Origin of the sequence: Rhodanobacter sp. AS-Z3 (assembly GCF_029224025.1) — a bacterium.
Classification (GTDB): Bacteria; Pseudomonadota; Gammaproteobacteria; order Xanthomonadales; family Rhodanobacteraceae; genus Rhodanobacter.
On the sequence record NZ_CP119392.1, the window covers coordinates 2579079 to 2634539 of the forward strand.

General features: G+C 61.2%; 58 protein-coding genes, 1 tRNA gene and 1 other RNA gene (2 of these 60 running past the window's edge). 23 read left to right on the forward strand and 37 right to left on the reverse strand.

Features of this window, described 5'->3' with window-relative positions; genetic code table 11:
* Together PY254_RS11395 and PY254_RS11400 are read left to right on the forward strand one after the other, a co-directional pair.
* Window positions 1-1054, forward strand: the 3' portion of a protein-coding gene (locus PY254_RS11395) for a radical SAM protein (protein ID WP_281012164.1). The gene continues 386 nt to the left of window position 1, outside the view; the window shows 1054 of its 1440 coding nt (coding positions 387-1440); its start codon lies beyond the left edge, outside the window; the stop codon is at window positions 1052-1054.
* Window positions 1047-1382 (forward strand): hypothetical protein, encoded by a 336-nt coding sequence (locus PY254_RS11400; protein ID WP_281012165.1) that lies wholly within the window; start codon window positions 1047-1049, stop codon window positions 1380-1382. The genes PY254_RS11395 and PY254_RS11400 overlap by 8 nt, the downstream gene beginning before the upstream one ends.
* A gap of 14 nt (window positions 1383-1396) precedes the next feature.
* Here PY254_RS11400 and dapB read toward each other — a convergent pair whose 3' ends face one another.
* The 5 genes from dapB to hrcA form a co-directional block, all read right to left on the reverse strand.
* Window positions 1397-2197: a 4-hydroxy-tetrahydrodipicolinate reductase gene (dapB, locus tag PY254_RS11405; RefSeq protein ID WP_281012166.1), complete on the reverse strand. Its 801-nt coding sequence runs from the start codon at window positions 2195-2197 to the stop codon at window positions 1397-1399.
* Window positions 2198-2252: 55 nt separating this feature from the next.
* The gene (gene dnaJ / locus PY254_RS11410) at window positions 2253-3380 is read right to left on the reverse strand and encodes a molecular chaperone DnaJ (protein WP_281012167.1); all 1128 of its coding nucleotides are present in this window, start codon (window positions 3378-3380) and stop codon (window positions 2253-2255) included.
* Window positions 3381-3494: 114 nt separating this feature from the next.
* Window positions 3495-5411, reverse strand: a complete 1917-nt coding sequence (gene dnaK, locus PY254_RS11415) for a molecular chaperone DnaK (RefSeq protein ID WP_281012168.1) — start codon at window positions 5409-5411, stop codon at window positions 3495-3497.
* Window positions 5412-5566: 155 nt separating this feature from the next.
* Window positions 5567-6100 (reverse strand): nucleotide exchange factor GrpE, encoded by a 534-nt coding sequence (gene grpE / locus PY254_RS11420; RefSeq protein WP_281012169.1) that lies wholly within the window; start codon window positions 6098-6100, stop codon window positions 5567-5569.
* 79 nt (window positions 6101-6179) lie between these two features.
* A complete protein-coding gene (hrcA, locus tag PY254_RS11425; protein WP_281012170.1) occupies window positions 6180-7250 on the reverse strand; it encodes a heat-inducible transcriptional repressor HrcA in 1071 nt (356 codons plus the stop codon).
* A gap of 124 nt (window positions 7251-7374) precedes the next feature.
* On the opposite strand from hrcA, the gene recN reads away from it, so the two are divergent.
* A complete protein-coding gene (recN, locus tag PY254_RS11430) occupies window positions 7375-9048 on the forward strand; it encodes a DNA repair protein RecN (RefSeq protein ID WP_281012171.1) in 1674 nt (557 codons plus the stop codon).
* Between the two features lie 26 nt (window positions 9049-9074).
* Here the strand turns inward: recN and PY254_RS11435 are convergent, their stop codons facing one another.
* Window positions 9075-9710: a response regulator transcription factor gene (locus PY254_RS11435; RefSeq protein ID WP_281012172.1), complete on the reverse strand. Its 636-nt coding sequence runs from the start codon at window positions 9708-9710 to the stop codon at window positions 9075-9077.
* Window positions 9711-9815: 105 nt separating this feature from the next.
* Here PY254_RS11435 and PY254_RS11440 point away from each other — a divergent pair, with 105 nt between their 5' ends.
* Window positions 9816-11414 (forward strand): MASE1 domain-containing sensor histidine kinase, encoded by a 1599-nt coding sequence (locus PY254_RS11440; protein WP_281012173.1) that lies wholly within the window; start codon window positions 9816-9818, stop codon window positions 11412-11414.
* Between the two features lie 299 nt (window positions 11415-11713).
* Here the strand turns inward: PY254_RS11440 and fur are convergent, their stop codons facing one another.
* Window positions 11714-12136: a ferric iron uptake transcriptional regulator gene (fur, locus tag PY254_RS11445; protein WP_281012174.1), complete on the reverse strand. Its 423-nt coding sequence runs from the start codon at window positions 12134-12136 to the stop codon at window positions 11714-11716.
* Between the two features lie 75 nt (window positions 12137-12211).
* On the opposite strand from fur, the gene bamE reads away from it, so the two are divergent.
* On the forward strand, window positions 12212-12670 hold the full coding sequence (gene bamE / locus PY254_RS11450; protein ID WP_281012175.1) for an outer membrane protein assembly factor BamE: 459 nt from the start codon (window positions 12212-12214) through the stop codon (window positions 12668-12670).
* A 33-nt stretch (window positions 12671-12703) separates the two neighbouring features.
* Here the strand turns inward: bamE and PY254_RS11455 are convergent, their stop codons facing one another.
* The gene (locus PY254_RS11455; protein WP_281012176.1) at window positions 12704-13012 is read right to left on the reverse strand and encodes an RnfH family protein; all 309 of its coding nucleotides are present in this window, start codon (window positions 13010-13012) and stop codon (window positions 12704-12706) included.
* Window positions 12975-13406, reverse strand: a complete 432-nt coding sequence (locus PY254_RS11460) for a type II toxin-antitoxin system RatA family toxin (RefSeq protein WP_281012177.1) — start codon at window positions 13404-13406, stop codon at window positions 12975-12977. The genes PY254_RS11455 and PY254_RS11460 overlap by 38 nt, the downstream gene beginning before the upstream one ends.
* Before the next feature lie 137 nt (window positions 13407-13543).
* On the opposite strand from PY254_RS11460, the gene smpB reads away from it, so the two are divergent.
* Window positions 13544-14035 carry an SsrA-binding protein SmpB gene (gene smpB / locus PY254_RS11465; RefSeq protein ID WP_281012178.1) on the forward strand — a complete coding sequence of 164 codons (492 nt, stop codon included), beginning with the start codon at window positions 13544-13546 and terminating at the stop codon, window positions 14033-14035.
* A 147-nt stretch (window positions 14036-14182) separates the two neighbouring features.
* Here smpB and PY254_RS11470 read toward each other — a convergent pair whose 3' ends face one another.
* The 9 genes from PY254_RS11470 to PY254_RS11510 all read right to left on the reverse strand — a co-directional run bounded on the left by PY254_RS11470 (window position 14183) and on the right by PY254_RS11510 (window position 20729).
* Window positions 14183-14656 (reverse strand): hypothetical protein, encoded by a 474-nt coding sequence (locus PY254_RS11470; RefSeq protein WP_281012179.1) that lies wholly within the window; start codon window positions 14654-14656, stop codon window positions 14183-14185.
* A complete protein-coding gene (locus tag PY254_RS11475; protein ID WP_345781838.1) occupies window positions 14653-16236 on the reverse strand; it encodes a YfjI family protein in 1584 nt (527 codons plus the stop codon). The genes PY254_RS11470 and PY254_RS11475 overlap by 4 nt, the downstream gene beginning before the upstream one ends.
* The gene (locus PY254_RS11480; RefSeq protein WP_281012180.1) at window positions 16220-17140 is read right to left on the reverse strand and encodes a toprim domain-containing protein; all 921 of its coding nucleotides are present in this window, start codon (window positions 17138-17140) and stop codon (window positions 16220-16222) included. The genes PY254_RS11475 and PY254_RS11480 overlap by 17 nt, the downstream gene beginning before the upstream one ends.
* Complete coding sequence (locus tag PY254_RS11485; RefSeq protein ID WP_281012181.1) at window positions 17137-17529, reverse strand: hypothetical protein; 393 nt, start codon at window positions 17527-17529, stop codon at window positions 17137-17139. The genes PY254_RS11480 and PY254_RS11485 overlap by 4 nt, the downstream gene beginning before the upstream one ends.
* A 194-nt stretch (window positions 17530-17723) precedes the next feature.
* Window positions 17724-17924 carry a hypothetical protein gene (locus tag PY254_RS11490; RefSeq protein WP_281012182.1) on the reverse strand — a complete coding sequence of 67 codons (201 nt, stop codon included), beginning with the start codon at window positions 17922-17924 and terminating at the stop codon, window positions 17724-17726.
* Complete coding sequence (locus PY254_RS11495) at window positions 17924-18079, reverse strand: helix-turn-helix transcriptional regulator (RefSeq protein WP_281012183.1); 156 nt, start codon at window positions 18077-18079, stop codon at window positions 17924-17926. The genes PY254_RS11490 and PY254_RS11495 overlap by 1 nt, the downstream gene beginning before the upstream one ends.
* A 147-nt stretch (window positions 18080-18226) precedes the next feature.
* Entirely contained in the window at window positions 18227-19207 is a 981-nt protein-coding gene (locus tag PY254_RS11500) for an IS5 family transposase (RefSeq protein WP_281012184.1), read from the reverse strand.
* 215 nt (window positions 19208-19422) lie between these two features.
* Entirely contained in the window at window positions 19423-19815 is a 393-nt protein-coding gene (locus tag PY254_RS11505; RefSeq protein ID WP_281012185.1) for a hypothetical protein, read from the reverse strand.
* Window positions 19812-20729: a hypothetical protein gene (locus PY254_RS11510; RefSeq protein WP_281012186.1), complete on the reverse strand. Its 918-nt coding sequence runs from the start codon at window positions 20727-20729 to the stop codon at window positions 19812-19814. The genes PY254_RS11505 and PY254_RS11510 overlap by 4 nt, the downstream gene beginning before the upstream one ends.
* A gap of 525 nt (window positions 20730-21254) precedes the next feature.
* Here PY254_RS11510 and PY254_RS11515 point away from each other — a divergent pair.
* Window positions 21255-21932 (forward strand): DUF2971 domain-containing protein, encoded by a 678-nt coding sequence (locus tag PY254_RS11515; protein ID WP_281012187.1) that lies wholly within the window; start codon window positions 21255-21257, stop codon window positions 21930-21932.
* A 515-nt stretch (window positions 21933-22447) separates the two neighbouring features.
* Here the strand turns inward: PY254_RS11515 and PY254_RS11520 are convergent.
* The 3 genes from PY254_RS11520 to ssrA all read right to left on the reverse strand — a co-directional run bounded on the left by PY254_RS11520 (window position 22448) and on the right by ssrA (window position 24644).
* Window positions 22448-22813, reverse strand: coding sequence for a hypothetical protein (locus PY254_RS11520; RefSeq protein WP_281012188.1), 366 nt, complete (start codon window positions 22811-22813; stop codon window positions 22448-22450).
* Between the two features lie 113 nt (window positions 22814-22926).
* Window positions 22927-24126, reverse strand: coding sequence for a tyrosine-type recombinase/integrase (locus PY254_RS11525; protein WP_281012189.1), 1200 nt, complete (start codon window positions 24124-24126; stop codon window positions 22927-22929).
* A 163-nt stretch (window positions 24127-24289) separates the two neighbouring features.
* Window positions 24290-24644, reverse strand: a transfer-messenger RNA (tmRNA) gene (gene ssrA, locus PY254_RS11530).
* Between the two features lie 200 nt (window positions 24645-24844).
* Between ssrA and PY254_RS11535 the strand changes: the two genes are divergently transcribed.
* On the forward strand, window positions 24845-25168 hold the full coding sequence (locus PY254_RS11535; RefSeq protein ID WP_281012190.1) for a c-type cytochrome: 324 nt from the start codon (window positions 24845-24847) through the stop codon (window positions 25166-25168).
* Between the two features lie 18 nt (window positions 25169-25186).
* The gene (locus PY254_RS11540) at window positions 25187-25540 is read left to right on the forward strand and encodes a c-type cytochrome (protein ID WP_281012191.1); all 354 of its coding nucleotides are present in this window, start codon (window positions 25187-25189) and stop codon (window positions 25538-25540) included.
* Between the two features lie 63 nt (window positions 25541-25603).
* Here the strand turns inward: PY254_RS11540 and PY254_RS11545 are convergent, their stop codons facing one another.
* Window positions 25604-26212 carry an NfuA family Fe-S biogenesis protein gene (locus PY254_RS11545; protein WP_281012192.1) on the reverse strand — a complete coding sequence of 203 codons (609 nt, stop codon included), beginning with the start codon at window positions 26210-26212 and terminating at the stop codon, window positions 25604-25606.
* Window positions 26213-26366: 154 nt separating this feature from the next.
* On the opposite strand from PY254_RS11545, the gene PY254_RS11550 reads away from it, so the two are divergent.
* Window positions 26367-26708 carry a 4a-hydroxytetrahydrobiopterin dehydratase gene (locus PY254_RS11550; protein ID WP_281012193.1) on the forward strand — a complete coding sequence of 114 codons (342 nt, stop codon included), beginning with the start codon at window positions 26367-26369 and terminating at the stop codon, window positions 26706-26708.
* Here PY254_RS11550 and PY254_RS11555 read toward each other — a convergent pair whose 3' ends face one another.
* Window positions 26709-27707 carry an RluA family pseudouridine synthase gene (locus PY254_RS11555; RefSeq protein ID WP_281012194.1) on the reverse strand — a complete coding sequence of 333 codons (999 nt, stop codon included), beginning with the start codon at window positions 27705-27707 and terminating at the stop codon, window positions 26709-26711.
* A gap of 336 nt (window positions 27708-28043) precedes the next feature.
* Between PY254_RS11555 and PY254_RS11560 the strand changes: the two genes are divergently transcribed.
* Complete coding sequence (locus PY254_RS11560) at window positions 28044-31241, forward strand: Rne/Rng family ribonuclease (protein ID WP_281012195.1); 3198 nt, start codon at window positions 28044-28046, stop codon at window positions 31239-31241.
* Window positions 31242-31297: 56 nt separating this feature from the next.
* Here the strand turns inward: PY254_RS11560 and PY254_RS11565 are convergent, their stop codons facing one another.
* The 5 genes from PY254_RS11565 to tpiA form a co-directional block, all read right to left on the reverse strand.
* Window positions 31298-31951: a response regulator gene (locus tag PY254_RS11565; RefSeq protein WP_281012196.1), complete on the reverse strand. Its 654-nt coding sequence runs from the start codon at window positions 31949-31951 to the stop codon at window positions 31298-31300.
* A 139-nt stretch (window positions 31952-32090) separates the two neighbouring features.
* A complete protein-coding gene (locus PY254_RS11570; RefSeq protein WP_281012197.1) occupies window positions 32091-32351 on the reverse strand; it encodes a hypothetical protein in 261 nt (86 codons plus the stop codon).
* 258 nt (window positions 32352-32609) lie between these two features.
* A tRNA-Leu gene (locus PY254_RS11575) sits at window positions 32610-32694 on the reverse strand.
* An 11-nt stretch (window positions 32695-32705) separates the two neighbouring features.
* Entirely contained in the window at window positions 32706-33152 is a 447-nt protein-coding gene (secG, locus tag PY254_RS11580) for a preprotein translocase subunit SecG (RefSeq protein WP_281012198.1), read from the reverse strand.
* 7 nt (window positions 33153-33159) lie between these two features.
* Window positions 33160-33927 carry a triose-phosphate isomerase gene (gene tpiA / locus PY254_RS11585; protein ID WP_281012199.1) on the reverse strand — a complete coding sequence of 256 codons (768 nt, stop codon included), beginning with the start codon at window positions 33925-33927 and terminating at the stop codon, window positions 33160-33162.
* Between the two features lie 125 nt (window positions 33928-34052).
* Between tpiA and PY254_RS11590 the strand changes: the two genes are divergently transcribed.
* Together PY254_RS11590 and PY254_RS11595 are read left to right on the forward strand one after the other, a co-directional pair.
* A complete protein-coding gene (locus PY254_RS11590; RefSeq protein WP_281012200.1) occupies window positions 34053-34862 on the forward strand; it encodes an SDR family NAD(P)-dependent oxidoreductase in 810 nt (269 codons plus the stop codon).
* A gap of 71 nt (window positions 34863-34933) precedes the next feature.
* Complete coding sequence (locus PY254_RS11595; protein ID WP_281012201.1) at window positions 34934-35605, forward strand: DUF6445 family protein; 672 nt, start codon at window positions 34934-34936, stop codon at window positions 35603-35605.
* Between the two features lie 14 nt (window positions 35606-35619).
* Here the strand turns inward: PY254_RS11595 and PY254_RS11600 are convergent, their stop codons facing one another.
* The 4 genes from PY254_RS11600 to orn form a co-directional block, all read right to left on the reverse strand.
* Window positions 35620-36552, reverse strand: a complete 933-nt coding sequence (locus tag PY254_RS11600) for an isopenicillin N synthase family dioxygenase (protein ID WP_281012202.1) — start codon at window positions 36550-36552, stop codon at window positions 35620-35622.
* A gap of 101 nt (window positions 36553-36653) precedes the next feature.
* Window positions 36654-38006 carry a phosphoglucosamine mutase gene (glmM, locus tag PY254_RS11605; RefSeq protein WP_281012203.1) on the reverse strand — a complete coding sequence of 451 codons (1353 nt, stop codon included), beginning with the start codon at window positions 38004-38006 and terminating at the stop codon, window positions 36654-36656.
* A gap of 54 nt (window positions 38007-38060) precedes the next feature.
* Window positions 38061-38975, reverse strand: a complete 915-nt coding sequence (gene folP, locus PY254_RS11610) for a dihydropteroate synthase (RefSeq protein WP_281012204.1) — start codon at window positions 38973-38975, stop codon at window positions 38061-38063.
* A 32-nt stretch (window positions 38976-39007) separates the two neighbouring features.
* Window positions 39008-39574, reverse strand: a complete 567-nt coding sequence (gene orn, locus PY254_RS11615) for an oligoribonuclease (RefSeq protein ID WP_281012205.1) — start codon at window positions 39572-39574, stop codon at window positions 39008-39010.
* 82 nt (window positions 39575-39656) lie between these two features.
* On the opposite strand from orn, the gene sbcB reads away from it, so the two are divergent.
* Together sbcB and PY254_RS11625 are read left to right on the forward strand one after the other, a co-directional pair.
* Window positions 39657-41105: an exodeoxyribonuclease I gene (gene sbcB, locus PY254_RS11620; protein ID WP_281015213.1), complete on the forward strand. Its 1449-nt coding sequence runs from the start codon at window positions 39657-39659 to the stop codon at window positions 41103-41105.
* A 74-nt stretch (window positions 41106-41179) separates the two neighbouring features.
* On the forward strand, window positions 41180-41866 hold the full coding sequence (locus tag PY254_RS11625) for a DUF2461 domain-containing protein (protein WP_281012206.1): 687 nt from the start codon (window positions 41180-41182) through the stop codon (window positions 41864-41866).
* On the opposite strand, the gene PY254_RS11630 is transcribed toward PY254_RS11625, so the two are convergent.
* From PY254_RS11630 to rnk, 4 genes are all read right to left on the reverse strand, one after another.
* Entirely contained in the window at window positions 41863-43170 is a 1308-nt protein-coding gene (locus tag PY254_RS11630) for an MFS transporter (protein WP_281012207.1), read from the reverse strand. The two genes, PY254_RS11625 and PY254_RS11630, sit on opposite strands and share 4 nt — an antisense overlap.
* 195 nt (window positions 43171-43365) lie before the next feature.
* The gene (epmA, locus tag PY254_RS11635) at window positions 43366-44322 is read right to left on the reverse strand and encodes an EF-P lysine aminoacylase EpmA (RefSeq protein ID WP_281012208.1); all 957 of its coding nucleotides are present in this window, start codon (window positions 44320-44322) and stop codon (window positions 43366-43368) included.
* On the reverse strand, window positions 44322-46712 hold the full coding sequence (ligA, locus tag PY254_RS11640; protein ID WP_281012209.1) for an NAD-dependent DNA ligase LigA: 2391 nt from the start codon (window positions 46710-46712) through the stop codon (window positions 44322-44324). The genes epmA and ligA overlap by 1 nt, the downstream gene beginning before the upstream one ends.
* Window positions 46713-46767: 55 nt before the next feature.
* Window positions 46768-47175: a nucleoside diphosphate kinase regulator gene (gene rnk, locus PY254_RS11645; protein WP_281012210.1), complete on the reverse strand. Its 408-nt coding sequence runs from the start codon at window positions 47173-47175 to the stop codon at window positions 46768-46770.
* A gap of 382 nt (window positions 47176-47557) precedes the next feature.
* Between rnk and nhaD the strand changes: the two genes are divergently transcribed.
* The 6 genes from nhaD (at window position 47558) to PY254_RS11675 (ending at window position 54073) form a co-directional block, all read left to right on the forward strand.
* Complete coding sequence (nhaD, locus tag PY254_RS11650; protein WP_281012211.1) at window positions 47558-48949, forward strand: sodium:proton antiporter NhaD; 1392 nt, start codon at window positions 47558-47560, stop codon at window positions 48947-48949.
* 76 nt (window positions 48950-49025) lie between these two features.
* Window positions 49026-50222: a cation:proton antiporter gene (locus PY254_RS11655; RefSeq protein WP_281012212.1), complete on the forward strand. Its 1197-nt coding sequence runs from the start codon at window positions 49026-49028 to the stop codon at window positions 50220-50222.
* Window positions 50223-50306: 84 nt separating this feature from the next.
* Complete coding sequence (locus PY254_RS11660) at window positions 50307-50687, forward strand: response regulator (RefSeq protein WP_281012213.1); 381 nt, start codon at window positions 50307-50309, stop codon at window positions 50685-50687.
* Window positions 50688-50791: 104 nt separating this feature from the next.
* Complete coding sequence (locus PY254_RS11665; protein WP_281012214.1) at window positions 50792-52591, forward strand: DUF885 domain-containing protein; 1800 nt, start codon at window positions 50792-50794, stop codon at window positions 52589-52591.
* Between the two features lie 134 nt (window positions 52592-52725).
* Window positions 52726-52971, forward strand: a complete 246-nt coding sequence (locus PY254_RS11670; protein ID WP_281012215.1) for a hypothetical protein — start codon at window positions 52726-52728, stop codon at window positions 52969-52971.
* A 454-nt stretch (window positions 52972-53425) separates the two neighbouring features.
* Window positions 53426-54073, forward strand: coding sequence for a DUF6988 family protein (locus tag PY254_RS11675; RefSeq protein WP_281012216.1), 648 nt, complete (start codon window positions 53426-53428; stop codon window positions 54071-54073).
* 82 nt (window positions 54074-54155) lie between these two features.
* Here PY254_RS11675 and PY254_RS11680 read toward each other — a convergent pair whose 3' ends face one another.
* Entirely contained in the window at window positions 54156-54467 is a 312-nt protein-coding gene (locus PY254_RS11680; protein ID WP_281012217.1) for a helix-turn-helix domain-containing protein, read from the reverse strand.
* A gap of 189 nt (window positions 54468-54656) precedes the next feature.
* Between PY254_RS11680 and PY254_RS11685 the strand changes: the two genes are divergently transcribed.
* Both PY254_RS11685 and PY254_RS11690 read left to right on the forward strand, forming a co-directional pair.
* Window positions 54657-55403 carry a hypothetical protein gene (locus PY254_RS11685; RefSeq protein WP_281012218.1) on the forward strand — a complete coding sequence of 249 codons (747 nt, stop codon included), beginning with the start codon at window positions 54657-54659 and terminating at the stop codon, window positions 55401-55403.
* A gap of 11 nt (window positions 55404-55414) precedes the next feature.
* Window positions 55415-55461 carry the 5' portion of a hypothetical protein gene (locus PY254_RS11690; RefSeq protein WP_281012219.1) on the forward strand. It continues 598 nt past the right edge of the window, so 47 of the gene's 645 nt are visible here — the first part of the coding sequence; it begins with the start codon at window positions 55415-55417; its stop codon lies beyond the right edge, outside the window.

The window sequence follows — 55461 nt, forward strand, 5'->3', positions numbered from 1 at the left end:
CCTGGCCACGGTTGAACGTATGCTCGATGCCGTGGTGGCGAACGAAGGCGAGCCGGACGTCGTACAGATTTCCGGTGGCGAACCGACCCTGCATCCGGACTTCTTTGCCATTCTCGATGCCGCCAAGGCGCGGCCGATTCGCCATCTGATGGTCAACACCAACGGCTTGCGCATCGCCAAGGAGCCGGAATTCGCCGCACGGCTGGCCGCCTATCAACCCGGCTTCGAGCTTTACCTGCAGTTCGATTCGCTGCGCGATGAGGTACACAAGGATCTGCGCGGCGCCAAGCTGCGCGATATCCGACTGAAAGCGCTGGAACATCTGAACCGGTACGACATCTCCACCACCTTGGTCGTGACGGTGAAGAAAGGCCTCAACGATGGCGAACTGGGCGAGATCATCGACTTCGCGTTGACCCAGCCGTGCGTGCGCGGGGTGACCTTTCAGCCCATCCAGGCCGCTGGCCGTCTGGAAGGCTATGACCCGGAACACAATCGCCTGACCTTGAGCGAAGTGCGTCGGGGCATTCTGGAACAGAGCACGTTGTTCCAGCCGGATGACCTGATTCCGGTACCGTGCAATCCCGACTGCCTGGCCATGGCCTACGCGCTGAAAGTCGGCGACCAGGTAGTGCCGTTGACCCGTTTTGTCTCACCCGAAACGCTGGTCAGCAAAGGCCGCAACACCATCGTGGTAGAACGTGACGAAGAGCTGCGCGCACACGTATTCGAGCTGTTTGCGACCAACCACTCACCCGAGTCACAGGCTTGTTCGCTCGCCGACTTGCTCTGTTGTCTGCCGCAGGTGCAGGCTCCGGCGGATCTTGGCTATCGCAACGTATTCCGCATTCTGATCATGCAGTTCATCGACGCCCACGGCTTTGATCTGCGCGCTGTGAAGAAATCCTGCGTGCATATCGCCCAGCCCGACGGTCGGATCATTCCGTTCGATACCTTCAACCTGTTTTATCGCGACGACAAGGCCGCCACGCTGGCAAAGTTGCGGCGCGAGATCGACCAGACCCGTGCCATCGAGGAGCAATCGCATGAGTGAGATGCGCCTGGAACCACCAACCTCCGCGCCGCCGCCGTTCCCGCCAGACGAACCACGGCCAGGCGGTGGCTCACTGGCTGCTGGCGTCGCTCTGGCATGGGCCGTGATGATCATTGGCGAAATGCTGATCCTATTGACGCACAGCTTCGGCATGATGCTCGGCGGCATGTTGCTGCCGCCGGTAGCGATCGTCGCGTGGGGCCTTGTCCTGCTCAATGGCAGCAAGCCGCGCACGGGCAAGGGCTTGTTGCTCGGCCTGGTATCGATTGTGGCTGTCGTGTTGCTGCTGGTCGCTGCCTGTTTCGGGCTGATCAGCAACTACCACTGAGCACGTCACGTCGGTCAGCGTGGCGCGGCGATAACGTCCTCGAGCTGCCACTGACCGGCTTTCTGGCCGGCAAGCCAGCCAGCCGCCTGTAGCGCTCCGCGGGCAAAGATCGAGCGATCGGTGGCACGGTGAGACAGCTCCAGCCGCTCACCGCTGCCGATCAGCATGGCCGTGTGCTCGCCGACAATGTCGCCGCCGCGCACCACCGCGAAGCCGATGCTTCCATCGGCCCGCTCGCCGGTCTGGCCTTCGCGACTGTAGACCGCGGTTGCTTCCAGCGTCGTCTGGCGCGCATCGGCGGCAGCGCGACCTAGGGCCAACGCGGTACCCGACGGCGCGTCCTGCTTGCGCCCATGGTGCGCTTCGACGATTTCGAGATCCCATGCTGGCAGTGCGGCCGCCGCATCGCGCAATAAACGCGTCAGCAGTGCCACACCCAGGCTGAAATTGGCAGCACGCAGGATCGCCATGTGATGGCCTGCATCGGTCAGACGATCTTCCAGTACCGCATCAACGCCGGTGGTACCGCTGACCAGGGCGACGCGGTGTTGCAGGCAATGATCGAGTGCCGCCGACAACGCCGCTGGACTGCTGAAATCAATCACCACGTCGACCACCGGCGCCGCCGACCAGCTATGTGCATAGCGCAGATTGCTGGCCGTCAGCGGCGCCACCAACTGGCCGTCGTCGGGTGAGTCGGGCGCCACTACCGCATGTGCCAACTCGAAGCGACGATCCTCGCGCAGCAGCTCCAGCAAGGCGCGACCCATGCGGCCAGAAGCACCGTTGATGGCGAGGCGAACGGGATGGGTCATCAGCGGCGCACTCCAGTGACTTGATCAACAGAAGCTGGCCGCAGGCCAGCCGGCTTCATGCGGTAACTTTCGACCAGAACTTCTTCACGCCATCGACCCAGCCATTCGCGCGCGGGGTGTGCTTGCTGGCATCGCTGCCGCCAAAGGTGGCTTCCAGCGACTCCAGCAACTCGCGCTGCTGCTTGGTCAGCCGCACCGGTGTTTCCACCACGACCCGACAGATCAGATCGCCATGACGACTGGCGCGCACCGACTTGACGCCGCGACCGCGCAGGCGGAATTGTGTACCGGTCTGGGTTTCCTGCGGAATGCTGATCGGCACTTCGCCTTCCAGCGTCGGCACCGGCAGTTCGGCACCCAAAGCGGCCTGCGAGAAACGGATTGGCAGTTCGCAATACAGATCATTGCCATCGCGCTGGAAGATCGCGTGTTCGCGCACCTGCACTTCCACGTACAAATCACCGGCCGGCGCGCCAGAAGGCCCGGCCTCGCCCTGCCCGGTCAGGCGGATGCGATCACCGTTGTCGACGCCCTCGGGAATCTGCACCGAAAGCGTGCGGGTTTCCTCGATACGGCCTTCGCCATGGCATTTCTTGCATGGCTTCTCGATCGTCTGGCCGCTGCCGCTGCAATGCGGACAGGCCTGCTGGATCGAGAAGATGCCGTTCTGCATGCGCACCTGACCGTGGCCATGGCAGGTCTTGCACTTGCTGACCTTGCCGTCCTCCGAACCACTGCCGTTGCAGTGGTGGCAGTTGACCTGGGTGGGAATCTCGATCTGTCGGCTGACGCCGAATACGGCTTCTTCCAGATCCAGCTGCATGATGTAGCGAAGGTCGGCGCCACGGCGCGGCCGGCCCCGTCCACCGCCGGCACGGCCAAAAATATCGCCGAAAATATCGCCGAAGATGTCACCGACGTCGCCAAACCCGGCGCCCCCACGACCGCCCATGCCGTGCTCGAACGCGGCATGACCGTGCTGGTCATACATACCTCGTTTCTGCGCGTCGGACAGCACTTCGTAGGCCTCTTTGGCCTCCTTGAACTTGTCCTGCGCTGCGGGATCGTCCGGGCAGCGGTCCGGGTGATATTTCATCGCGAGCCGGCGAAAGGCTTTCTTCAGCTCGGCTTCGTTGGCGCTGCGCTCACAGCCCAACACCTCGTAGTAGTCACGTTTGCTCATTGATACATCCACACTGCCTGTCACGCCCCTGTCCTGCACTCAACAAACAGCCCACGCCGGGAGAATTCCCGACGCGGGCTGGTTCATCGGCGGTGCCGATGACGATGCCGAAGCTTACTTGTCGTCTTTTACTTCGGTAAATTCGGCGTCGACCACGTCGTCCGGCTGGGCCGAGCCGCCCGGTGCAGACTGCGTACCGGTATCAGCCTGGCCACCGCCTTGAGCGGCGGCGTGCAAGGCCTGCGCGACCTGCTCCAGTTTCTCGACTTTGGCTTCGATCGCCGCCTTGTCGTCGCCATCCTTGACCTTCTCCAGGTCAGACAACGCGCCTTCGATGGTGCTGAGCTGATCACTCGGCACCTTGTCGCCGTGATCCTTCATCGCGCTGCGGGTGGCGTGCACCAGCTGGTCGGCCTTGTTGCGCGTGCTGACCAGTTCGTGGAACTTCCGGTCTTCTTCCTTGTTCGCCTCGGCGTCGGCGACCATGCGCTGGATCTCTTCATCGGACAAGCCCGAGCCGGCCTTGATCTCGATTTTCTGTTCCTTGCCGGTTTTCTTGTCCTTGGCCGACACGTGCAGAATACCGTTCGCGTCGATGTCGAAGGTGACCTCGACCTGCGGCATGCCGCGCGGCGCCGGATCGATACCCTGCAGGTCGAACTTGCCCAATGACTTGTTGGCACTGGCCCGCTCGCGCTCACCCTGCAACACATGCACGGTTACCGCGGTCTGGTTGTCGTCAGCCGTCGAGAAAGTCTGCGAGGCCTTGGTCGGCACTGTGGTGTTCTTCTCGATCAGCTTGGTCATCACGCCACCCATCGTCTCGATACCGAGCGACAGCGGAGTGACGTCGAGCAGCAACACGTCCTTGACCGTGCCACCCAGCACGCCGCCCTGGATCGCTGCGCCCACGGCAACCGCTTCGTCCGGGTTGACGTCCTTGCGCGGGTCCTTGCCGAAGAAGTCCTTCACCGCTTCCTGCACCTTCGGCATGCGAGTCTGGCCGCCGACCAGGATCACGTCGTTGATGTCGGACACGCGCAAGCCGGCGTCATTCAACGCGGTGCGGCACGGCTCGATGGTGCGCTTGACCAGGTCTTCGACCAGTGCTTCGAGCTTGGCCCGGGTCAGCTTGATGTTGAGGTGCTTCGGACCAGATGCGTCGGCCGTCACGTACGGCAGGTTCACGTCGGTCTGATGATTGGTAGACAGCTCGATCTTGGCGCGCTCGGCAGCGTCCTTCAGGCGCTGCAACGCGAGCGGGTCCTTGCGCAGGTCGATGCCCTGCTCCTTCTGGAATTCCTCGACCAGATAGTCAATGACGCGCATGTCGAAGTCTTCGCCACCGAGGAAAGTGTCGCCATTGGTGGCCAGCACTTCGAACTGCTTCTCGCCGTCGACTTCGGCGATCTCGATGATCGACACGTCAAACGTACCGCCGCCCAGGTCGTAAACCGCGATCTTGCGATCACCGCCCTTCTTGTCCAGGCCATAGGCCAACGCGGCCGCAGTCGGCTCATTGATGATGCGCTTGACGTCGAGGCCGGCGATCTTGCCGGCATCCTTGGTTGCCTGACGCTGGCTGTCGTTGAAGTAGGCCGGCACGGTGATCACCGCTTCCGTGATCGTCTCGCCCAGATAGTCCTCGGCGGTCTTCTTCATCTTCATCAGCACTTTCGCAGCAATCTCCTGCGGCGCCATCTTTTTGCCGTCGGAGGTCTGCACCCAGGCGTCGCCGTTGTCATGCGCAACAATCGCGAACGGAACAATGTTCAGGTCTTTCTGGACTTCAGCGTCGGTGAACTTGCGGCCAATCAGGCGCTTCACCGCGTAGAAGGTGTTCTTCGGATTGGTCACGCCCTGGCGCTTGGCCGACGCGCCGACCAGCACTTCACCGTCCTTGTTGAAAGCGACAATGGACGGCGTGGTGCGATCGCCTTCCGAGTTCTCGATGACCTTGGCTGACGTGCCGTCCATGACGGACACGCAGGAGTTGGTCGTACCCAGGTCGATGCCGATGATCTTGCCCATGTTCAATCTCTCCAGAAAATTTTTGCGGCCCCCGCGGCCGCGATAGGTTTTCAGATGGGGGTCTGCTCTGGCGATTCAATGCCGGCAAGACCCCGAATGTGTGTTTTTGCGTTCCACTGGCGCGCCATTCAGGCAAGCGCCAGAGTTAATGACGTTCAGTCTTTCGCTACCGAGACCAAGGCGGGACGCAGCAGGCGATCGTTCAATACATAGCCTTTTTGCAGCACGCTGACCACCGTACCGGGCGCCTGACCGGGTGCCTCCACCATGCTCACCGCATGATGCCGTTCCGGGTCCAGCGGCTGACCCAGCGGATCGACCTGGGCCATGCCGTGGTTCTCGCCCACTTTCAGCAAGGCCTTCAACGTCAACCCAAGACCTTCGCGCATCGACGCCACATCGCCACCGGCGGTCGCCAAGCCGCTCTCCAGCCCGTCATAGACCGGCAACAATTCGCCAAGCAGTTTCTCGTTGGCAAACCGGCGCGCCTGCTCCAGATCCCGGTGCAGGCGGCGACGCTGATTGTCCAGCTCGGCGTGTTCGCGCAACACCGTCTCACGCAGTTCGGCGTTACTGGCTTCCAGTTCGGCCACCCGTGCCTGCAAGGCTTCCGGGCTGATGTGCGTCGTGTCGTCGGCCTGGCCGTCGACCGGCATGTCACCCGACGCATACGGATCGTTGTTCTGCATGTTCACTCCAAACGATAGTCGTGGTCGACACGGATGCCGACCGCCCAGATTTTGCGAGAAGTCCCGCCTCCCGCAGCGGTTATAGGGTCGTAGCGGCGCGATTCAAGGCGTCACTGAGCAATCCGGCCGTCGCCTGTACCACCGGGATCACCCGCTCGTAAGCCATGCGCGTCGGGCCAATGACCCCAACGGCGCCCAAAACACGCCCTTGTGCGCCATAGCTGGCAGTCACCACGCTGCAGCCATCCAGCGCGGTAAAGCCGGATTCCTCACCAATGAACAAGCGCATTCCAGGCGCTCGTGCACAGACTTCCATCAGCTGCAGCAACTCGTTCTTTTGCTGGAATGCCTCGAACAAATCGCGCATGCGCTGCATGTCGGCCAGTTCGGCATAACCCATCAGATTGGTCTGGCCACTGACCAGCATGTCCGGTCCGGCGGCGCCATTTGCCGCCGGGGCGAACGAGGCGGTAGCCAGTTCGACCGTGCTGGACAGCAGCTGATTGAGCTCACTGCCTGCCTTGCGTACCTCGGACAGCAAGTGGGCGCGGATATCGTCAACCCGGAAACCGACAAAGTGGCTGTTGAGGTAATTCGCTGCGCGCTCCAGCTCGCTGCCATCCAGCGGCTTGGCCAACTGCACGATGCGGTTCTGCACCTGATTGTCGCTGAACACCAGAATGACCAGCACTCGCGCATCCGGCAACGAGACGAAATCAATATGCCGCAACGGAAAGTCGGCCTGGCGAGGTACCGTCACCACGCCGGCAAAATGGGTCATCGCCGACAGCAGGCTGGACACATTGCCCAGCAGATCACGCGTGGTGCTCGGACCCGTCGGCAGTTCGCGCTGCAGGCGCGCCATTTCCGCCTGCGGCAACGGTTGCAGTTCAATCAGGCTGTCGACAAACAGCCGCAGTCCGCGCGGCGTCGGCACGCGGCCTGCGGAGGTGTGCGGCGAGGCAACCAGCCCGGCCTCTTCCAGGTCAGCCATGATGTTGCGAATGGTCGCCGCACTGACATCCAGGCCGGATGATCGCGACAACGTCCGTGAGCCGACCGGCTCGCCGTCGATCAGGTATTGCGCAATCAGCGTTCGCAACAGGTTGCGTGCGCGTGCGTCGAGGTCATGGCCGTGCCGGTTTGTCATGCTGAGTGTTGCAGTCCGTGAGACTACACAGAAATAAGGTCTGCGCGCGCGCCTTGCAAGTGAAACCTGTCCAGCGACCCGCAGGCTCCCGCTACAATCCCATCACTTCCTGATCAAGCCTGCCATGCTCACTTCGCTCTACGTCCGTCATTTTGCCGTTGTCGAGGCCGCCGAAGTCGCTTTCGGACCCGGATTGACCGTGGTCAGCGGCGAAACCGGCGCCGGCAAATCGCTGTTGGTTGACGCATTGATGCTTTTGGCCGGTGCGCGCGCCGACAGCGGCATGGTGCGCGCTGGCAGCGATCGCGCCGAACTGGCAGCCGAGTTCGATCTGACCGACCTGGCCGAAGCCCGTGCCTGGCTGGCTCGCGAAGAACTGGACGAGGACGGTGGCTGCCAGTTGCGTCGGGTGATCCGAGCCGAGGGTAGCTCCAAGGCCTGGATCAACGGCCGTCCGGCGAACGCCCGCCAGCTCGGCGAACTGGCTTCGCTGCTGGTCGAGATTCATGGCCAGCACGAGCATCAGGCACTGTTGTCCCGGCCGCATCAAATGGCCCTACTCGACGCTTATGCAGGCCACGATGAGCTGCTGGCCGAAGTGCGCGACAGCGCCACGCAATGGCGCGAGTTGGCCGCCCGCATGCGCAAGCTCAGCGGCGGCGACGATCGCGAACAGCGTCTTGACATGTTGCGGCACGAAATCGAGGCCCTGGATAAATGGGCGTTGCCGCCCACCGAGCTTACCGAGCTCGAGGCAAGCCACAAACGTTTGGCCAATGCCGGTCGGCTGGCTGAAGGCAGCGCAGGCGTGGTCGAACTCCTCGATGGGGACAGTGAGTTCGCGTTGCGACGTGCGCTGGCCCGGGCTCAGGTCGAGCTCGGCAAGCTTGCGGTGCTGGACGACAAGCTGGCTCCCTTGCTCGAATTGCTGGACAACGCCGGCATCCAATTGGCCGAGGCCTCCGATGGTCTCGGCCGCTACGCACAGGATGTCGATCTCGACCCGGAACGCTTCAGTGAGGTCGACAATCAGCTGGCCCGTCTGCATGAATTGTCGCGCCGACACCGGCTTCCAGTGGCTGAACTGCACGACAAGCTGGCAACCTTGCGCGCCGAATTTCACGAGCTTGAAGGCGCTGGCGATGCGCTTGAGGCGCTGGCAGCACAAAGCCAGCGCGTGCAGCTTGTACACGCGGATGCCGCTGCCCGGTTGAGCGAGTCACGCGCAGAGGCCGCTGGCCGGCTTGCCCATGAAGTTACCGTGTTGATGGCCGAACTGGGCATGGCTGGTGGCCAGTTGCAGGTAGAACTGGAAGGCGCCGTCAGCAGCGAACCGGACCCGCAAGGTCGCGAGCGTTGCGAACTGCTGGTCAGCGCGAACCCCGGCCAGCCACCGCGTGCACTGCGCAAGGTGGCTTCTGGCGGCGAGTTGGCGCGTATCAGCCTGGCCATCGAAGTCGCTACGCTGGGCAAGGATACCGTCGGCAGCATGATTTTCGACGAAGTCGATACCGGTATCGGTGGCGCCATCGCCGAGGTGGTCGGGCAAAAACTGCGGGCGCTCGGTGCCCAGCGTCAGGTGCTTTGTGTCACCCACTTGCCACAAGTGGCAGCACAAGGACACGCCCATCTCTGTGTCAGCAAGCACAGCGATGACGACAGCACACGTACCCGTATCGACAAACTGGACGCTGCCGGCCGACGTGACGAACTGGCACGCATGCTGGGTGGGCTGGAAATCACCCGTGAAACGCGGGCGCATGCCAAACAGATGCTGGAACGCGCGCAAGCCAGCTGATTGCGCGGTTCCTCGCTATCACAGAGTCAGCCGGTGGTGGGCAACAGTCCGCGTTCGGTAGCCATCCGATAAAGATCAAGCTCCGATCCCGCGCCAAGCTTGCCCATCAGGCTGGCGCGATGGATATAGACCGTTTTCTGGCCGATCCCAAGCTCGGCGGCTACCTGTTTCGGAGTCAGCCCGCCAGCCAGCAGCAGGAATACCTCGCGCTCACGCGAGGTCAGGCGATTGACCGGGTCCAGCGCGGCATTTGGCCGTTCTGCCCGACGCTGACGCAAGTCCGAGCTCAGAAAACATTCGCCCTGCATCACCGCACGCAGGCCGGCTACCAGCTCTTCCGGGGCAACCCCCTTGGTGACGTAGCCGCTGGCGCCTCGCCGAAGGGCTTCGGAAACATACGGCTCGCCATCGTGCATGCTCAACACCACGATACGGGCCTGCGGGTGGACGCTGAGCAGATGCTCGATCAGCGGCAGCCCACTGCCGTCAGGCAGGGACAGGTCAAGTGCAACCAGGTCAGGACGCCAATGGCCGACCGCCTCGACCGCGTCATCCGCACTACGACATTCGGCGACCACTTCGAGATCAGGCTCCATCTCGATCAGCCGCTTGAAGCCTTCGCGAACGATGGCGTGGTCATCAACAAGAACGATGCTGTACATCCGCATACTTTACACAGACAGGCACCCCATCTGTCGATCGTTCGGTAACACGAGCGTGGCCGAGGTCCTGAAGACCGGCGAGCGGCACGCATGTAACATCCCGGCATGCGCCGAAATTCCCTCCGCCTGCCCGACTCCGGCCCGCTGATTGCTGCGGGCTACTTGTTGCTCTGGTTACTCCTGTGGTCGACCGTCCAGCCTTACTGGATGCTGCCGTACGGCTTGCGTTTTGGTGCTTTGCTGCTCACCCCCGTGCGCTACTGGGGCTGGCTGCTGGGCGCCGAGCTGGCAACCAGTACCGGCATGGCGTTCGTTGAAGGCATGCCGAAGGGCTGGCTTGGCTTTGTCATCGACACCCTGCCCAAACCGTTGGTGATGGCCGCAGGGCTCTGGCTGTTGCGACGATTCAACCTGCATGCCAGCTTGCAAAGCCCGCAGGAAGTGACGCGCCTGCTGCTTTCGGTGGTGCTGGTGGTTGCCGCCACCACAGCAGTCGATGCTGCCCTGCTAGCCCTGGTCAGCACGCCGGGATCACCGGAGCTGGTAGTGCGTGTGCTTGGCGAAGAGCTGCTCAGCCAATATCTGGGCATTCTGCTGATTGTGCCGTTGATGATCATGCTGCTGCGCACACGCATCGATCAGCGCGCCTTGGCAAGTCTGATCATGGACGGCCTGCTGGTCATGCTGCCGTCGATGATGATTTTGCTGGTGTTGTCCGAGCAGGCTGCGCCGCAGCCGCAGTTTGCGCGGGTGCTTTCGTTGGCGCCGGTGCTGTTTTTTGCATTCCGCCACGGCTGGCGTGGCGCCAGTCTGGCCATGCTGATCACCAGCCTGGGGATGACCTTGGTGGATCGGCATCTGGGGCATGCGCCGACGGCGGCAGCGGCCTATCTGTTTCTTGCCGTGGCTGGCACTGGTGCGTTGATGCTCGGTTCGGCTACCGATGCCCTGCGCCGCAGCAGCGCCAAGGTGGCCGAGCAAAATGTCTATCTGGGCGCTGTCAATCGACGACTCGACCAACTTGCCCATCAGTTGCGTGATGCCGCCCGTGGCAACCTGCAGGCAGACGAGAACCAGCGTCGCCATCTCGCTGCCGAGCTTCACGATGAGCTGGGCCAGAACATCACGGCCATCCAGACCCACGTGAAGCTCGCTCAGGCACGACTGCACCAGGCTGGCATGGAAGACATCAGCGCCTCGATCAATACCATCCTCGCCCACATGCGTCGTGCCCTGCACCGACTGCTGGATGATTTGCGCCCTGCGGTGCTGGATGAATTCGGTCTGTTGCGCGCGCTCGACGAAGGCCCCATCCGCGATTTGCTGAACGCGGCCGGGATGGCTTATTACACGCAATTGCACGGTGATCCGCGCCTGCTGGACGACGACACGCGCACCGCGATCTATCGGCTGGTACAGGAAAGCGCCACGAATGCGGTCAAGCATGCCAAGGCCAGTGAATTCCGGATCCGCCTGCGCATTGGCGAGCGTCAGGGCACCGCCATAGCCCTGCTGGACCTGCGTGACGATGGCACTGGCCTGCCCAGCCGTTTGCCACGGGGTGGACGTGGACTGCAAGGCATGCGTGACCGGGTTACCTCGCTGGGTGGCCACTTTCGCCTGCGTCCGGCGACGGCGGGCGTGCACCTGCACATTTTGCTGCGCGGCAGCACGACTTTCACCGATGGAAGGCGTTCGACCTAGGAATTTTTCCGATACCGGAAACGTGAAGGTCTCGTTACGATCGGTGCATCGATGTGGGGGAGCCGCCATCGCAAGATGGTGGATCAGGGTTGCCGTGGGGACGGTGGCTCTGAAACAACGGCAGGATGCCGTTTTGCCGCTACCTGGCGGAGTGATGAGGCAAGCGTGATCTATTCGCCTTGCCGATCGCCAGGTAGGGGAGCAGCCGCGGGCGGACAGGAGTCCACCTCGCGGCTTTTTTATGCCTGCAATAACCCCTTTCGCGAAACCGCAATGCCGATCTCGCCAGGCGCGTTGGATCAGCCTTTATGCGGGCGCTGTTTCGGTCTGACGTAAAGCACCAGGTTGTGATCCTCGATCACGTATCCATGCTTGGCCGCAATTTCATGCTGCAAGCGCTCGATTTCCTCGCTGACGAACTCGATGACCTTTCCGCTGTCCACATCAATCATGTGGTCGTGGTGTTTGCCGCGATCGAGTTCGTAGACAGCCTGGCCACCTTCGAAATTATGCTTGACGATGATGCCCGCTGCCTCGAACTGGGTCAGCACGCGATATACCGTGGCCAGGCCGATGTCTTCCTGATGGGCCAGCAGTTTCTTGTAAACATCTTCGGCACTGAGATGCTGCACCCCGTCTTCATCGAAGATTTGCAGGATGCGCATGCGCGGGTGTGTCACTTTGAGGCCAACCCGGCGCAGCTCTCTGGTTTCCTGTTCCATGCCCTACTCCCGCACACGGCGATCTTGAGCCGGTAGTGTATCATCCGACACCTTTACGATCCGGACGCAACAAGCATGCAAAAGCTGATTTCCCTGCTGGTTTTGGCCATGCTGGCGCTTACTGTCGCCGGCTGCCAAATCGTCTACAAACCCGACGTGCAGCAAGGCAACCTGCTGGACAAGAAAACGGTGGATCAGCTCAAGCCCGGCATGACCAAGCATCAGGTGCTGGTATTGATGGGCACGCCCTCCGTCAGCTCGCCGTTCGAGCAGAGTCGTTGGGACTATGTATCGACCTACTCGCGTCGCGGCGGCGCGATGAAAGTGCGTACATTCACCCTGACTTTCAACAACGACACCCTGGTACGTACCGAAGGTGACTTCTTTGCGCAGGATGCCCAGCAACTGGTCAAGGACAGCAAGAAGTACAACGCCGGATACCCCGCCAACGAGACCGAAGGCGACAAGAGCACCTCGCCAAACGACAAGAAGAACGACGGTGGCTTCGGGCAAGGCGGCAACGACGGCCACTGATTGCGCTGATGGTTCAGTGCACCCGCGCCCGGTTCAACGGGCGCGGCGGCGGCGAGCTTCCATGGGGTCAAGCAGCAGGCGTCGATAGATTTCGACGCGATCGCCCTCGCGCAGCAGGTGATCTGCGGTGACCTTGCATGAAAAGATGCCTAGCAGCGCAGGGTCGAACGCGCCGTCCGGGAGGCTATCAAGAATACCTGATGCCTCGATTGCCTGAATCGCCGTGCTGCCTTCAGCAACCTCGACATGCCGACAGATCGCCTGAGAGGCTTCGGCGCAGACGACTTCCACGTGAATCATGCGCTCAGCCATAAACCCGCTCGGCCTCATGGCAGAAGTCATCGACCATGCGTCCGGCCAGGCCCTGGAAGCCCAGTTTCAATGCGCTGCCGCCTAACCGACCGGCGTAATCGAAGTCCAGCGCGAAGGCGATTTTGCATCCCGCCTCACCCAGGGCGATGAAGTCCCAAACGCCCTCAAGCGTGCGGAAAGGGCCATCCACCAGATCCATGCGCAGGCTGCGTGGCGGGTCGATCGTGTTGCGCGTCGTGAAACTTTGCCGAAAACCCGCAAATTTGAGATCCAGCCGCGCAACCAGCACATTCTCTGCACGCTCCAGAACTTCGGCGCCGGCACACCAGGAGAAGCGCTTTGGGTATGCTTCAACCTCATTGACCAGGTTGAACATCTGCGTCGGCGAGTATTTCACCAGCGCACTGCGACGAATTTCGATCACGGCAACCCTCGATGGTCTTTGCGTTCATCCATGAATGCGAGAATCAAGAACAGCCATCCGTGGCTGCACATTTTCAATGCGTCCGTTCCTGAAGGAACTGGGCCGACCAAAGGGCGACGCGCCCGAGTTTAGCGGACATGGCGAAAGCGAAGGACAAGGACAAAAAAAGCGGCGGCACGATCGCGCTGAACAAGCGTGCCCGTTTCGAGTATCACATCGACGAACGCTTCGAAGCCGGCGTCGCCCTGCAGGGCTGGGAACTGAAGGCACTGCGTGCGGGGCGCATCAATTTCGGCGACAGCTATGCGGTCGTGCTGAAGAATGAAGTGTTTCTGGTAGGCACGTCCATCCCGCCGCTCATTAGCGCCTCTACGCATGTCATCGCGGAAGATCGGCGCACCCGCAAGTTGCTCCTGCATCGCAAGGAAATCGATCAACTGGTCGGCGCCGTCGAGCGGAAGGGTCACACCCTGGTGCCGACCGCGATGTATTGGAAAGGCAACAAGGTGAAAGTTGAAATCGGCCTTGCCCGTGGCAAGCAGGAACACGACAAGCGCGACACCGAAAAGCAGCGCGACTGGCAAATCGAAAAGCAGCGCACCATGCGTTCGCACAATCGCGCCGCCTGAGTCGATTGCGACAAGGGCACAAAAGGAAACCCCCGATCGCTCGGGGGTTTTTTATTGGGGGGTGGCGTCTATTGAACTGTCGCCGGGAAGCCTTGCAATGCAAAGGTTTTTAGAACTTTACTAAATCGCCTACCGTCAGAGTTACCGTCAGTGGATAGCGGATGCTATCGGACAACGGTGTCGCTTCATGGGGTAGTACGCGCCCTTCCCTGCGCTGCAGTAGCCCAATCCGGTTAACGGGTTAGTGTGGTCAGGGGTGAAGTGCCTGCAGTCACCGCACGCCAAGATAGGCGTTGTGATTGGAGCGCGCGCCTTCTGTTCGGCATCATCAGTCAGCCTCAACAGGTAGGCCACCAGCTCCGCATCACCCAGGCCGGCGCACGCCTGCACATCCTCATCGGGCAGGCGGTGAACATGCACCGCTTCAAGATGAAAATCTTCAGACAGATACAACAGCCGCATGCGCAGCCGTCGCAGCGACAAAAAATCGCGTAACGGAATCTCCCCTTGCGAATCACGCGAATCGTGCGAATCCACGGCGGTTACGGGTGCCAGATTCGCGCGGTTCGCAGGATTCGCAGAGGATTTAGAGCGCTCTTGCAGCTGGGCCAGCACGTTCATTCGTCACACTTCGGACGGATGCGCCAGACTTTCGCCCGGTGTTTGCCGTCCAGTTGCGCGCCGCCGGGTATGAATTCGACCCAGCCGGCCGCCTCAAGGCAGCCAGCCGCAGCGGTCAGAGCGGCCGGCGTACGGATAGCGCTCGGCCCATTTCGCAGCGCGTCACTCGAAAACAGATATTCGCGCCCAGTCCCCCAGCACCAGGCACGCAGCATTTCCGCATGCTTGATCTTGGTCGGTACGCTTGATGTGCCCACGATGCGCGCGGCTTCGTCCAGGTGATACATCACAAGCGCCGCCGCTCGCTCGATTGCCTCGCGCCGAATAACGCCCGCGTCCGGGTTGTCCACTAGGGTAAGCACGGCTGCGATGCGCGCCACCTGTGAGCCGCCCTTGCTGGCCCACGCGTGGATGCCCGCATAGTCGCCCAGCATAGCCCGCTCGATCGCGTTCTTTACGTCGATCCAGTAGGCCATAGCGCCAGGGTCGATGGACAGGACGCGAGGTTCCAGTTCGTTGCGCGTTCCCTGGCGCAGCGGTGGGGCAGCTTCCAGCAGATCGCGCATGCACCGCCAGTACCGTGCCAAGTCAAGGTCGTCGTTCAGATCAACGTCGACATATTCGCGGGTGCCGATGGTGGTTTCCGGCCAAGCCATCAGGCAACGCGCAAGGAATCCTTGCCCGGTCAAAACGTCATCGGACAGCACCGACTCGGCAACGACAGGTTGCACCATCAGATGCATTGCCAGCCGGCGGCCGTAATACTTCGCGGCACCGTCGCCAGCGCGCACGCGGTCAAAACGGCCGCTGTCCCACAGCTTGGAAAAGCTCGCCGCTGATTTCGTGCGGTTGTCCTTGTTCATCGCATGGCCGCCGAGAAAGTCGCCCGCGTCGTCGTTGAACAGGCCGATGCTTGGCATCCCGTGCTGATACGCCTTGTGCAGCCCTTCCATCGTCGGCTCGCTCAGTAACAGCAGCGGTTGCAACGGTGCGTCCGGCGGCACCCCCAGGTCATGCAAGGCGTTTCGGATCGCGGCCGCGTCTTTCTTCCGCTCGGCCGATCTTGTCGCTGCCTTGTGCGCGCTCATGTCAATTTCATGAGCCGCCAGCGTATGCCGCCATGCTTCGGTTTGCTCTCGCTCCACCGCAACATGCGCGCGCAATGCCCAATTGTCCGCCGCGCTCTTGCGTTCGCCAGATGCGCCGATGGTGACGTGCCACAGCGATAGCGGCTCGATGCTGCCGGATATCGACACATCCGCATGCGCTTGCACGGCCAGTGAGGCCGCAGCCAGCACGGACTGGCCGCATAAGCCGGCGGGCGCCTGCACAACCGCGTGGATGCGCTTTGCTGCGTCACCCAGCAGGGAGCCGAGTGCATCCAAAGGGTATTCCAGCGACGGCAACAGCGGCCGCCGTAGTGGCTCCGGTGAACTCAGGAACGAATCGCCTTGGCGTTCAACTAGCGGCGCCGAATTGAGCATTTCCGAAATGGTCAGTGGCTCGGATGGCAAATTTAGAAGATCGGGCGGCAATGCGTTGCCGGCTCGCCCGGTGCTGCTGTTAATGGATTGATGCATGGGGGTTTGAGGCCTCGAATTGCTCGAAGGAACCGCGCTTAGCGGTAAAAAAGTCGTTCCAGTCACCAGCGACGGGCGGAATAAGGAGATAACCGCCCACCGCAGCAGCGGCAGCCGTGGCAGCCATGACACCGACGTTTCTACCGTCTGGCCGTCCTTCGTCGTTGTCCGCCGCCATCGTGATGCGAGCAGATGGGAATTTTTTGCGCATGATTTGTGCAACAGCCAGGAGGTTGCCCGCTGAAAACGCCGCTACAGTGGCAAGGCCCGTTTTTTCGTAAAGAGTGGCGGCCGTCGCATACCCTTCAGCGATAAGAACATGGTCAACCATGCAACCGAAGGATGCGTATAGACCAGGCGTTCGGCCCCCAGGCAAAAAACGTTTCTGCCCGTCGGCCCTGATGCGCTGCAAGTTGCGAATATGCCCCGTGCTGTCGCGCATCGGCACCAGAATTTTTCCGCGACTCTCACGCAGACCTGTAGCCTTAATCTGCTTTTTCATGAGGTACGGATGGAACTCCGACGCCGGCTCAGCCGCGTTCCACTGACTGTTAGCGCATTGCATCGCGTCAGCTTGGCGTTTTCGAATTTCAGCAGAACGCGCCGCTTTGGCTTGCTCGATGGCGATGCGCTGGCGCTCGCGTTCGGCGGGATTGGCCGCGTCCGTTCCGCCGAGTAGAATTTTCTCGGAGATGTTTTTAGCCCAGTCGCCTGCCGTCACCACTGGCCGCTCGCCGTCTGCGAATATCACCGCCCAGCCGTTGCGCTTCCGGCCGTGACGATCATTGTCAGAAGTGGCGAACCTGCACAGCACGCCAGTCATGCGCAACTGATCCGGCTCCGCGATATTGACGCCCACACGGGCCATTGCAGCGATGACGTCGCTTTTTAGGTCGTGGCTCATGCGTGCGCCTCCACTTCCAGGCGCTCCATTGCCAGACGAATTAAGTCACCGGCCGCCGCCACTACCAATTCGCGCGCGTCGCCGGCTTCGTCATCGTCCACACTGGAAGCCGCCAGCTCGATCAGCGCCTTAGATTTCGTCAGAAAGCCATTTGTTTCTGCCGCCACTTCCGGCTCGATCAGCTCGCTGAATTCGAAGGTGATCGCCGTCACAGTCGCGCCGATGATTTCCGCAGCTGCGGCATACGCCGTGACGCAGGAGCTGGTGTTTTCGTCGTAGACGTCGCGCGCCGTGTTGAGTGAAATGATCGCCCGCACCTGGGCAAGACGTGCGTTGAGCGCGTTTAAACAGCCAGCGGCAAAGGGGAAAACGTTTGAAATGGTATCCACGGGGTAAATCTCCTTTGGAGTTTAATTAGCCGATTCGGCTATTAAATATTGCACTCGCAATTAGCTTATTTTCAAGTGGTTTATATGGTGCATTTAATACACTAATAAATCGTGTATTAAATGCACCAAATGAATAAATGATTCATTCGATGAAAATGGCTCATTGATTCATGAACCAGAACGCACCACGTCCGTCACTTCGCGGGCCGGCTACACATGGCGTTCAATTCGGCAACCAGGTAAACGGCAAGCTGGCGCATTTCGGCAAGCTGCGCGGCGGGTAGATCGCCGTCGATCTGCTGCGCGATACCGCCGCATTTTTTCGCGTGAAACTGGAAGTCGTGCCGAATCTTCGCGACGCGCGCTGCGGGGGAAAAGGACTCAGGGCCGTACATCAGTGCACCGCCTTGGCGGTTATCTGACCCTGTTTAGCCATCCATTCGTTCACGTCTGCGGCACGCCAGACGGTGATGCGCGGGCTTAGCTTGATTGGCTTCGGAAACTTGCCGTCTTTCACGTATTGAAAAAAGGTGCTGCGCGATATCGGCACTAGGGATGCTCTGATCAATTAAGTTCAAAATGGCCGTCCAGACGGCCGTGCTAAAAATATGGATTGACTACGACCAAAAGGCAGATTGTGAGGCATATCGCCGCCATCGCCGTGCTGGGTTACCTCCAATCGCCTCGATTTCCCGCCTCACAGGCGCACCTCCCCTGCGGACGCTAGCAACGTTCGTCGCACCATCCACAGATTGGATAGCGCGAACAGCGTGAGTATCTGAGCGGTGTTCTTGAGCAAGCCCTTGAAGCGCACCTTCTGATAGCCGAACTGCCGCTTCACCACCCGGAACGGATGCTCCACCTTGGCTCGAACCGCGGCCTTCATGTGCTCGGTGTGCTTGACCGCATCCTTCAAATCGCCCTCGGGCATCGCCTTCACGCTGCCGCGTTTGGCCGCGATATGCCACGTGCGGCCGCGCTTGGGTGCCCGTTTCTCGGCGCCTTGGTAGCCGGCATCGGCATGCACCGTCTTCTCTTGGCCGTGCAGCAACTTGTCCACTTCCGTTACGTCGCCCACGTTGGCAGGTGTCGTGGTTACCGTATGCACCAGCCCCGATTCCACGTCCACCCCGATGTGCGCTTTCATGCCGAAGTACCACTGCTGGCCCTTCTTCGTCTGGCGCATGTCCGGGTCACGCTGTTTGTCCGCATTCTTGGTCGAGGACGGCGCCTGAATGATCGTGGCATCCACGATCGTGCCCTGGCGTAGCAACAGGCCCTGGCCGCTCAGGTGCGCATTGACCGCTTCGAAGATCTTCACCGCCAGGCCGTGCTGCTCCAGGAAGCGACGGAACTTCAGAATCGTCGACTCGTCCGGAATCGCGTCCTCGTTTAGCTCCAGCCCGGCAAACCGGCGCATGGACTCGATCTCGTACAACGCATCTTCCATCGCTGGATCGCTCAGTGCGTACCACTGCTGCATGAAGTGGATCCGCAGCATCGTCGATGCCGCCATCGGCGGGCGACCGCGACGACCGGAGGTCGGATAGCTCGGTTCGATCAGCGCCAGCAGGTCGGCCCACGGCACGACTTTGTCCATCTCACCCAGAAACCGCTCACGACGTGTCGGCTTCTTCTTGACTTCAAAACTCAACGAGGCGAACGAACGCTGCTTCATCGGCGATGGGCTTCCTGGGGACTGCTGGCTATGATGCCGCAGACGGGGAATAAATCAGAGCATCCCTAGGTGCGGCACAATCTGGCTGAAGCGCAGGAGTGCCGTAGGTGATGAGTGATTTGTCATGGCGTTTGGTTTTCCATTTGTTCGATTTGTGAAGGGAGCCCACGAGCGCAGCGGGCTCCCGTGACGTCAGTTGTGACTCTTGGTCACTGTTACCGCTCCCAATATCTGGGCTGCGGCTTCTCGAACCACTTGAGCGGCTTTTCATGGACAACGGAGGCGTGGCCGATCCTGCGCGCCTCAATGACGCAGAGGTTGTTCGCGTAGTCACATGCGAGCTTCAACTGGCAGGCGGTCAAATACGGCCACGCCTCGCCAGCGATCCGGCCCAGTTCGGCCGTGTCGAACTTGATCGACCGCAAGCCAGGGATTTCGAATATCGGCCGGCAGTCGTCGTCTTTATTCGTGTGGGGGCCGAACGCACGAATGGTGATGCGTGCTGCGCCGATCGCGGCCAGCACGTCGCCGGGCAAAGCGTCAGACGCAGCAACCACCGGAACACTGGCCTTGGAGCGGAATAGACGGCTAAGTGCACTCATGCTCACGCCCCCAGCCAGAACGCGTCGGCGGACGGCAAAAGCGGCAGCATGTTGGCGAAGATGGTCGCCTGCAGACTGCCGTCAGCATTAAGTCGAGTCACGTGCGCCTGCACTTCAGGAAAAATCGCTACGGCGGATTTGTGGAAGTCGCCGATGATGGTTTTCGCGATGGTGTTCGTCAGCTCAGCCGGCACGCCAAGTGCACGCAGTACGCCGTAGGAATCCACTGCAGCGCCGTCGCCGTTGGTGCCGATCACGGCGCCCAAGTGCGGAAAACTCAGGCCTCGCGCTGCCGCCGCCGCAATGGTGAACACCGAAGGCGCCGCCGCGACGATCGCAGCCAACAGGCATGCATCAGCAGCGCGAGCCAGGCCGGTGATGATGGATTGCATCAGGTTGGCTTCCAACATATCGCCGCCGCCGACGTCTTTCAGTTCGCGCCGGGTCAGCGTCACATTGAATGCGATGCTCGGCGCATCCGGCCAGGAGATAGACGCGTCGTGCCACGGGATCGCACCCGCCGCCGCTTGTGCGCCATCCGCAACCAGGCCGAACGCAGCCGGTTCCAGCGTGCGAAAGCGACCAGCGTCGCGGTAGAGGGCTGGGCCTGCCGCAGTTGAAGCCATGTCACGCTGCGCAGCGACGATGATTGAGCTGCCCAGGCTGGCGACTTTGCTGTTTTCAATCAGAGCGGCATCCAGGGGGATGAGCTTCGACACCACCGGGACAATCGGGCTGCTGTTGTGCGTGATCGTTTGGGTGGTCTGCGATGACGGCGGCAGAACGAACAGCGTTCGCAGATCAAGCGAACCGGAAGCGACGGCCGGCTTCGGGGTGATCCGGCTCGGCTCGACGAAGCCAGGCGTGTTGTGTTCCATGTAGGCCATAGCGCGGCGGCCGCTGGATACGATCGAGGCCAAATGCGTAACTGCTGATTCTTGGGACATAGTGTTTGATTGCCTTCTTTTCTGGTTGGGTGCGGATCAAGTTTCGCTGTCTCAACCGGCCAAGTCCTCAGCGGTAATTTCCGCTATAGAACCTGTTCGTGCTTGGTCGGACTCAGCCAAGTCTGCCGACGCCGCAGGCATTCGCCCACAGCGGTAATTTCCACTTCCGGTTTAGTGCGTGTCGAATGGGGCAGACTTTGGCGGCACGGCAACGCACAGGTATTCGGCCACGGGGTGCGGCCACCTGATCGAAACTTAACTTTTTAGGCGACGTTCGCCACTTTTGACGGATTTTGTGAACGGCAAATGGGGTTTACCGCGTCACTCAGATATGGAAATCTGCGGTGTATAAATCCCCCGCACCCATACGGGTCGAAGGAGTACCTTCTGTGCGTCTGCACCGGCCGCCATCATCAGCGTGTCAGTTAGAATTCCCCTTCCACGCAATATGATCCAGGCGGGCGACTGCGCCGCCGCGTACCTCGGGGGAGGGGCACCATGCGGCTGTTTCACTTCACCAGCGCAACATATGGCCTCAACGCAATTCGGGATCAGCAGTACAAGTTGTCCACCTATGACAACTTGAACGATCCATTTGAGTTGTTCGCGCCTGACTTAGCCGATGCGAAGGTTCGCGCTGTGTTTCAAAAGGGCAAGGATCTGTGCGCCAAGCAGATGGCGCTTCTTTGCTGCAGTAAAAGCTGGAGCAACACCCTGCTTTGGAGCCACTACGCAGAGAAGCATACGGGTGTCGCGCTTGAACTCGACGTCGCGGATGAATGCATCACTCACGTCAAGTATCAAAAGACAAGAACACCGATGTCACGCCAGGACATGGACGAAAACATGCGCCGGGAGGATGGATTAGGCGTAGGCGCCGCAATGTTCGGGATAAAAGGTATTGACTGGGCCTATGAGGACGAGGCACGAATTTCCCACAACATCCGACATCTCAATCGCCCACAAAATGGTCTTTATTTCTCGCCGTTCAACAATGTGATATCTCTACGAGGTGTTGTTTTAGGCCCTCTATGCAAATTGAGCCCAGACGATCTCCAAGAAAACCTGCCGGCCGGCACGCGACTATCAGTCAGAAAATCCCGCATCGCATTTCGAAGTTTCAAAGTAGTGAGCGACCTAAGGTTCAAGCCTAGGCAGCTAGTTGGCGCGGCATGAACTTTTCAACGAACCGGCTTGGCCACGACAACCATGCAAAAACCATTTGACTGGCCGGACTACCCCTGCCCCAAGTGCGAGTTCGAACAGCAGTGGGAAGTGCGCAGCTGCAAGAACGCAGGCGGACAGAACACCTGCATATTCGTATGCGGTCACTGCGGCTATCGCGGCCAATCCGTAGGGGTGGAGGAAGTGAGAAAAGCCGGCATCATTGCGGAGCCGATTGAGGCCATAAACCTGCTGCATCCATGCCAAGTCTGCGGCACACTCGGCGCGGAACGCCATCACTGGGCGCCTTATTCATTATTTGGCGACGATTCGGAACGCTGGCCGCAATCGTACTTGTGCCAAGCCTGCCACTCCCGATGGCATCGGATTGTCACGCCGGCCAGGCCGTCCCCCTGAAACGCTAGTCAGATTCGCAGGATTCGCGCGATTCGCAGGGGGATATTCAAATACTCACTTTTTCAGGTCGCCATCGCTACGACAATTCACGCAAGCGATGTAAGTGGAGGTCAGGCGCCCGGCGTAGTGCTATCCAGAATTTTTGGTAGCTGCCGAAGGAAGAAAAGGTAAGCCATAACAACAAGATAAATGGTCACTACAAAGCCAAACGATTTCAGCGAGTCGACGACCGTGCTTGCATTCTGCGCAATATCAGACATCGGCCTAGTAGGGAAATCTTTTGCCAGATGGGAAATGATGGATGCAGCGAACGCGATTTCTAATAGAGCCCTGGCGCAAAGCCCAATAGCCACGGACGAAATCACGTTCGCTATTGGGAAGAATAGCCGGCCAAAACCCGCAGGATGTTTGTACGCGATAAAGGTCAAGCCGGACACCATCGCTAGAACAAGCCCGGACGCAATCGTCTCGATCATAGGAATCCTTGCTGGACAACGGCTAATGTCAAATTGATACGAACTTGGTCTATTGCGAGGGATTCTCGCCCCATCGCCGTTCAGTCAGATGGTCAACTGGTTGTCGATGCTGGTCAAGACGTGAGATTGCCAGCCTTCAACGAATCCAAGTAGTCAGCCCATGCCGCCATCATCTTGCGACGCTCAACCAGGTGAGCGGTACGGTTGTAGGCGCGGCCGTTCGGGTCTTTAACCGCATGCGCCAGCTGATGCTCGATGTAATCAGGCCGAAACTGCAGCACCTCATCCAACACAGTGCGCGCCATAGCACGGAAACCGTGCCCGCTCATCTCGCCGGTGCCGTAGCCCATGCGCCGCAATGCCGACAACACCCCGTTGTTGCTCATGGGACGCTGCGGACTACGCGGGCTAGGGAACAGGTACCGACCACCTCCAGTCAGCAATTGAAGCTCACGCAGGATCGCCACCGCTTGAGGTGCAAGCGGTACCAGGTGTGGCTCGCGCATCTTCATTTTCTCGGCCGGCAGATTCCATTGCGCAGCGTCCAGATCAAACTCCACCCACTCGGCTTGCCTCAGCTCACCAGGGCGAACGAACAGCAGCGGCGCCAGACGTAGAGCGCACCTTGTCACGAACGAACCTTGATAGCTGTCCATCGCGCGCAGCAGCCCGCCGATCGCGTTCGGTTCGATGATTGCAGCCAAATGGATTGGCTTCACTGGCGGTAACGCGCCACGTAGATCAGCACCAGGATTGCGCTCGGCTCGGCCAGTTGCGATCGCGTAGCGGAACACCTGTCCACAGTTCTGCAGCACGCGATGCGCCGACTCGACTGCGCCACGGTCAACAATCCGATTGACGGTAGCCAGTAGCTCCTTGGCGGTAACTTCAGCAATTGGGCGACCACCCAGCCACGGGAAAATGTCATTCTCCATTCGCAGCATGATCCGGCTGGCATGCAGATCCACCCAGGTGGCTGATTGCTTGGAATGCCACTCGCGCGCGATGACTTCGAAGCTGTTCGCCGATCGTTCCTTGCCTGCTGCTTTTTCCGCTTTGAGTTGATCACTTGGATCAACGCCAGCAGCCAGCAGCTTGCGTGCCTTTTCGCGATTGTCGCGTGCGGCCTTCAGGCCAGTGTCTGGATAGACGCCCATGCTCAGCGTCTTGCGCTTGCCTGCAAAACGGTAATCGAAACGCCACCAGCGCGAACCGTTCGGATTGAGCAGCAGATACATGCCGCGCTCGTCCGTCATCTTGATTGGCTTCTCGCCAGGCTTTGCGTTGCGTATGGCGGTGTCGGTAAGCGGCATGACGGTAGCACCTAGGCCAGAATGGCCTGCTACCGACGAATCTACCGTTGTCAGACGGTAGATTGCAACGGATCGCATCGGACTACGTTACACAAGAAAAAGGCCGGAACCCTTGCTGCTGCTTGGGTTACCGGCCTTTATCGGACTACATTACAACTTCAATTGGTGGAGGTGGCGGGAGTCGAACCCGCGTCCGAAGGCGTTAAATGCCCAGATCTACATGCTTAGCTCACCGTTCGATCTCGTTCCGCGACAAGTACGGTGTGCAAAACGCACCGCGGAACCAGCCTGATTGATTTAGCCTAGAACCGCCAGGCGGCAGCGTTCGGCGATCTCATGATAATGACCCTACACCGACAAGCATGAGCACAAGTGGGTTCGGGGCTTACGCCTTAAGCGGCGAGAGCGTAGTTGTCGTCGTTGGCAACTATGAGTTTGCTGCTGGATTTACGAGGAAAGCTGCCCCCTCGGCATGCACCAAGTCATCTCACTACCCCCGTCGAAGCCAGGACACCCCCGGGGAAAACGATCTGACGCTGCAAGTATATGGGGGCGCCGATCACAACGCCAATGCCCTGTGCTGGATGCAGTCCTAACCCATGCATGCTGTGCAAACCTTGATCATCGTCAAGTCGAGTGTTGTTAGGTCATTCATGCAACGTCTATACTTCACCGGTTGCTTGACTCCGTATCCGTCGCACTCGTGGGAAAGACCTCGATGACTCGATTGCATTTGCTTGGCCTGGTTGTGGCCTCTGCCCTGTTCGCCACCGCGAGCGCTCACGCTGAAGGCGACAAAGCCGCTGGCCGCAAGCTGGTTTACACCTGCGCCGGCTGCCATGGCGTGCCGGGCTATACCAACGCGTATCCGCAGTATCCGGTGCCGAAAATCGCCGGCCAGAATGAGCAGTACATCGTCAATGCGTTGCATGGTTACCAGGCCGGCGACCGCAAGCATCCCACCATGGATGCACAGGCTCAGAGCCTGTCCGATGCGGATATCCAGAATATCGCTGCCTACCTTTCCAGCCTCGCCAAGTAGTCGCCAAGGATTTCACGCATGAATCGTGTGCTTACCCTGCTTTCCGTCGGCGCCGTCATGGCGTTCGCTTCCACCACCTTGCTGGCCAACGGCAATGCCGAGAACGGCAAGCAGAAGGCTGCAACCTGCTTTGCCTGTCACGGCGCCGATGGCAACTCCGTTGACCCGCAGTACCCGCGTCTGGCCGGTCAGTACAACTTGTACCTGCAGCGCGTCTTGCACGAATACAAGGACGGCGGACGTAACAACCCGATCATGATGGGTATGGTCGCCACGCTATCCGACCAGGACATCGAAGATGTTTCGGCTTACTTTTCCAGCCTGCCGAGCAAACTCGATACGCTGAAAGGTCACATCGGCGGGGACAAGTAAGCGTTCCCCCTGCTGATTAAAAAAAGGCCCGCAATGCGGGCCTTTTTTTGCTGAAGAGAGGCATCAGGCAATCGCTGACTTGCCCTCAGCCTTGCTGTAATAGGGCTTCTCGCCGCCCGCATGATCCGTTGCGTCGCGTACCGCGGTAATCTCCGGCACGCGCTCACGCAAGGTCTTTTCGACGCCCTGCTTCAAGGTCACGTCGACCATGCCGCAGCCATGGCAGCCGCCGCCGAACTGAAGCAGCACCACGCCGTCAGCGTCAATTTCCAGCAGGCTGACGCGACCGCCGTGCGAAGCCAGTTTCGGATTGACCTCGGCTTCCAGCACAAAGCGCACGCGCTCGATCAGACCAGCCTCCGCGCCGGGAACATCGCCCTTGATCTTCGGTGCGCGAATGTTGAGCTGGCCGCCGGTCGCATTCGGTTCAAAGTCGATGCTGGCGCCATCCAGCCAGCGGGCGCTGTCGCCATCGATATGGAAATCGAAACCGGCGCACTCGATCGTCCACTCGCCGCCGGCAAGGTCGATTGGTTCACAGAACTCCAACTCGCAGTTAGCCGCTGGCGTGCCGGGCGAGGTCACTCGCAGGCGAATGCCCAGCCCGTCCGTGCCCTGTTGTGAAAGAAGGCGCAGAAAGTGCTGCTGCGCGCGCTCCGAAAGATCAATCATGCCTGCTCCAATGTCGCTTATTCCGAGGCCAGCCAGCCACGCTGGCGAAACAGCACCATTTTAGTCCTGTTTCAGATTTTCTGTGTGCTTTGACTTTTGCGCGCACAACTTCGACCCTTCGCGTTCGCGACACTGAACGCCGAGGAAGACCACCATGAACGCCAACGACCTTTCGACCAAGCATTGCCAACCGTGCAAGGGCAAGGCGCACGCGCTGAATCCCGCTGACATCACCGAACTGCTGCAACGGCTTCCCGGCTGGAACCTCGCCAATGATGGCAAGGCCATCGTGAAGGACTTCAAGTTCAAGGATTTCCATCACACGCTGGGCTTCATCAATGCGCTGGGCTACATGGCCAACCACGAAGACCATCACCCGGACCTGGAAGCCGGTTATGGCCACTGCCAGGTGCTGTGGTCAACCCACGACGTGGGCGGACTGTCTCTGAACGACTTCATCTGCGCCGCCCGGGTGGAAGCCTTGCTCGCCCACTGATCAGAAGTCGGTGCGTGACTTCTCGCGGGTATAGACCAAGCGCTTGCCCTTGACCGCCAGCGTGTCGAGAAACAGCTTCAAGTCATCAGGCAGCGGCGCGGAGAAACTGTACGAACGGCCGTCCAGGTCAAAGCTCATGTGCGCGGCATGCAGGAACAGCCGTTCCAGGCCCATTTCACGGTAGCGCTTGTTCATTTCGCGATCGCCGTACTTCGGGTCGCCGGCCAGCGGATGGCCGATGTGTGCCGCATGCACACGGATCTGATGGGTGCGGCCGGTACCCAGCGTGGCCTGCATCAGGCGTGCGCTGGGGTATTGCTCCATCTCGCGGAAGAAAGTCAGCGATGGCTTGCCGTTGTCGGCCACCCGCACCATGCGCTCGCCGCCTTGCAGCACGGACTTCAATAGGGGCGCGTTGACGTCGAACTTGGCCTTGGACGGATGCCCGAGCATCATGCACAGATACTGTTTGGTGACTTCGCCGGCGCGGATTGCCGCCTGCAATCCGGTCAGCCCCGCCCTTGTGCGGGCGAACACCAGCACGCCACTGGTGTCGCGATCCAGTCTATGTACCAGTTCCAGGTGCTCCTGCGGCCGGGCGGCGCGCAACAGCTCGATCGCGCCGTGACTGACGCCACTGCCACCATGGCTGGCCACGCCCGAGGGCTTGTCGATAACCAGGAAGTGCTTGTCTTCGAAGATCACCGCATCGGCGACGGAAGACACCAATCCTTTGGCGGGGGCACGCCCCTCGGGGCGCTCAGCCACTCGCACAGGGGGAATACGCAACATGTCACCGTCCGCGAGACGCGTGTCCGGCTTGGCCCGTTTGCCGTTCACACGGACCTGGCCAGTCCGCAAAATCCGGTAGATCATGCTCTTGGGCACGCCCTTGAGCAGGGTCATCAGCGCATTATCGATACGCTGACCGTCCCGTTCGGGACCGATCTCGACTTGACGTACACCGTGAGGTGCGTCAGGGGAAGTTGCCGTTTGCATTGAAAAAAACCTGCTGAAATAGGATACTCCGCGAGCGCCACATTCTGCCCATCGAAGTCTGGATCGGGTCGGGTGCCAGCCCCGTCACGTCGGCGAGGATTGCTCCAGTTGCCTTCGGCGACCGGTTGCGACTCCCTTTCATCGTAACGGTTTGGGCCGTTGTTTGTCCGATGCCATTGCGGCCTCGGAACGGCAGGTGCAGCAGACCGAATCATCCCGACGCCGGAAACGGTGCCGGTTTTTTTGCCGCTTTACCGCAGCGGCGCGATCCCCGGCAGGCCGCCACAGTGGCGCCACCGGGGCACGCGACGCGCGGCCAAGCCGAGGATAACCACCATGAAACGTATGTTGATCAACGCGACTCAGCGTGAAGAGTTGCGCGTGGCCATTGTCGATGGCCAGACCCTGTACGACCTGGACATCGAGATCCCGTCACGGGAACAGAAAAAGTCCAATATTTACAAAGGTCGCATCACCCGAGTCGAGGCTTCGCTGGAAGCCTGTTTCGTCGAATATGGCGCCGAACGCCATGGCTTCCTGCCGATCAAGGAGGTCTCCCGCGAGTACTTCACCGCCGGGCTCGACCCGCACAAGGCGAATATCCGCGAACTGATCAAGGAAGGTCAGGAAGTCGTTGTGCAGGTGGAAAAGGAAGAGCGTGGCAACAAGGGCGCAGCCCTGACCACATTCATCAGCCTGGCTGGCCGCTACATGGTGCTGATGCCGAACAACCCGAAGGCTGGCGGTGTTTCCCGCCGGATCGAGGGTGAAGACCGGCAGGCGCTGAAAGAAGCACTGGACCACGTCACCGTGCCCGACGATGTCGGCCTGATCGTGCGCACCGCCGGCCTCGGCCGCGATGCCGAAGAGCTGCAGTGGGACCTCGATTACCTGCTGCAATTGTGGAAGTCGATCTCCGAGGCAGCCGGCAAGCAGAAAGCACCGTTCCTGATCTATCAGGAGTCGAAACTGTTCATCCGTGCCCTGCGTGACTACCTGCGCAGCGACATCGGCGAGATCCTGATCGACGACGAATCGCTGTACAGCGATGCTCGTGATTTCATGCAGCAGGTGATGCCGACCTCCCTACGCAAGCTCAAGTTATACAAAGACGACACCCCGCTGTTCACCCGTTACCAGATCGAAACCCAGATCGAAAGCGCATTCGACCGGCAGGTACGCCTGCCGTCGGGCGGCTCGATCGTGATTGACCAGACCGAAGCGCTGACCGCCATCGACGTGAACTCGTCGAAGGCAACCAAGGGCAGCGACATCGAAGACACCGCGTTCAATACGAACTGCGAAGCGGCAGTGGAAATTGCCCGTCAGGCGCGTATCCGCGATGCCGGCGGCTTGATCGTGATCGACTTCATCGACATGGACAGCCCGCGCCATCAGCGCGAAGTGGAAGATCGTCTGAAGGATGCGCTCAAGCTCGACCGCGCCCGCGTGCAGATCGGTCGCATATCGCGCTTTGGTCTGCTGGAAATGTCGCGTCAGCGTTTGCGCCCCAGCCTCGGTGAAGCGTCCCAGATCACCTGCCCGCGCTGCGAAGGTCATGGCCACATCCGCGGTGTTGAATCACTGTCGTTGTCGACCCTGCGTCTGATCGAAGAACATGCGATGAAGGACAACACCGGCCAGGTGCTGGTGCAGGCGCCTTCCAGCGTGGTCAACTTCCTGCTGAACGAAAAGCGTGCCAGCGTGGTGGAGATCGAACTGCGCCACAAGGTGCACGTGATGATCGTGGCCGACGAGAAGCTGCAGACCCCACACATCGAAATCCAGCGTATCCGCGAAGCGGACATGGGCGAGCACAGCAAGCCCAGCTACGAAATGCTGACCGCGGTGGAAACTGCTGAACTGCCGAAAATGGGTCAAACGCTGGGTAGCGGTGAGCAGCCGGCAGTGAGTGGTGTTCTTCCGGCAAGCCCCGCGCCGGTTCGTGAAGAAGCGGCCAATGAGCCTGCTCCAGTGAGCCCGCCACGTCGTCAGACAACAACACCTGCGGTGCCAGTGCGCAGTGCGCCCACCGGCGGTTTCATTGCTCGCTTGCTGGGCATGTTCCGTGGCGCTGATGCACCCAAGACAAGCTCGCCCTCGCCTGCTCGCAGCGCTGCCGACAACGAAAACAGCAACCGTGGTCGTCGTGACGAACGCGGCAATCGCAATGGCAACAGCGCTAATGCAAGCTCGGCGCGCCAGCCGCGACGCGAAGCAGCACCGCAGCAGAGTTCGCCGAAGTCTGCGACGCAACCGCAGGCACGTGGCAATCGCCAGCGCAACAACGAGTCGCAGCCCCGGCCCGCACAGCAGCCGCAGACCCAATCGGCCAAGACCGAGCGTCAACCCAAGGCAGCTGCAGAGAACGCTTCGCCACGCACTGAGCGCAAGCCCAACGCACAGCAGCCAAAGACCGAGCGGCAGCCCCGCGCCAACGAGAACAAGCGACCCGTCGCTGCCCCCTTGGATGAAGCGGCTCAAGAAGCCGAGTTGCTGGTGGATGCACCACTCGAATCAACGGTGCCACCGTCGGATGACAACGCCGTGGACACCGAAGGTAGCCAGGCACGCCGTCGTCGTGGGCGTCGCGGCGGTCGTCGTCGCCGCCGTCATGATGAAACCGGTGCCAGCACCGGTGAGCTCAGTGGCCCGCAGGCCAGTGAGCTGGATGACGAAGATCGTGACGACGCCGCGGGATCAGCTGCGTCGGCCAGCAACAAGCCCGCTCGCGCTGAGTCGACGCCTGCTGCCCCGCCCGTCAAGCTGGACGCGGAGGCTCGTACCCATGAGTCGGCGGATGCGCCAGCTGGCTTGTCGTCCAAGGAAAGCCTGACCGACAACACGCCGACCGAACAGCCCAACCCGGTCACCATGGCAGCTGTCAGTGTGGCTGCCAGCTTCAACCTGCCCACCTTGCCGCCCATTCCAGATCAGGGTGATGGCATTGCAGAGGCCCGTCACGACGAACGTCATGCAGTGAAGGTTGCCGCTGTCGAGTCTGGGTCCTCAATGCAGGCGACCACACAGCCCACCTCGATGACTGCGCCAGCGGAGCCTGCTCGGGCGCCGTCGGCGGGCGTTGGCCTCGTGGAAGCTGCCGCAGATGCTTCTGCCCGGCAACAGCCGGAGCCAGCTACCGAGCGAGCAGCTGTCAGCTCGGTAAAAGAGGCAGAGCCAGCCACGGCATCGGCTCCAGCAGCGTCACCGGCAGTGGCGCACGTGACTGCACCGGCTCCAGTGGCAACCCCACCGGCTGCTGTTGTCACTGAGGTCATTGCTCCGGCGGCAACGGAAGTTTCCCGCGCTGTGGACAACAAGGTGGAGCAGTCCACGGATACCGTGGCGGCGGCGGAATCGACGCCGACATTGAAGCCGGCGACTGTCGCCGCGATTGTTCAGCCAGCGCAGCCGACGCAAGGTGACCTGCTCAGTCATTCACCTCACGCCGTGACGCCCTCACGCTTGCCGATCGAGACTGTGCCGCAATCACCCACCTCGGCCCCGCTCGACAAGAGCGAAACAGAAGGCTGATTCGTGCATGAAAAGACCGGACGAAAGTCCGGTTTTTTTTGTCCTTCGAGCTGGCGTCAGTTGCCTACGTGATGACTAGGCATGTCAATCAGTCCGTGCACCGTCATCAGATGCGCAAGACTGAGTACGTGATCGACATGCAGCTTCTCCATCAAGCGCTGCTTGTAGGTGGACACGGTCTTGGGACTCAGGTTTAGCTGCTCACCGATGATCGTCAACGGCTTGCCACGAACCAGCATCATCGCCACCTCCAGCTCTCGGCTGGACAGCACGTCGAACGGTGATGCGCTTCCGTCCAGTGTGGCCAGTGCCAGTTGCTGGGCGACAGCAGGGGCGAGATAACGCCGGCCTCCGGCAACCTGGCGCACCGCTGAAACCAGTTCGTCTGCGCTGCAACCCTTGGTCAGATAACCAAGAGCGCCAGCATCCAGCAGGCGTTTGGGGAAGCGTGCATCGTCAACCACCGTGACGATCACGATATGCGTGGAGAGCTTTGATCGACACACGCGCTCGGTGAGCTCGATTCCGCTCATCCCCGGCATGTGTACGTCAACCAGCGCAATGTCTGGAGCAAGCGTGCGAATCAAGCGCAGCCCCTCCTCAGCGGTGGCCGCTTCGCCAGCGACATGTATGTCCGACTGTTGCTGCAGGATCATTCTAAAGCCGGTGCGAACCAGCTCGTGATCGTCCACCAGGACCACATTGATCACTTGACTCCCTCCTTGGTTGGGCTGCATGAAAGTAGGCTGCATGACACACCATTGCAAGCGGCGCGGTGCACCAAAATCACTGAGCGCCTATTCATCCCGTCAATCGGTTCAAAATGTTGCCTGTTGTCTGACGCACTACTCAGGCCGCCAACGCATCCGGGCGGTTCGTCTCGCGGCATGCAGTCGCCGGGATGCGGGGGTGGCTGGACAGCACAACCGTTGATCCCGGTATCATCATTTGCACGCAAACAATCGCACCAAGCCGATAATATTCATCGCGCGCGATCTCAGAGGCGAGCTTGATCGCCGGCCCTAATGGCAGATCGCTGAACAACGTGATGTGACTGCGACGAATTCGCCAGCTTCCCTTCGCCGATGGCTGCAGCAAGATCGTCACCATGACTGACACTCCCCTTTCGATAGCGCGCCAACCGGTAGAGCCCCGCCCGTGTCCCGATGGACTGAAGATGAATGTGTCACGGCTACGGGACAGGTTATGTCGGCCGACTCCCACACTGGCTGTGCGGGGAAGCGCCTTGCTGATTGAGTTTGACTGCTGATCCTGCGGTGCGCTGATCGGTTCGGGCACAAAAAAACCCGCTGTCTGCGGGTTTTCTTGTCCTTTCGAGTCTCAGCGATCCTTGCTGAAACCCTTCATTGGTGCCCAAGAGGGGACTCGAACCCCTACACCTTACGGCGCTACCACCTCAAGGTAGTGCGTCTACCAATTCCGCCACCTGGGCAGGTTTGTTACTTAGTGCTTGGCCGGCGGAGCTGCCGGTACCTCGCCCTGGCCACTGACCGGAGCGGGTTTTGCCGCCGGCGTGGTCGCCGGAACGACGTTGTTGGCTGAAGCAGGTGCTGCTGCCGGAACTTCCGAACCGGTGGCCGGAGCCGCCTTGGTGGCCGCGGCCTTCTCGGTCATGGTCGACATTACGCCAAGATCCTGTGTATTGGTCTTGGGAGCGCCGTTGTCATTCAGATACATGCCCATGGCCAGACTGAGCAGGAAGAACAGGCCCGCCAGCACGCCCGTTGCACGGGTGAGGAAGGTGGACGAACCGCGGGCACCGAAGACCGTAGCCGAAGCACCGCCGCCGAAGCCGGAGCCGGCATCGGCACCCGCTCCGTTCTGCAGCAGGATCAGCACGATCATCGCCGCTGCGATCAGAATGTAGAACACGCTGAAAATGACGAACATAAGGTTTCTATTGAGCCTGTGACGCCTGATGCGCCGCGGCGCAGATTCCAAGGAAGTCGGATGCGGTCAGGGAGGCCCCACCGATCAGACCGCCATCCACGTCCGCCTGCGCGAACAATTCAGCGGCGTTGGCCGCCTTGACGCTACCGCCGTAAAGCAGTCGGGTCAGACGGCAAATTATAACATCTTCCTTTTCCAGTTGGCTACGGATGAAGGCATGCACTTGTTGTGCCTGTTGCGGGCTGGCGGTTCGGCCGGTACCGATGGCCCAGACCGGTTCATAGGCGATGACTGCCGTATCGAAACTGGCGATGCCATTGAGCGACAGCACAGCTTGCAACTGGCGGGAAATCACCGCTTCAGTTTCGCCGGCCTCGCGCTGTTCCAGCGTTTCACCGACGCACAAAATCGGGGTCAGTCCGCCGGCACGGGCCGCGGCAAACTTGCGCGCCACCAGGTCGTCACTTTCCTGGTGATACTGACGACGCTCCGAATGGCCAACCAGCACCCATCGGGCACCGACATCAGCCAGCATGGCGGCAGAGACTTCGCCGGTGTAGGCACCCTGCCCCTCGTGCGTACTGACATCCTGGGCGCCGATCAACAAACCGGAGTCGGCCTGTTGCGCCGCGAGTTCGGCTACATACGGAAACGGGGGAAAGACGGCAACATCGACGTCGTTCGGCAGGTCAGCGGCAATATCGGCCATCAGTGCCGTCGCCATCGAGCGACTGCCATACATCTTCCAGTTTCCGGCAACGAATTTCTTGCGCATGGTGTGCTTCTGCTGCGGTCAAACTGCAAGCTTACCGACGGGGTGAAGGAACGGCAAACCCATGCCCTACTGGCGTCGATCAACCGCTGCGGTCAAGAATGGCATTCCATCCGCAGGAACATCACATGACCGCTCGCCGTCCGATCAGCCTGATTACCGGTGCATCCTCTGGCATTGGTGCCGCTTTCGCCCGACAGCTTGCCGCGCTGAACCATGATCTGGTACTGACCGCTCGTCGGACTGATCGCATGGAGGCGCTTGCCATCGAGCTGCGCACCGCACACGCCGTCGAAGTCACGGTGCTGGCCTACGACCTGGCCGACCCCTCGACACCACGGCTGTTGTGCGATGCACTGGATCAACGTGGTTTGCAGGTGGACTGGCTGATCAACAATGCCGGCTATGGGGTGCCTGGCACCTTCATCGAAAATGACTGGAAGACTCACGCGGACTTCCTGCAGGTGCTGCTGACTGCACCCAGCGAATTGGCATGGCGCCTTCTGCCTGGCATGCGTCAGCGTGGTCATGGCCGGATCATCAATGTGGCCTCGCTTGCAGGGCACGTTCCCGCGCCGGCCGGACACACGCTCTATGCAGCAAGCAAGGCGTATCTGATCAAGTTCTCACAGTCACTGGCACTGGAGAATCAGTCGGCCGGAGTGCATGTCAGCGCGTTGTGCCCGGGCTTCACCTGGTCGGAGTTCCATGACGTCACCGGTACTCGCGACAAGATGGATAAGCTGCCCGACTTCATGTGGCTCACTGCCGAAGAAGTGGTGCGTCAGGGTATCGCGGCGGTCGAACGCGGTGACGCTGTATACACTCCGGGTCGTGTCAATCGGACCATCAAGCGGGCCATTCAGTTGATGCCGGACCGACTGGCCATGTGGCTGTCGGCACGCGAGTCGAAGCGTTACCGGAATACCCAGCTGTAGATCGGCAATACAGGTACGACTCATCCCATTACCCACCGCTGAGCGCATGCTCGCCACCGGCTTTCACCACCATGTCATTGTTTCCGACCCAGATGCGTCCACTGTCCTACCGCAAGCCTGTCGAGGGCCGCGACTATTGGTTGGTCGATGACGTGTTGCCGAACCCCGACCAGGTGCGCGCGCGCTGTCTGGCGAAGACGGATTGGGAAATGGGCTACCCGTATACCGGCGAAGTGTGGCCAGGAATGCGCTCCATTCCGGCGTTACTGGATGACGAGTTGGCCGCGGTGGAAGCGCAGGTATGCAAGCTGACCGGGGCGAAGAAATTGTGGGTTGAGCAAACCGAGGCTGGCCTGCGACTGAATCACAACTGCGTACAGGTCGTTGGCTCGGTCGAAGGCGCGGTCAAGCCGCATACCGATTCAACCAATCTATGCCGCTACGCTGCCGTGTTGTATCTCAACCCGGATGTGCCGGAGCAATGCGGCACCAGTTTCTTCCGTCAGCGCATGCCCGGCGGGCAGTTGGGCGGCAACATCGTGATGCCGCCGCATCGCAATCTGGCCGAAGCGCTCGGCAATCGCTTCGTGCAACCGAACGCGTTCGTGGAAGATGTGCGCGTGGCGCATCGGTACAACCGATTGCTGGTTTACAAGGCCAACCTGATCCATAGCGCCACCGCCTACTGGGGTCAGGAACTGGCGGCCAAACGCATGACCGCCGTGTTCTTCTGGATGGCTTGAGTTCGCGCCAACGATTAGATCAGCTTGATCTCACGCAGACGCTGCAGCAGGTATTCGTGCGATGTGATCGAGGTGTCGTAACGACGCGGATTGTCCGGCGTGATGCACGAATCCAGCGGGTCCAGCACCACGTCCGGATTCGGATGCAGGAAGAACGGCACCGAGTAACGCGGCTTGCGTGCATTCGCGTTCTGCGGATTGACCACCCGATGCGACGTCGACGGATAAACGTGGTTGCTGAGGCGCTGCAGCATGTCGCCAATGTTCACCACAATGGCGTCACCTTCGGTGGTGATCGGCAACCACTTGCCGTGGCTCAGCACTTCCAGGCCCTCGGCGCTGGCGCCGACCAGCAAGGTGATGAAATTGATGTCTTCATGCGCGCCGGCGCGCACGTTCGGCACGTTGTCCTGGGTGATCGGCGGATAGTGGATCGGCCGCAAGATCGAATTGCCGACGTCGGTCTTGTCTTCGAAGAAATTCTCAGGCTCGTTGATGTGCAAGGCGAGCGCGCGCAATACGCGCGTACCCAGCTGGTCGAGTGCCTCGTACAGGCCATAGCCGTATTGCTTGAAATCCGGCACTTCACTCGGCCAGAGATTCGGCGGCATCACGTCGGCAAACTTCGAGTCGCGCGGAATCTCGCGGCCGATATGCCAGAACTCCTTGAGGTCGGCGTACTGGCTGTCCTTGGCGGTCTCCACCTTCAACGGCGTATAGCCGCGCGCACCACCGCTGCCGACCAGGTGGTACTTCATCTTGGTGTCAGTGGGCAGTGCAAAGAAGCGCTGGAACACATCGTACGAGCCGTCGATCAGCTCGCGTGGAATGCCGTGGCCGCTAATGCAGCAGAAACCGAATTCACGGTAAGCCGCACCGATCTCGGCAACAAAGGCATCGCGATCGGTGTCGTAGCGACGGATGTCGAGGGTTGGAACATTGTTCATGGCTGTAGTCACCAGGTTGAGCGTGCGGTCGGTTGTTCCGCCACCGCAGGGGCGGCGCACGTCGGGCCAATCCATGGCGACCTAGTACTACTGCTAGAGGTTCACGAGCGTTCGGCTATGGATTTTACCGTTGCTGCCAGCTTCTCTGCCAGTTGTTGCACTTCCGCGGCATCGGCGCCCTCCACCGTGACCCGCACCAACGGCTCGGTGCCCGAGGCACGCAGCACCACGCGGCCGCGCCCGTGCAGAACCTGCTCCACTTCGGCCAGCGCCTGCTGCACCTCAGCACTGTCCAGTGACCGGCGTGCGCCAACCGCACGTACGTTCAGCATGATCTGGGGCATCTTCACCAGGCCTTTCCTCGCAGCAGCAAGGTCTTCGCCCGAGTGCGTGAGCGCTTCCAGTACGGCCAAGGCCGCGACGATACCGTCTCCGGTGGTTGCGCGATCCAGGCACAGGATATGGCCCGACGTTTCGCCGCCAAGCACGCCTTCATGCTGGCGCAACTGCTGCATCACGTAGCGATCGCCGACGTTGGCACGGATCAACGGTACGCCAATCTCGTCCAGCGCGAGTTGCAGCCCGAAATTGCTCATCAAGGTGCCCACCACCGGGCCGGTCAGCACACCCTGCGCGTGCCAGCTATGGGCCAGGATGTAGAGGATGTCGTCGCCATCAGCCAGCACGCCGTGACGGTCAACCAGCTGCACGCGATCGCCGTCGCCATCGAAGCCGATGCCAAGCTCAGCGCCATGGCTCAGCACCGCTTGCTGCAAGGCCTGCGGATGAGTCGAGCCGACATCGCGGTTGATGTTGAAACCGTCGGGCTTGTCGCCAATGGTGACTACCTCTGCGCCAAGTTCGGCAAAAACCTGCGGTGCCACCTGGTAGGTCGCGCCGTGAGCGCAGTCCAGTACCAGCTTCATGCCGCGCAGGCTGAAATCTTCAGCCACCGTCGCCTTGCAATACTCGGCGTAGCGGGCCACAGCATCGTCGATGCGGCGAGCCTTGCCCAATTGTTCGGAAACCACGGTAACGAAGGCGGCATCCACTTCCTGCTCGATCGCCAGCTCGACTTCGTCCGAAAGCTTCTCGCCATTGGCCGAAAAGAACTTGATGCCATTGTCGTAATGCGGGTTGTGCGACGCGCTGATCACGATGCCCAGCTGGGCGCGCATGGACCGGGTCAAAAAAGCCACTGCCGGTGTCGGCATCGGCCCGAGCAGGCCCACATCTGCGCCCGCGGCAACCAGCCCGGCTTCCAGCGCGGACTCGAACATGTAGCCGGAAACGCGGGTGTCCTTGCCAATCAGTACCTTCGGCCGGACGTTGCCCTCACGCGCCATCACGCTGCCCACGGCGCGGCCCAGCTGCAGCATGAAGTCGGCGCTGATCGGCCATTGTCCGACCAGACCGCGAATGCCATCGGTACCGAAATATTTGCGTTGATTCATCAGTTTTGTGGATCTCGAAATGGGGTCATTGCCGGCCGCCGGGCTCAGCAGCAATCAATCATCATCGGGCCAGCGCGGCATGGCAGGCGACGCACTGCGCTTGGGTACGGTGTCCACCGCCTGCACGCCCCGCCATACCGCCAGCGCGTCGACCGTAGGTGCCACATCATGCACGCGCACCAGGCGCGCTCCGCGTTGTACGGCAATCAGCGCCGCCGCCACCGAGCCGGCCTGCCGACCGGCCGGTTCGCTGCGACCCGTCAGCGTGCCAATCATCGACTTGCGCGACAAACCGGCATACACGCCGCTGCCTAAGCTGGCGAACTGCTCAAGCGCCGCGAGCAACGCGAGATTGTGTTCCAGCGTCTTGCCGAAACCGAAACCGGGGTCGACCAGCACTTTCCGCCGGTCAATCCCGGCCAGTTCACAGGCAAACAGCCGATCGGTAAGGAACCGATGCACCTCACCGACCACATCGTCGTAATGCGGTTCGTCTTGCATGCTGCGCGGTTCGCCCTGCATGTGCATCAGGCAGACCGGCACGCCAAGCTCGGCCACGGCGTCCAGCGCGCCTTCACGGCGTAACGCATACACGTCGTTGACCATGCCCGCACCGGCCGCCACGGCGGCACGCATCACCTCAGGCCGCGAAGTATCGATAGCGATCGGCAGTGAAGTGCGCGCCACCAACTGCTCGATCACCGGCAGTACGCGCTGCAATTCTTGTTCCAGCGAAACCTCGATCGCACCGGGGCGGGTCGATTGACCGCCGACATCCAGCATGTCGGCTCCCTCCTCGGCCATGCGCAGCCCGTGTGCAACCGCCGCTTCCAAGCTGTGATTCAGGCCGCCGTCGGAGAACGAATCGGGGGTGCAGTTGAGAATGCCGACCACCCTGGCGCGATCCAGTCGCAGCGAGCGACCGGCACAATCCAGCACCGGCGCAAACAGTTCGTTCGACATGCTCATGACCTCGTCGGATGCTGCACGCGACTGCGCATTCAAGCCTTGATCGAACCGCCCAACTCGCCCATGAATCGACGGTAGTGGCGCAGTTCGGTGATGGAATCGCGGATATCGGACAACGCGGTATGCGCCGATTCCTTGCCCACGCCCTTGGCGATGTCCGGCGCCCAGCGCCGCGCCAGTTCCTTCAGCGTGGACACGTCCAGGTTGCGGTAATGGAAGTAGCGCTCCAGCCGCGGCATCTGCCGGTGCATGAAGCGGCGATCCTGGCAGATCGAGTTGCCGCACATCGGCGACTTGCCCGGCGGCACCCACGCGCGCAGGAAATCGACCGTGGCCTGCTCAGCCATCGCATGATCGGTTTCGGAGATCAGCACCTGTCGCCACAAGCCGGATTTGTGGTGCTGGTTGGTGTTCCAGCTATCCATCGACTCCAGCTGATCGATCTCGTGACGAATCGCAAATACCGGCCCGTCGGCCAGCACATTCAACTCCTTGTCGGTAACCACCGTGGCGATCTCCAGAATCGAGTCGTTGTCGGTGTCGAGGCCGGTCATCTCCAGATCAATCCAGATCAGGTTTTCTTCGTGGGCTTGGCTCATGGGATCTCCTTGTGACCGGGAGTTTATCAGCCTTGCGGCCCTTGCCATGCGGTCAGCCATGACGCCATGCGATCATCGCCTGATGCAGACCTTCTTCTGGCACGACTACGAGACCTCCGGCGCAGACCCTCGCCGCGACCGACCACTGCAGTTCGCCGGCATCCGGACCAACATGGAACTGGAAATCATCGGCGAGCCAGTGATGTTCTACGGCAAGCCGTCGCGGGAGATGCCCCCGCATCCCGACGCCTGCATGATCACCGGCATCACGCCCCAGCAGGCCGAGCTGAATGGCGTTAACGAGGCTGATTTTGCAGCCCGTGTCTACGAACATCTGGCCCAGCCGGGCACGTGTGGCGTCGGCTACAACTCACTGCGTTTCGATGACGAGTTCACCCGCCAGATGCTGTATCGCAATTTCTACGAGCCGTACGGGCGGGAGTGGGAGAACGGCAATTCGCGGTGGGACCTGATCGACCTGGTGCGCATGTGTCAGGCGCTGCGGCCCGAGGGCATCGTGTGGCCACTGCGCGACGACGGCTCACCCAGTTTCAAACTGGAACACCTGGCCCGCGCCAACGGACTGAATCAGCAACGCGCCCACGATGCGCTTTCCGACGTCTACGCGCTGATCGACCTGGCCCGGCTGATCCGTGTGCGCCAGCCGCGACTGTGGGACTGGTATTACGCACTGCGACGCAAACAGAAGGTGTTCGAACTGCTCGACGTGGTGAACATGACGCCGCTGGTGCACATCTCCTCGCGCTACCCGGCCAGCCGCCATTGTCTGGCCGTGATCGCGCCGCTGGCCGCCCACCCCAGTCGCGCCGGCGAAGTGATTGTTTACGACCTGTCCACCGATCCCGCCGAGTGGCTGGCGCTGGACGAAGACGAGATCGCTGACCGCATCTTCACCCCACGTGCCGACCTGCCGGAGGGCGTCGAGCGCATTCCGCTGCGCACCGTTCGCGCCAATCACGCACCCGCGCTGGCACCGCTGTCGGTGTTGCAGGGTGTCGATCTGGATCGGCTGCAACTCGACCTGCCGCGCTGCCAAACCCATCGCGACATGCTGCAGGCAGCCAGTGGCTTGCCGGAAAAGCTGCGGCGTGTGTTCCAGCGTTCGGCCGAACTGCCGACGCCGGAAGATCCCGAACTGGCCTTGTATGGCGGCGGCTTTCTGCCGGATGCAGACAAGCGTTTGCTGGCCCAGGTGCGCGGCACACCAGCGCAGGAACTCGGTAGCCGCCCGTTTCCCTTCCGCGATGCGCGTTATCCGGAACTGCTGTTCCGCTACCGGGCACGCAACTGGCCCGACACGTTGGGTGCTGAAGAACGCACCCGCTGGGATGACTTCCGTCAGGCAAGACTGACGCGCCAGACGCCGCTCACCGGGCTGACCCTGGACGACTATTTTGCCCGCATCACCGAACTGCGCAGCGACCCGAAGGCACAAGACAAGCTCGGTTTGCTCGACCAGTTGCAGGCCTGGGGCGAGGAGCTTGCCGACAGCCTTGACGACGCCATGTAGGGCGGGGACGGCCCGCCGCTCCCCTCGAATCCGGCGGGCACTGCCCGCCCTACCGAATCTTCCGACGAACCACCATGCCAAAAAGTTATTTCACACCCGCCACCTTCCGCTTTCTGCGTTCGCTTGAAAACAACAACAACCGCGAATGGTTCCACGCGCACAAGGACGACTACGAGCGCCACGTACGCGAACCGTTCCTGCAGCTGATCACCGACATGCAGGTGCCGCTGGCAAAAATCAGCACCCACTACCGCGCCGATCCACGCAAGATGGGCGGCTCGCTGTACCGCATTTACCGCGACACCCGCTATTCGAACAACAAGCAGCCGTACAAATCATGGCAAGGCTCGCGCTTCACGCATGAGCGCCGCCACGAAATCCAGGCGCCCGGTTTCTATCTGCATATCGAGCCCGGTGACTGTTTCGCCGGCGGCGGCATGTGGCATCCGGAGCCGGATGCGCTGAAGCACATTCGCGAATTTCTGGTCGACAACCCGGCGGCATGGAAGCGCGCCACCCAGAGCAAGGCATTCCGCGAGCACCTGCAACTGGGTGGCGAATCGCTGATTCGACCGCCGCGCGGTTACGACCCCACGCATGAATTGATCGACGATCTCAAACGCAAGGATTTCGTCGCCACCACCCCACTCAGCGAAGAGCTGGCCTGCTCGGACGAACTGCTGCCGTGGACGGTCGCTGCATTCAAGCGCGTGGCACCGTTGGTCGACTATCTTTGTGCCGCGCAGGAACTGGAGTTCTAGGCGGGATTCAAGGCCAGCTTCCGGCGTTGCGTGGTCATCACAAACACCGCCACGCCGATGCCGATGCATGCGGTCAGCGCCACATAGTGCGCGGGCGCCAGCACGCCCATGTGCTGCACCAGCAAGCCGATCAACGGCGGCGTCAGCCCGCCGAACAAGGCGTAAGCCACGTTGTAGGAAAACGACAGGCCGGAAAAGCGTACCGCCGGCGGGAATGCGACCACCATCAACGAAGGCACGATCCCGGTCACCCCGGTGCTGAAACCGGCCAGTGCATACAGCGCGACGAAATGCGCGGCACCGGCCTGCAGGTCGAGATAGAGCGCATAGGTGGCCAGCAACAGGCCCAGCGCCGCCCATAGCAGCGCCTGCGCATAACCGATCCGGTCTGCCAGCCAGCCATAAAACAGGCAGCCCACCGCCAGTGCGAACGAAGCCACGCTGTTGCCCAGGAAGGCTCGCTCCGGGGCAACATGGAACACCGATTGCACCAGCGTTGGCGTCATCAGGATCACCACCACGATCGCCGCGGTGAGCATCCACGTCACCAGCATCGACAACAACACGCTGGGCAGATGCTCGGCAAACACCACGCGCAACGGCAGCCCACGTGTCAGTTCCTTGCGCGCATGCATCGCCTCGAACACCGGCGTTTCACGCAGCCATCGGCGCAGCCACACAGCGCAGAAACCAAACACGCCACCGATCAGGAACGGCAGTCGCCAGCCATAGTCGAGCACCTGCTCCGGCGACATGCTGCGATTGATCGCCGCCGCCACCAGCGAACCGATCAGGATGCCAATGGTGAGTCCCGAGGTCAGACTGGCACAGGCAAAACCGATCCGCTGTGGCGGCACGTGCTCGGCAACAAATACCCACGCGCCTGGCACCTCGCCGCCCACCGCAATGCCCTGCACCACGCGCAGCAACAGCAGCAACAGCGGCGCCAGCGCACCCACCTGCGCGTACACCGGTAACAGGCCGATGCACAGCGTGGGCAGTGCCATCAGGAACACGCTCAGCAGGAACATCTTCTTGCGCCCCAGCGTATCGCCGTAGTGCGCCATCACGATGCCGCCGATGGGGCGCGCCAGATAGCCGGCAGCGAAGATGCCGAACACCTGCAACTGCGCCACCCACGGTGCCGTGGTCGCCGGGAAAAACAGGTGGCCGAGCGGGATCGCGAAGAACACGAACACCACGAAGTCGTAGAACTCCAGCGCGCCACCGAGCGCGGAAAGCACCAACGTGCGCGCGTCACCGCGATTGAGCGGACGCGCAGGTGACTCGTTCGGCAGATTCATGGGTAAATCGCAGGTGAGGCCGTGGCAACCGGTTCGGCACGATAACTCAAACACTGGCGCCGTCGCGACGTCTCGCGGGCGGTTCGTCGCTACCCAGATGCTCGCCCTATCCGGCAGGAAGCCGCTTGACCCGATCGAAACGCAGACCATGCACGACACCTGACCCGCTATCGCGCCCGCTGCGCGCTGAAGAGTTCAAGCCGTGGCGAACGGATAGGCCAGCACGTCGGCAATCGCATCGGTATCGGCCAGACACATCAGCAGGCGTTCCACACCCATTGCCACGCCGGCGCAGTCGGGCATGGCATCGAGCACGCCGAGCAGGTTTTCATCGAGTGGAATCTCGCGCAACCCGCGCCCACGACGCACCGCGTTGTCACGTTCGAAACGTCCACGCTGTTCAGCCGCGTTGTTCAACTCGTGATAGCCATTGGCCAGTTCGTAGCGGCCAAGATACAGCTCGAAGCGTTCGGCCAGCGGCGGCTCGCCGGGGCGGATCTTCGCCAGCGCGCACTGGCTGGCCGGGTAATCGTGGATCACCGTGATACGGTCGCGCGGAAAGTCCGGCTGAAGCCGGTGGGTGATCAGCAAGTCGAGCCAGTCGTCATGCACCAGCCCTGCCGGGCCGATACCGAACTCGGCCAGCGGTACGCGCAATTCGTCGATCGTCGCATGCAAAGGGTCGATACTCAGCCCATCGAGGAACAGTTGTCGGTAACTGGTCACCACGACTTCGGCGCGCCGATCACGCATCGCCAATGCAGCCTCGACCAGTGCAATGGTTTCGCGCATCAACTGTCGATGATCCCAACCGACCCGATACCACTCCAGCATGGTGAACTCGGGATTGTGCCGCCCGCCCGCTTCGCCGTTGCGAAACACCCGACCCAGTTCGTAGCAGTCACCGATGCCAGCCCCCAGCAGACGCTTCAACGGGAATTCCGGCGAGGTACGCAACCAGCGCTCGCGCGCACCGGCGTCCACATGACCGCTGAAGGTGCAGTTGAAACTTTCGATGTTCGGATCGGTATTGCCGGCCGCCGAAAGGATCGGCGTTTCCACTTCCAGCACGTGGCGCTCGGCGAAGAACGCACGCATCAACGCGTAGAGCTGCGCACGCAGTTCCAGCGCTGCCCGACCAGGCATGTCCATCAAGTGCCCTCGTGCTCATTGAGCAGGGCGAGCAGTTGCGCCTCGTCCCAGATCGCCACACCCAGTTCCTGCGCCTTGTCGAGTTTTGAGCCCGCCTCCGAACCCGCCACCACCACACTGGTCTTCTTCGATACCGAGCCGGACACCTTCGCTCCCAGTGCTTCAAGCCGCTCCTTCGCCTGATCGCGACTGAGCGAAACGAGGGTGCCCGTGAGCACAAAGGTCTGCTCTGCCAACGGCGAACGAACCACTTCGGCCGAGCGGGGAATGGCATCGAGCAGTCGCTGCATGGCGGCTTCCGCATCGAGCAACTCGGCATGTGCAACGGGATCGCTGAGCAAGAGTTCCAGCCCTGTCGCTGCCGCTTGCGGCACGCCAGCGGTGATCCAGTGCGCCGCCCCGCCCGCCTGCAATTTCTGCAAAGTGGGAAAGTGCTGGGCAAGCAACATGCTGCTTTTCGGACCGAGCTTGCTGACGTTCGCCATATCAAGCAATACGCCGAGATTCAGTCGCTCGCGCAACTTCGCTGAAGGTGGGGTTTCATCGTTGAACTGGATGCCTTCAGCAAGCAAGTCATCGACTACCCGTTGATTACCCTGTTGGGCAAAGAACCCGGCAATCGACGTAGCCACTTCCGCACCGACATCCGGTAGCACACGCAAGACGGAGGCCGGCGTACTGCGCACGAATTCAAGTCGCCCCAACCATGCCGCCAGAGTCTTCGCAGTGCTCTCGCCGATGTGCATGATGCCCAACGCGAACAGGAAACGCGCCAGCGTGGTCTGCTTGCTCGCGGCGATACCGGCCACCAGGTTTTCCGCCCACTTGGTCGCGACCTTGCCGACCTTGACCGTCTCCGGGGTGGTGCCATCACGCTCGTCGGCACGCTGTTTCATGTCGACGAAATCGTCGACCGTCAATCGATAGAGATCCGCTGGCGTTTTCACCATGTCGAACTCAACCAATGCCTCGGCGAAGCGTTCGCCCAGACCGTCGATGTCCATGGCCCGGCGTGAGGCAAAATGGATCAAGGCTTCTTTGCGTTGTGCCGCGCAGATCAGCCCGCCGGAGCAGCGCCATGCTGCGGCGCCGTCTTCGCGAATCAGCGCGGAATCGCAGATGGGGCAACGTATGGGCATGCACCATGGCTGGGTGCCTTCGGGGCGCAGGTCGTCCACCACACGCACGACTTCCGGAATCACATCACCCGCACGACGCACGATCACCGTGTCACCTACGCGCACATCCAGTCGCGCAATCTGGTCAGCATTGTGCAAGGTGGCGTAGGTGACGGTGACGCCGCCCACTTGCACCGGCTCCATGCGTGCACGTGGCGTAGCTGCGCCGGTGCGACCGATCTGGATCTCGATATCGAGCAACTGGGTGGTTTGTTCCTGTGCGGGAAACTTGTGCGCGATCGCCCAGCGCGGTGCGCGCGAAACGAAGCCCATTTCACGCTGGCCAGCGTAGTCATCGAGTTTGTAGACGACCCCGTCGATGTCGTACGGAAGGCTGTCGCGCTTTGCGCCGATACGGCGGAAGTAGGCAATCAAGCCGTCGAAGCCGTGTGCCGTGTCCACTTCCGGCGACACCGGAAAACCCCACTCGCGCAACTGCTGCAACGTAGCCGAATGGGTCGGCGGCAACTCACCGCCTTCGCCTACGCCGATCGCATAGGCGAAGAAACTGAGTCGGCGTTTGGCAGTAATGGCCGGATCGAGTTGGCGCAGCGAACCGGCCGCGCCGTTGCGTGGATTGGCCAGCGGCTTTTCGTCGTGGCTGCGGGCGTACGCGTTGAATGCCTCGAAGTCCTTGCGCAGCATGATCACTTCGCCGCGCACTTCCAGCACTTCGGGCCAACCTGCGCCGCGCAGCTTCAGCGGAATGGCGCGCACCGTACGCAGGTTGGCGGTGACATCTTCACCGGTTTCGCCATCACCCCGCGTGGCACCCTGCACGAACACGCCGTGCTCGTAGCGCAGGCTGATCGCCAGGCCGTCGAGCTTGGGCTCGACCGAGAACACCGGTGCCTTGCGTTCCAGCGTTTGTTCGATGCGTCGTTCGAAATCGGCGACTTCGCGAAAACGCTCACGCTCACCCTCGCCTTCCTGCTCGAAAGCATTGCCCAGCGACAGCATCGGCAAGGCGTGACGCACTTCGGCGAACCCGCCGGTCGCCCGCGCACCGACCTTGCGCGTGGGCGAATCCGCGGTAGCCAATTCGGGCCATTGGGCCTCCAGCGCTTCCAGTTCGCGCATCAGCCGGTCGTACTCGGCGTCGGTGATGTCGGCGTCGTCGAGTACGTGGTAGCGGTAGTTGGCCTGCTCGATCCGTGCGCGCAACGCTGTGTTGCGGGCGACGGTCTCGGCGGGTGCCGGGCGTTCGGTCATGCGGGTCTCCTTCGGAACACCCCGCAGTTTAACGGCACCGGCGTGCGCTGCAGCGTCAGCGGTGGAAGTGCCCCGCCGCTTCCGGCTGATAGGCGATCTCCAGCACCTTCAAACGACGCTTGCGGCCGTCCGGGGTCGGCCAGTCGATCTGCTGATCACGGGCCAGCCCAAGCAAGGCGCTGCCCACGGGAGCCAGAATCGATACCGTGCCAGCCGCACCCGCAGCCGCCGGATAGACCAGCGTCAACGTCAGCTTCTCACCGTCACTCTCGTCTTCGAAGGTGACGGTCGAGTTCATTGTCACAATGTGCTCGGGCATGGCCGAGGGCTCGACCACGTCGGCACGGTCCAGCTCGGCGCGCAGCGCGTCCAGCTTGGCCGCTTCGGCCGCCGGCAGGCGCTCCAGCAGCGCTTCGATGCGTTCGATATCGACACGGGAGACAGTGATCGGTGGCTTGCTCATGACGTTTCCTGATATTCGCGGCTCCAGCCGCGCAAAAGCACACGCCGGAACGAAATCGCCCCGGCGCGCGTGATTTATGGATGCCGTGGTACCTGAATGGGTATGACCGGCAGGTGAAACAAGCTTCACTGTGCTGATACCACCGCAGAAAATCAAGCTGTGGCGACAGGTATCAGGGCCAGCCCTCTCTGCTCACCACCTGGCACCCGCCGATGGTTCACCCGCTATCGGCGCGTTCGCCGGCGGTATTTCAGGGTGAGCGACCGACAGACCTTGCCGCCACGGAGGCTATACGCGTGCCGGGTTCAACCGCTGGCTGTTACCCTTCCCTCCCTGGATCGAGCTCGTATTGGTTTCGTCACTCTCTGCCCAAGGATTCTTCATGCGAAGGTTTGCCGCCCTGGCCTTGTTGTCTGCCAGCACGCCGTTGATGGCGTCTGAAACCGGTGCAAACGTCAACTTTCATCTGGTGACACATCCGGTCGGCTGGGTGGCACTGGCGCTGTTCGTGCTGGCCTATGTGGCGGTGATCTTCGAAGAGCGCATCCATATCGCCAAGTCCAAGCCGGTGATGCTGGGGGCCGCGTTGATCTGGGGAATGATCGCCTGGCAAACGGGTGGCGTGGGCGAAAATGCCAACCTCACTCGCGAGGCCTTCGAGGCCATGTTTCTCGAGTATTCGGAGATCTTCTTTTTCCTGGTTGTGGCAATGACCTATGTGACGGCAATGGGCGAACGCGGCGTGTTCGAAGCCTTGCGTTCGCAACTCATCCGCTACGGCTTCAGCTACCGCAGCCTGTTCTGGATCACCGGCCTGCTCGCCTTCCTGCTGTCGCCGGTGCTGGACAACCTCACTACCGCGCTGGTGATGTCGGCAGTGATCCTGGCGGTAGGCGCCGGCAATGCACGCTTCATCACGCTGGCGATGATCAACCTGGTCGTCGCGGCGAACGCGGGCGGCGCGTGGAGCGCCTTCGGCGACATCACCACGTTGATGGTTTGGCAGGCGAACAAGGCACAGTTCTTCGACTTCTTCCGGCTGTTTTTCCCTGCCGTGGTCAACTGGCTGGTACCGGCGATGATCATGTTTTTTGCGCTGCCGAAAGGACGGCCCGAAAGTACTGAAAGCCACAGTCATATCAAGCATGGCGGCATCAGTATCTGCCTCACGTTCGCGGTGACCATAGCGATCACCGTGATTGGTCGGCAATGGCTGGATATGCCGGCGGCCTACGGCATGCTGACCGGCCTGGCGCTGCTCAATCTGGTCGCCAGTCGCATCGACTATCGCCAGCGGCATTACGCGCTGGCGCAAGGTGAAGAAGAGCATGGCTACTCGATCTTCCGCATCATCGCCAACGCCGAGTGGGACACCTTGCTGTTCTTCTATGGCGTGTTTGCCTGCGTTGGCGGACTGGCCGCGCTGGGCTACCTGGAACTCGCCTCCACCCAGCTCTACGGCAACCTCGGCCCGACTACCGCGAACGCGTTGATGGGCGTGCTCTCGTCGGTGGTCGACAATATTCCGATCATGTTCGCGGTGATCAAGATGAACCCGCCCATGGACGACTCGCAATGGTTGCTGATCACGCTGACCGCCGGCGTGGGCGGCAGCCTGCTGTCGGTCGGTTCGGCCGCGGGTGTGGCCCTGATGGGCGCCGCACGCGGCCAATACACCTTCATGAGCCACTTGCGCTGGAGCTGGGCCATTGCGCTGGGCTACGTGGCCAGCATCGCCATGCACCTGTGGTTGGCGAAATCCGTGTTCGGCTGATCCGCTGCGTTGGAGGGAAGCGCCTCGTCGCCATGGGCCATGTAACATCGACCCTTGCCTGACGGAACGACGACCCATGCATCACGCCGCCGACATCCTGCTTACCCTGTTCATCATCTTCGTTGCCGCCCAGATCGGCGCCGAAATTGCCCAGCGACTGAAACTGCCCGGCGTGGTCGGCGAGATAGCTGCTGGTTGCGTAGTCGGCCCCTCGTTGCTGGGCTGGCTAACACCGGAACAGATCCTGCCCGGCACCCCACTCGATGTACTGGCCGAAATCGGTGTGGTGTTCCTGCTGTTTTCGGTGGGCCTGGAAACGCGGCTGGATGACTTGAAGAAAGTCGGCAAGAGCGCGCTGCTGGTCGGCGTACTGGGCGTAATCCTTCCGTTCGCGGCCGGGGCGTTGTGGGCGCATGGCGAAGGCTTCGAGTGGATCAAGTCGATGTTTGTGGCGGCGGCGTTCGTGGCCACTTCGGCCGGCATCACGGCACGCGTGCTGCAGGAACTGGGCGTGCTGCAGCGGATCGAAAGTCGGGTGATCCTCGGCGCCGCGGTGATCGACGACATTCTCGCCATGCTGCTGCTTGGCGTGGTTTCCTCGCTGCAAGGTGGCGGCTCGCTGGATGTGCAGTCACTGCTGCTGACGATGGCCGGTGCGATCGGTTTTGTGGCAATCATCGGCTGGGGCGGCTCCAAGGTCATGCGCCATCGTTCAAGCTGGCTGGAGGCGCCGATCAGCCCGCACTCGGCGCTGACCGTGGTGCTGGCGATCTGCCTGGGGCTAGCGTGGCTGTCCACGCGCTTCGGCCTTGCCGCGATCATCGGCGCGTTTCTTGCCGGCATGATCGCGTCGGAAACCCGTCAGCGCGAAGACCTCGAACATCAGACTTTGCCGCTGCTGTCCTTCCTCACCCCGTTCTTCTTCGTGGTGACCGGTGCCAAGGTCAACCTGACCGAACTGGCCAGCGTCAATGCGCTGGTGATGCTGCTGGTTGTCACCGTGATCGCGATTGTGTCCAAGCTGGCGGGCGGTTTTCTTGGCTCGCTGGCATTGGGCCGGCGCAGCGCCACCATCATCGGCTTTGGCATGGTGCCGCGTGGTGAGGTGGGCGTGGTGATTGCCAGTCTCGGTCTGGCCGCCGGTGTGTTCAGCGACCGCATCTACGCGATCATCGTGGCGATGTCCCTGCTCACCGCCATGGTCACGCCGCCGGTGCTGGCATGGTTGCTCAAGCGCGACCAAAGCGAAGACAAAGCCGAAGTTCCCGGCTGATAACGGCGTCACCCGAAGACACGCGCACGGCAGCCGCGGGAGGAATATGCTGGTGCCGTAGCAGGGGAATTCGGGAAGGAAAACATGACTGCGAAGAAGACCGTCCTCATCGTCGACGACAATGAGCTGGTGCTCGAGTCGCTCGACTTGCTGTTGTCGGGCGCGGAAGGCTTCCAGAGCATCCGTGCACTCGGTTCGGACGGCGCGATGCGGCACCTGCGACATGCACCCGTCGACATCATCGTCGCTGACGTGATTCTGGCCGGTTCCGTTTCCGGCATTGATCTCTGTAACGAAGCCATCAAACGCCATCCCGATATAGCTCTGGTGGTGATTACCGCCGACAGCGAAGTACGCGTGGATGAAGTCCCCCAGCGTGGCGTGTTTCTGCGCAAACCGTTTGGCGCCACCGAGTTAATGGTGGCCGTGCAAATGGCGCAACGGAAAGTGGCTAACAGCCACTGAATTTCGGTCCAGGCTGACCGACCATGGCTTGCCGATTTCGGCACAGCGACGTTGCCGTCATGCCTGCTACGCTCGACCCTTCCAACCGCCCGGGGAATTCGACCATGCGTCCGTTGCGCGTCCTTACCTTGTCCGCCGTGATTGCCTCCGTCCTGCTTGCCGGCTGCTCGCCCGGCACGCCTCCTCCAGCCGCCCCGCCGCCCACCGCTACAGTAAACAAACCGGCGGCAACACCCGACAAGAGTGCTGCGCTGACCACCGCCATCAACGCTTTCGTCGACGGCGCGTTCCAGCACAATCCGGTGTTCGCCGCCAACGCCGGCAAGCACGAGTTCGACGGCAAGCTGTCCGATTACAGCCCTGCCGGTTTGAAGGGTACGGCCGACTGGCTGCACGCGCAGCGCACCACGTTCGCCGCCTTCACCGACGACCAGCTGGATGCCAACGCGCGCTTCCAGCGCGACTACGCACTGGCCGTCATCGACGGGCAGCTGTTCTGGCTGGAGGATTCCGGCGCGCCTTACAGCAACCCCAGCTGGTACAGCGGCGACCTGTCGCCAAGCATGTATCTGACCCGACCCTATGCACCGCTGGCCGAACGCATGGCCGCCTTCGTCACCTACGAAGAAGCGCTGCCGAAAGCACTCGAGCAGATCAAGGCCAACATGAAGTTGCCCTTGCCGGCGTCGTACATCGACGTTGGCTTCAACTCGTTCGCCGGCTTTGCCAGCTTCTTCAAGACCGACGTGCCCGGCATCTTCGCCGAGGTCAAGGACGCCGCCCTGCAGGCACGCTTCAAGGCCAGCAATGCCGCCGCCATCAAGGCCTCGCAAGATCTGGCCGACTGGTTGAAAGAGCAGCGGCCGCACGCCACCCAGGACTTCGCGCTGGGCGCCGAAAAATTCTCGAAGATGCTCTACGCCACCGAACGCGTCGACCTGCCGCTGGATCAGCTCAAGGCCATCGGTGAATCCGATCTCGCGCGCAACCTCGCTTCGCTCAAGAGCGCCTGCGATCAGTTTGCTGCTGGCAAGTCGCTCACCGATTGCGTGGCCAGGGAGAGCGCCGACAAACCGACCGGCGGCGCCGTCGAAGGCGCACGCAAACAGCTTGCCAGCCTGCGCCAGTTCATCGTCGACAAAGACCTGGTCACCATCCCCGGCACCGAGCAGGCCAAGGCCGAGGAAGCACCGCCGTTCAACCGCTGGAACTTCGCCTATATCGAAATACCCGGCCCGTACGAAAAGAACCTGCCATCGGTGTTCTACATTGCGCCGCCAGACCCGACCTGGAGCAAGGCCGATCAGGCTGCTTACGTGCCCGGCAAGGCGGCGCTGCTGTTTGTATCCGCCCATGAAGTGTGGCCCGGCCACTTCCTGCAATTCCTGCACGCCAATCGTGCCGAATCGAAATTCGGCCAGCTGTTTGTCGGCTACGCGTTCGCCGAAGGCTGGGCCCACTACACCGAGGAAATGATGTACGACGCCGGCGTCGATGGCGGCACGCCGGAAACCCACATCGGCCAGCTCACCAACGCCCTGCTCCGCGACGTGCGCTTCATTTCCGCCATCGGCCTGCACACCGGCGGCATGACCATCGCCCAGTCCGAACAGATGTTTCGTGACAAGGCCTTCCAGGACCCGGGCAATGCGCGCCAACAAGCCGCCCGCGGCACCTACGACCCGGCCTACCTCAACTACACCATGGGCAAGCTGATCATCATGCAGCTGCGCCAGGACTGGATCGCCGCGCATCCGGGACCGAACGCGCTGAAGGCATTCCATGACCAGTTCTTGAGCTATGGCGGTCCGCCGATTCCGTTGGTGCGGCAGCAGATGCTGGGCGGAAAAATGGAGGCGAAGTTGTGGACGGTCGCCGACAAGCCGGGCGAATCGGCTCATTGATCCGCTCAACCGGGGCGGCGGGTGCGGCATCCCCGCCCTTTGGCTGACCAAACGAGCGACCCTTCAGAATGAGAGTCGCCGAGTCAATGGCACTGGTCCGTGACAAAACTCCAAGCCCATCAGGGATTCACGCCATGTCCGAAACACCTTTGCACGACACGGTCGACGCTCCGACACAGGATCACGCCCAGCAGCCAGCCGGCCCGTTCACCCAGCGAGATGTGCTTGCGCTGTGGAGGTGCGCCGAGCACAACAGCACGATCCCGAACGAAGCGCTCGACGCTATGCGGGATGCGCTGTTGGCCAGCATCCATGTACGTTACGAACCCGGTCCCGACCCATCGCTTCAGCCTGACGCGGGGAAGCTGGGTCGCTTTTGAGTACCCGTACCCACTCGTCTAGTCTCGAATTCAGAAACTGGGGCTGCGAAACTGCGGCCAGTGCGGACTTTCTGGTGCAAGCGGGCTAAGCGGGTCAGAGCCAATTGTCGGGCGCCTGCCGCAACATGACGAGTGGGATTGCTCGGCTCATCCTGAGCCTCACCCCTCCGCGCTGCGCGCTACGGGGCCAGCCTGCGGCTGTCCAATTTTGTTCCAGACAAAATTGTCGAACCCGGGTGGGTTCTCACCCAGTCGTCACCATCAGAAAAGCAAAACGCCCCACTCGGGGCGTTTTACTTTTCTGGCGGAGAGAGTGGGACACCTTTCAACTTCCCAACAACCCGCTCCACATCTCAGCTTGCAGCGCTCGATCTCTCGACGGTCTTTGACCTCGTGAGTTGACCAAGTGCCGGAACACTATCACGCTCTCGGACGGATCGAACAGAAGCCGCCCATGAGCAACACAGACATCCAGGCACGCGCCATCCAGGTCCGCCAGTCATTGGAGACCTCTGGCAATGCTGTTTCCAAGATACGCATTCCTGCCGGTGTGCCGGACAAAGTGCGCGCCTCACTAGCGTTGCTGCGTGCATCGTTCGACGACGCGACTGGCATCGTGGAACTGTTTCGCATTCATGGAGGCGAGTTCGCAGGCGCCTGCTTTTCCTTGCTCCGCCCCATGAACGAAAAGCTCAAACGCGGAACCTGGATTGCTTTCTGCGCCACAGACGCCGAAGTCCAGGATTTCATCCAGAATGACAAGATCCCGCAGAGGAACCTAAGTCAGGAGATCGAGCAGATCCCGCCCTTTGATCAGTTCCCTATGTTCAGCCAACAGCACGCCAATGCTTGGGACAAATTCCACAGCTTCACCCACGGTGGAAACCAAGTGCTTGGGGCCTACACAAGCGGAGAAGGTATAGGTGCCTCCTTTGGAGATCAGGCCATACTGGGAGTCTTGGATCATGTAGAAAGCATCGTGGTGATGGGAGCCCAAGTCATGGCCATGATCGCGGGGAATTATGTGCCCGACCAGGCGCATGGCGTGCTGGACGAGCTGACGGCAGCATTCATGCCTAACCGGACTGCGCCAGCGTCTTGAACGTGCTTAATGGGTAAGTGGCCCGCCGCGACCCCAGACATCTCGTCTCATCGACGTGAAACCTAGTTGACGCAAGACCCGCTTACTTCGGTGTGGCGCCCTTCTTCACCGCTCGTTTCACCGGGCCCAACTGCCGCTCGATCTCAGTGGCCCACTCCACCAGCGTCACGCCACAGGCCCGGCACCAGTCCCTTAGCTGCAAGCCATCGAGCCGGACGGCGCCCCGCTCCGCTGAACTGACGTAAGTCTGCGACCGACCAAGCACGACCGCGAAATCGGTTTGATTGAGCCCCGTGCGCTGCTCCCGCAGCGATCTCAATGTGCTGAGAAAAACTTGGTTCTCGGGTCGATACAGGGACTTTGGTGCCTGCCCCGCCTTCTTCGTTGTCGCCATGGCCCGCTCCATGTTTGGTTGGTCGGGCTCTCACATTATAAGCCGGAGCGCATTAGGCAGGCCTTCATTAGTCGTTTATGCAAGGTTCCACTATTTCTCGACCAAGGACGCTATTCTCGGGTTGCCAGGGACGGTGCGCGAAGCTCTGGTTGTGCCAAACCTCGCGCGTCCATGAAGGGGGATCTATCCATGTTCAACCGGAATTTGTTCTACGCGGGAGCATTACTGATAGGCATTACCTTCACCTCGATGGTCACTGCCCAGGAAAGCGGCATCGGCGGCTTCCTCCACCGTGCAGGCGCCGTGGTCAAAGCCAGCGCCGGACAAGTGTTGGGCCAGCCTACTTCAACGCAGAATCCATCAGGGGTGGCAGTGACCACCACCGGCGACTATTTCCGCCCTACCCATCCCGCCAGCGGGGGTGAGTTCCAAGGCCTGTTCAACCATTGGAAGCAAGGTGACGCGTGGCCGCGTGCATCCGTCTACTTCACGGAATATGGCAGTGCGCTTCCGTGCTGGAACGCACGCGCCACCATCTGGCGTTCTGCCAGCTCACACCACGAAGAAACGTTCCAAGTGTGCAATGCGCCGATTGTCGTGAAGGACGACATGGGCAACACGGCCCAGATCGCCGGCTTTCCGCTGGACGGCCCCCTCGGAACCCAGTTCTTCATTGCGCGCAACGTGCCCGGGATTTCCCATGCTGACACCGCGCCCTCACGCAATGCCGGCCCCAATCCGCCAGCCGCACCCTTCGGCGTGAACATCGCGGGCTTGGAGGGCACCCGGATCCGGCCGATGTATGACGACGTCGTCATCCGGCTCGCGTGGGTCACCGGTTATATGACCCACGACGGAGCGCCACTCAATACCTTGTCGGGAAAGTCCCTTTGGGTCGCGGGCTTTGATCCCGCTGGCAACCACGACGCACACTGAGGACGATCCCCATGCAAATCATCATCGTCATTGCGTTGGCCTTGCTGGCCGGCGGGAT

What these genes read in the sequence shown, in the direction of transcription:
- PY254_RS11595 (WP_281012201.1), top strand. Translation starts at nt 34,934, where the DNA reads ATGTCATTGTTTCCGACCCAGATGCGTCCACTGTCCTACCGCAAGCCT.
- folP (WP_281012204.1), bottom strand. Translation starts at nt 38,975, where the DNA reads ATGAGCATGTCGAACGAACTGTTTGCGCCGGTGCTGGATTGTGCCGGT.
- PY254_RS11665 (WP_281012214.1), top strand. Translation starts at nt 50,792, where the DNA reads ATGCGTCCGTTGCGCGTCCTTACCTTGTCCGCCGTGATTGCCTCCGTC.
- PY254_RS11515 (WP_281012187.1), top strand. Translation starts at nt 21,255, where the DNA reads ATGCGGCTGTTTCACTTCACCAGCGCAACATATGGCCTCAACGCAATT.
- PY254_RS11540 (WP_281012191.1), top strand. Translation starts at nt 25,187, where the DNA reads ATGAATCGTGTGCTTACCCTGCTTTCCGTCGGCGCCGTCATGGCGTTC.
- PY254_RS11570 (WP_281012197.1), bottom strand. Translation starts at nt 32,351, where the DNA reads ATGGTGACGATCTTGCTGCAGCCATCGGCGAAGGGAAGCTGGCGAATT.
- PY254_RS11470 (WP_281012179.1), bottom strand. Translation starts at nt 14,656, where the DNA reads ATGAACGTGCTGGCCCAGCTGCAAGAGCGCTCTAAATCCTCTGCGAAT.
- bamE (WP_281012175.1), top strand. Translation starts at nt 12,212, where the DNA reads ATGCAAAAGCTGATTTCCCTGCTGGTTTTGGCCATGCTGGCGCTTACT.
- PY254_RS11545 (WP_281012192.1), bottom strand. Translation starts at nt 26,212, where the DNA reads ATGATTGATCTTTCGGAGCGCGCGCAGCAGCACTTTCTGCGCCTTCTT.
- fur (WP_281012174.1), bottom strand. Translation starts at nt 12,136, where the DNA reads ATGGAACAGGAAACCAGAGAGCTGCGCCGGGTTGGCCTCAAAGTGACA.
- dnaJ (WP_281012167.1), bottom strand. Translation starts at nt 3,380, where the DNA reads ATGAGCAAACGTGACTACTACGAGGTGTTGGGCTGTGAGCGCAGCGCC.
- smpB (WP_281012178.1), top strand. Translation starts at nt 13,544, where the DNA reads ATGGCGAAAGCGAAGGACAAGGACAAAAAAAGCGGCGGCACGATCGCG.
- PY254_RS11455 (WP_281012176.1), bottom strand. Translation starts at nt 13,012, where the DNA reads ATGACTTCTGCCATGAGGCCGAGCGGGTTTATGGCTGAGCGCATGATT.
- PY254_RS11625 (WP_281012206.1), top strand. Translation starts at nt 41,180, where the DNA reads ATGCCAAAAAGTTATTTCACACCCGCCACCTTCCGCTTTCTGCGTTCG.
- PY254_RS11685 (WP_281012218.1), top strand. Translation starts at nt 54,657, where the DNA reads ATGTTCAACCGGAATTTGTTCTACGCGGGAGCATTACTGATAGGCATT.
- PY254_RS11440 (WP_281012173.1), top strand. Translation starts at nt 9,816, where the DNA reads ATGCGCCGAAATTCCCTCCGCCTGCCCGACTCCGGCCCGCTGATTGCT.
- orn (WP_281012205.1), bottom strand. Translation starts at nt 39,574, where the DNA reads ATGAGCCAAGCCCACGAAGAAAACCTGATCTGGATTGATCTGGAGATG.
- tpiA (WP_281012199.1), bottom strand. Translation starts at nt 33,927, where the DNA reads ATGCGCAAGAAATTCGTTGCCGGAAACTGGAAGATGTATGGCAGTCGC.
- PY254_RS11550 (WP_281012193.1), top strand. Translation starts at nt 26,367, where the DNA reads ATGAACGCCAACGACCTTTCGACCAAGCATTGCCAACCGTGCAAGGGC.
- ligA (WP_281012209.1), bottom strand. Translation starts at nt 46,712, where the DNA reads ATGACCGAACGCCCGGCACCCGCCGAGACCGTCGCCCGCAACACAGCG.
- sbcB (WP_281015213.1), top strand. Translation starts at nt 39,657, where the DNA reads ATGCAGACCTTCTTCTGGCACGACTACGAGACCTCCGGCGCAGACCCT.
- glmM (WP_281012203.1), bottom strand. Translation starts at nt 38,006, where the DNA reads ATGAATCAACGCAAATATTTCGGTACCGATGGCATTCGCGGTCTGGTC.
- PY254_RS11535 (WP_281012190.1), top strand. Translation starts at nt 24,845, where the DNA reads ATGACTCGATTGCATTTGCTTGGCCTGGTTGTGGCCTCTGCCCTGTTC.
- nhaD (WP_281012211.1), top strand. Translation starts at nt 47,558, where the DNA reads ATGCGAAGGTTTGCCGCCCTGGCCTTGTTGTCTGCCAGCACGCCGTTG.
- PY254_RS11590 (WP_281012200.1), top strand. Translation starts at nt 34,053, where the DNA reads ATGACCGCTCGCCGTCCGATCAGCCTGATTACCGGTGCATCCTCTGGC.
- PY254_RS11435 (WP_281012172.1), bottom strand. Translation starts at nt 9,710, where the DNA reads ATGTACAGCATCGTTCTTGTTGATGACCACGCCATCGTTCGCGAAGGC.
- PY254_RS11630 (WP_281012207.1), bottom strand. Translation starts at nt 43,170, where the DNA reads ATGAATCTGCCGAACGAGTCACCTGCGCGTCCGCTCAATCGCGGTGAC.
- PY254_RS11670 (WP_281012215.1), top strand. Translation starts at nt 52,726, where the DNA reads ATGTCCGAAACACCTTTGCACGACACGGTCGACGCTCCGACACAGGAT.
- PY254_RS11680 (WP_281012217.1), bottom strand. Translation starts at nt 54,467, where the DNA reads ATGGCGACAACGAAGAAGGCGGGGCAGGCACCAAAGTCCCTGTATCGA.
- PY254_RS11400 (WP_281012165.1), top strand. Translation starts at nt 1,047, where the DNA reads ATGAGTGAGATGCGCCTGGAACCACCAACCTCCGCGCCGCCGCCGTTC.
- hrcA (WP_281012170.1), bottom strand. Translation starts at nt 7,250, where the DNA reads ATGACAAACCGGCACGGCCATGACCTCGACGCACGCGCACGCAACCTG.
- recN (WP_281012171.1), top strand. Translation starts at nt 7,375, where the DNA reads ATGCTCACTTCGCTCTACGTCCGTCATTTTGCCGTTGTCGAGGCCGCC.
- dapB (WP_281012166.1), bottom strand. Translation starts at nt 2,197, where the DNA reads ATGACCCATCCCGTTCGCCTCGCCATCAACGGTGCTTCTGGCCGCATG.
- PY254_RS11675 (WP_281012216.1), top strand. Translation starts at nt 53,426, where the DNA reads ATGAGCAACACAGACATCCAGGCACGCGCCATCCAGGTCCGCCAGTCA.
- PY254_RS11660 (WP_281012213.1), top strand. Translation starts at nt 50,307, where the DNA reads ATGACTGCGAAGAAGACCGTCCTCATCGTCGACGACAATGAGCTGGTG.
- PY254_RS11475 (WP_345781838.1), bottom strand. Translation starts at nt 16,236, where the DNA reads ATGCATCAATCCATTAACAGCAGCACCGGGCGAGCCGGCAACGCATTG.
- dnaK (WP_281012168.1), bottom strand. Translation starts at nt 5,411, where the DNA reads ATGGGCAAGATCATCGGCATCGACCTGGGTACGACCAACTCCTGCGTG.
- PY254_RS11525 (WP_281012189.1), bottom strand. Translation starts at nt 24,126, where the DNA reads ATGCCGCTTACCGACACCGCCATACGCAACGCAAAGCCTGGCGAGAAG.
- PY254_RS11655 (WP_281012212.1), top strand. Translation starts at nt 49,026, where the DNA reads ATGCATCACGCCGCCGACATCCTGCTTACCCTGTTCATCATCTTCGTT.
- PY254_RS11560 (WP_281012195.1), top strand. Translation starts at nt 28,044, where the DNA reads ATGAAACGTATGTTGATCAACGCGACTCAGCGTGAAGAGTTGCGCGTG.
- PY254_RS11480 (WP_281012180.1), bottom strand. Translation starts at nt 17,140, where the DNA reads ATGAGCCACGACCTAAAAAGCGACGTCATCGCTGCAATGGCCCGTGTG.
- PY254_RS11520 (WP_281012188.1), bottom strand. Translation starts at nt 22,813, where the DNA reads ATGATCGAGACGATTGCGTCCGGGCTTGTTCTAGCGATGGTGTCCGGC.
- rnk (WP_281012210.1), bottom strand. Translation starts at nt 47,175, where the DNA reads ATGAGCAAGCCACCGATCACTGTCTCCCGTGTCGATATCGAACGCATC.
- grpE (WP_281012169.1), bottom strand. Translation starts at nt 6,100, where the DNA reads ATGCAGAACAACGATCCGTATGCGTCGGGTGACATGCCGGTCGACGGC.
- secG (WP_281012198.1), bottom strand. Translation starts at nt 33,152, where the DNA reads ATGTTCGTCATTTTCAGCGTGTTCTACATTCTGATCGCAGCGGCGATG.
- PY254_RS11600 (WP_281012202.1), bottom strand. Translation starts at nt 36,552, where the DNA reads ATGAACAATGTTCCAACCCTCGACATCCGTCGCTACGACACCGATCGC.
- epmA (WP_281012208.1), bottom strand. Translation starts at nt 44,322, where the DNA reads ATGGACATGCCTGGTCGGGCAGCGCTGGAACTGCGTGCGCAGCTCTAC.
- PY254_RS11500 (WP_281012184.1), bottom strand. Translation starts at nt 19,207, where the DNA reads ATGAAGCAGCGTTCGTTCGCCTCGTTGAGTTTTGAAGTCAAGAAGAAG.
- PY254_RS11490 (WP_281012182.1), bottom strand. Translation starts at nt 17,924, where the DNA reads ATGTACGGCCCTGAGTCCTTTTCCCCCGCAGCGCGCGTCGCGAAGATT.
- PY254_RS11555 (WP_281012194.1), bottom strand. Translation starts at nt 27,707, where the DNA reads ATGCAAACGGCAACTTCCCCTGACGCACCTCACGGTGTACGTCAAGTC.